This is a genomic window from Nocardia aurantiaca, from assembly GCF_009708175.1.
GTDB classification, from domain to species: domain Bacteria; phylum Actinomycetota; class Actinomycetes; order Mycobacteriales; family Mycobacteriaceae; genus Nocardia; species Nocardia aurantiaca.
The window spans coordinates 1-56727 of the sequence record NZ_WMBB01000006.1; the positions used below are offsets into that span (position 1 = coordinate 1).

Consider the following 56727-nt stretch of genomic DNA (forward strand, 5'->3'; position numbering starts at 1 on the left):
CAGCCGGAAATTAGCTGACTTCAATGTCCGACCCTCACACGGGGGGTGAGAATCGGAACCAAATTACAAAAATTTGGCACTGACATTCATCGACACACTATTGAGTTCTCAAAGAACACACGCACAAGCCTTTCATCCGAACTTGATCGAATGTCCAGCGAGGCAACTTTTCCAGTCTAGCCACGAGACCCCGCAGAGTCAAGGACCAATATTCTGGCTGATGTGTTCGTGTCCGGCGCTCCTCGTCCAACCTCGTATCCGATCCCGATTTCCAGCCTCTGAGCTGGGCTTTCGGTCCCGGTCGGCGTCCGTGTCGCTCTGACCTGGACTAAGTTACGCGGCGGATAACGCGAGGTCAAATCCGCTGGTCGCGGAGGTGTTTACGCTGGTGAACGAGGTGCGGATCGGCCGATCAGCGACCTGAGCCACCGGTTTGTGACTCAGGTCATCTCGATCTTGTTTTCGTATCGTCGACCCGATCAGTTGCCCGCGCGGCGTACGCCGGCGAAGTTCTTCTTCCCACGGCGCAGCACCAGCCAGCGTCCGTGCAGGTAGTCGGCGTCGGACGGGGTCCACTCCGGGTCCGAGATCTTCTCGTTGTTGACCGACGCGCCGCCCTCGTTGACCGCGCGACGGGCCGCGCTACGGCCCTCGCACAGGCCTGACTCGACCAGCAGATCGACGATGGTCGAGGCGCCGGCGACCTCGGCGACCTTGCCGTCGACAGCGGACTCGGCGAGCGCCGCCGACAGCGTGGACTCGTCGAGCTCGCGCAGGTCACCGCGACCGAACAGGGCCTGACTGGCCAGCTGCACCGCGCGGGTGTTCTCCTCACCGTGCACGAGCGTGGTCATCTCGGCGGCGAGGCGCTTCTGGGCCTCGCGGGCGAACGGGCGCTCGGCGGTGGCCTTCTCCAGTTCGTCGAGCTCCTCGCGAGACAGGAAGGTGAACCAGCGCAGGTAGCGGACCACGTCGGCGTCGGCCGTGTTCACGAAGTACTGGTACCAGGCGTAGGGGCTGGTCATCTCCGGGTCGAGCCAGAGGCTGCCGCCGCCGGTGGACTTGCCGAACTTCTTGCCGTCGGCCGAGGTGACGAGCGGGACAGTCAGAGCGTGCACATGCTCGCTGTCAACGCGGCGGTTGAGCTCCACGCCCGCGATGATGTTGCCCCACTGGTCCGAGCCGCCGACCTGCAGCGTGCAGCCGTATTCGCGGCGCAACTGCAGGAAGTCGTTGGCCTGCAGGAGCATGTAGCTGAACTCGGTGTAGGACATGCCATCCGACTCGAGACGGCGCTTGACGGTGTCGCGGGCCAGCATGACGTTCACCGAGAAGTGCTTGCCTATGTCGCGCAGGAACGACACCGTGCTCAGCGAGCCGGTCCAGTCCATGTTGTTGGCGATGATCGCCGAGTTCGGGCCGTCCAGATCCACGAAGCGCTCGAGCTGCGAGCGGATGCGGCCGGCCCATTCGGCGACGGTGTCGGTGGAGTTCATGGTGCGCTCGCCGACATCGCGGGGATCGCCGATGAGACCGGTCGCGCCACCAGCGAGCACGATCGGGCGGTGACCCGCGCGCTGGAAGCGCTTGAGCGCCAGCAGGGGAACCAGGTGTCCGGCATGCAGGCTGGCCGCGGTCGGGTCGAACCCGGCATAGAGGGTGATCGGGCCCTCGGCCGCGGCCGCACGCAGGGCGTCCAGGTCGGTGGACTGCGCGATCAACCCGCGCCAGGTCAGTTCATCGATGATGTCGCCGCTCACGCTTCCCTATCTTTCCATTCCGCCACTGCGCGACTTTTTCGCCCGGCTGCGGTGCCGTCGCCGGTACTGCATGCGGCCACCAGCGGAGAGCCGAAACATTTTCCGCGGCACCCGACGGTTTACCCCGATCGCAGCGAAATCGGGTGTCTCGTGACATACCAACAAGCCCGTCACCGAGTGCGATCGGTGACGGGCAGGGTGCGATCGATTATTCGAGGTCACTTCACCAGGTCGGTGAAGGTGGCGAAGGAGGCGCGCCGCTCGTAGGCGATCCAGGCGAAGACGCCGACCAGGATCAACGGGAAGATCGCCAGGGCCGGGGAGCCGAGGACGAAGGCCTGGGTGGCGGCGGCACAGACCATGGTGATGGACAGGCCCGCGGCGGCCGGGCCATTCAGGCGCGGGACCAGCAGGCCGATGCCGCCGGAGATTTCGACCAGGCCGGTGAGGTAGCGAAACCAGTCGCCCCAGCCGATCTGGTGGAACACACGGACGGCGTCGGCCTGGCCCACGAACTTCGGCAGGCCGGAGGCGACGATGAAGAACAGGCCGAGCACGATCTGAAGGGTCCACAGCACGCGGTTGCGGAGCTTGCTCGGGGTGGCGATGGTCGGGGTGGCGGCGAGGGCGGTCATGTCGCATGTCCTTCCGGGGCTTGTCGGTTCGGTGTCGAACTCGCTTGCTCCATAGGACGGGGGCTGCCGCGGAAACTCATCGGCGCTCGAGAGGAATTTCCGGCCAGGCGCCGAAGGCCGCCTCGAGCGCCGTCAGATGGACGCGGCTGGCGGTGGCGGCGGCCTCGGGATCGCGGGCGCGAATGGCGCTGTAGAGGTGTTCGTGCGCGTCGTGGTCGCCAGCGGGATCGCGCATGGGGCGGATGCGGAGCATGTCGATCATGGCGTGGCGCGAGCGCGGGACGAAGGCGTTGAAGAGCTCGAGCAGGATGTCGTTGTGCGCGGCGGCTACCACAGTGCGATGGAAGGCGGTGTCGGCGTCGACCAATTCTTCGACGCGATCGCCGCTTTCGGCCCGGGCGGCCAGGGCGCGGAGCATGGCGCGCAGGTCGGCGGGGGTGCGGCGGCGGGCGGCCAGGGCCGCGCTCTCGGCCTCGATGGCGATGCGGGCCTCGAGAACGGTGACGATGTCGGAACGCCGCAGCACCGTGTCCCAGTCCTCGGCGACGTCCAGGGCGGTGACGAAAACTCCTGCGCCCTGGCGGCTTTCGAGCACACCCTTGCCCGCCAGTTCGCGAATGGCCTCGCGCAGCGTCGAACGGCCGACGCCGAGCTGGGCGGCGAGCGTGGTCTCGCCGGGTAGGCGGTGGCCCAGCTGCCACTCCCCCGCGCGTATGCGCGACAGCAGGACCTCGGCGGCTTGGGCGGCCAGCGGATGCCTCTGTACCTGCGCCACTATTGCTCGGCCTCTCTACTTGTCTGAGGAGTGAATCCCCTCTAGTCTAGTCCACATGCTTCTGGGCGCCCTGCTTCTCCTTCACCGCCGCGGCGGGGTCTGACCGACCGGCACCCCGCTAGCGGGTTCGCTGTGCTGCGCCGGTCACCTCCTCCGACGCGAAAGCGAATTCCCGTGAGCACTCCCCTGATCTGGAATCGTCAGCAGCCTTCCGTCATGCCATCGCATCGGTATCGCGATGTATACCAACGAGTTTCGGTGCCATTGACCGAGCGTGCATGGCCCGCCTACCGGATCACCGCGGCCCCGCTCTGGGTGCCGGTGGATCTGCGTGACGGCAATCAGGCCCTGGCCGAGCCGATGGATCCCGACCGCAAGCGGCGGTTCTTCGAACTGCTGGTGACGATGGGCTACAAGGAGATCGAGGTCGGCTATCCGAGCGCCTCGCAGACCGACTTCGACTTCGTGCGGCTGATCGGAGCCGAACGGCTGGCCCCCGCGGACGTCACCATTGTCGTCTTCACACCCGCGCGCCGGGATCTGATCGAGCGGACCGTGGAATCGGTGCGCGACATTCCCAACAATGTGGTCGTCCACATGTACACCGCCACTGCTCCGACCTGGCGGAATGTGGTGCTGGGCAAGACCCGTGAGGAGCTGGCCGAGCTGATCACCGCCGGCGGGCGCGATGTGCTGGAGCTGGCCGGGGACATGCCGAACGTGCGGTTCCAGTTCTCGCCCGAGGTGTTCATGCTGACCGAACCGGACTTCGTGCTCGATATCTGCGACCGCATGACGACCCTGTGGGACGCCACGCCCGAGCGGCCGGTGACGCTGAACCTGCCCGCGACGGTCGAGGTGGCGACGCCGAACGTGTACGCCGATCAGATCGAGTACATGCACCGGAATCTGGCGCGGCGCGAGAGCGTGATCCTGTCGGTGCATCCGCACAATGACCGCGGGACCGGGATCGCGTGCGCGGAGCTGGCGGTGCTGGCCGGGGCGCAGCGGGTCGAGGGGTGCGTGTTCGGCAATGGCGAGCGCACCGGCAATGTGGATCTGGCGACGCTTGCGTTGAATCTGCATGCGCAGGGCGTGGATCCGATGATCGACTTCTCCGATATCGACGAGGTGCGGCGGACCGTGGAGCACTGCACGCGGCTGCCCGTGCACGAACGGCATCCCTACGCCGGTGATCTGGTGTACACGGCGTACTCCGGAACGCATCAGGACGCCATCAAGAAGGGGTTCGCCGAGCATCGCGAGCGGGCGGCCGGGCTGGGTCTGTCCGAGCGCGAAATCGCCTGGGAGGTTCCGTATCTGCCGATCGATCCGGCTGACGTCGGACGGTCCTACGATGCGGTGATCCGGGTCAATTCGCAGTCCGGCAAGGGCGGGATCGCGTATCTGCTGGAGACGGAGTACGGCCTGGACCTGCCGCGTCGCTTGCAGATCGACTTCGCCCGTCACGTCCAGCGCCACACCGACCGCACCGGGACCGAGGTGGCGGCGCGGGCGCTGTGGGAGCTGTTCACCGCCACATACACAGCCGACGCGGGTAGCGGCCCCGCCGCCGCGGAGATACCCGCCGACGCCACGATCGACGAGGCGATCGGCGTGCTGAACCGGCACGGTTGCCCCGTGGAGGTGCTGTCGGTGACGCACCAGAGCGTGGTCCGTGCGGATTCCGATCCAGCCGTCGCCTATCTGGAGTACCGCACCGCCGACGGCGCGGCCTGGGCGGTCGGAACGGGCGAAACCGCTTCCCACGCAACGATTGCCGCGGTCCTGGCTGCCGCTGCGAAATCGCGTGCCACAGTCCTGATCTAACCGATGACGTCGCCCTGGATGGTCCCCGCGCCGGGTCCGTCCAGGCGGCGTTCGAGTTCGGCGACCCGGTGCTCCAGTTCGGAAATACGGTGACGGAGTTCGGCTTCGACGGAGGGCTCGGCGGTCGGGCCGGCGGTGGCCGCCATGCGGGCGCTGACCCGGCGGCGGATCTCGTCGGGGCCGGCGCCCTCGCTGATGAGGACCTGCGAGGCCACGCCCGAGCCCTCCGCAGCCAAGGCGAGCAGCAGGTGTTCGGGGCCGATGTAATTGTGCTGCAATCGCATTGCCTCGCGCAGCGACATTTCGAGCACCTTCTTGGAGCGGGGCGTGAAGGGTATGTGCTCGGCGGGGGTGCGCTGCTCCTGCACACCCACCGCCTGCTTCACGCGTTCACGTAGGCCGGACAGGTCCATGCCCAGGTCCGCCAGGGTCTGCCCGGCGATCGGGTCGCTGCCGTTCATGAGGCCGAGCAGCAGGTGTTCCGTCCCGATCCAGTCGTGGCGGAGCAGGCGGGCCTCCTCCTGGGCGAGCACGATGGTGCGGCGCGCGGTGTCGGTGAACCGTTCGAACATGGGCTTTTCCACCTAGGGTGAGCTGTCGATCCGTCCACCGTAGTCCTCCGATCCGTCTACGCGGAACGATCCAGCTTGGGTGCGCGCGGACTGCGGCGATACGCGGACACGGCCGGGGAGTCCGGCAGCCACAGCCGCCACGGGCGGTCGGCGGCGAGGCTCACCCCGACCCGGGGACCGGCTGACACGGCGGCGGTGTCGGTGATTTCGGGGCCGAGTTCCAGGCGGATGGGCGCATCCTGGTCGAACAGACGGGTGCCGTAGTCGTCCAGGACGACGCCGAGGACGCTGCCGACATTGCCGGGGCCGCGGGCCAGGTCGGCGTCGGTCTTGGCGGCCGGACGGCGCGCGCGGGCGAGGTCGTGGCCCGCGGTGATCTCCCCCGCCCGGATGAGGACGGCGCTGGCGATGCCGTCGGGGCCACTGGTGACGTTCACACAGGTGTGCATGCCGTAGCTGAAATAGACGTAGAGCACGCCGGGCGGGCCGAACATCACCGCGTTACGCGGAGTGCGCCCGCGACCGGAGTGAGCGGCCGGGTCGTGCCAGGGTCCGGCGGGGTCGCCGCCGTAGGCCTCGACCTCGACGATGCGCAGGCTCACCGGTCCGGACCGGAGCGTGCCGCCGAGCAGTCGCCGCGCGGCGCGCAGTGGTTCGACGGCAAGCTGTTCGGCACTCACGCCGAGCATTGTTCCGCACGGCCGTCCCGCCCGGAGTGCCGGGACGGCCGTGCGGATCTCAGCGCGACCGAGTGGCTAGAGCCATTCGGCGACGCCACCGTGGTGCGAGCAGGTGCCATTGCGATGCCGGCTGAAGCTGTAGGTGCCGTCCTTGCAATGGGCGGTGGCTCCGTCGGGGGCGGTGGGAGCCTGTTCCGGTCGCGGCACGCAGGCGCCGTCAACGTTCTCGTATTCGCTTGCGGCGCACGCGGCGTGGAGCACCGGCGCGGCGACCGCGGGACCGGCGAGCGCACTGCTCGCACCGATGAAGGCCGCGGCGGCCCAGGGCAGAATATGTCGCGCGGCACGGCGCGTTATAGAGCCGATCACTACGAAATCCCTTGCAGAATGGCGGTGTCGAATCGGGGGCGGACGCCCCCGACGAGCGCCGAATAGTACGGGACCGCTCTCGCCTCGACACCGAATTCCTGTTGGCCGACCGATTCAGCGGCCTATTCGCCGCCGACCCGCCGCTGTATGCCGGCAAGCTTGTCCGGGTTGACCTGGAAGCGAATGTTTTCGATGTGACCGTCGCGAATGTCGTAGGTCAGCGCGCCCACCCGATAGTCGCCGATCATAGCCAGCACACCGAGTTCGCCGTTGATGTGAGCGGATTCGAGGCGGATGCCCGCACTGATCGGCTTGGCCATGGCGCCGAGCATCCAGCGCGCCACATGGTCCGGGCCGTAGAGCGGACGGCGCGCGGCGGTGACCTTCCCGCCGCCGTCGTTCCACAGCGTCACCTCGGGGGCGAGCAGTTCCATGAGCGCGTTGACATCCCCGCCCTGGGCCGCGGCCATGAACTTCTCGGTGATCTCCGTGCGGGTCGCCACATCGGTGTCGAAGCGGGGGCGGCGCGAGTGCACATGGGAGCGGGCGCGGTGGGAGATCTGGCGAACGGCGACCTCGGGCCGGTCCAGGAAACCCGCGATCTCGGCGTGCGAGTAGCCGAAGACCTCGCGCAGCACGAAGACCGCGCGCTCGACCGGGCTCAAGGTTTCGAGGACGACCAGCATGGCGGTCGACACGGTGTCGGCCATCTCGGTCTCCTCCGCGGCGTCGGCGGTGCCGGTGAGCAGGGGTTCGGGCAGCCAGGGCCCGACATAGGTCTCGCGGGTGGCGCGCGCCGAGGTGAGGCGGTTGAGCGCCAGGTTGGTGACGGTGCGGACCAGGTAGGACTTGGGGTGGGTGACGGTATCCCGATCCACCTCATGCCATTTGATCCAGGCGTCCTGCAGGATGTCCTCGGCGTCGGTGACGGTGCCGAGCATCTGGTACGCGGTGGCGAACAGCAGCCGGCGGTGGGCGACGAAGGGATCGATCGAATCGTCGCGCCGCCCAGTGGGTGTGGGCTGGTCGGGCGTGTGGTCCTGCATGGGACTCATACCTACCGGGTCTTGCGAGTCGAATCCATCACAGGGCCGGGACATCGCGCCGATGTCCCGGCTACCTGGGCAGACGCGAACCGGACAGCGGTTCGTGTCATGCGATCGCGCGGGTGGAGCGGCCGCCGTTGGTGAACTGCACCCGCATGGTCATGTGCTTGCTCATCGTGAAGGTCGGCACCGGGCTGCTGCTGACGGTCTCCTTGTAGGCGACGGCGGCGCGGCCCTTCAGGTACCAGCGGCGCGGGGTGTCGTCGGCCTTGGTGAACTGGATGACCGCGTCCTTGCGGCCCAGGCTGACCGGTTGGTGGATGTAGCCGAAACGGAAGGGTTTCACGGTCTTTCCGCGCAGCCGGCGGGTCAGGCTGTCGGCGGCGTAGGCGGCGGTGGGCATGCCGCTCTGGCAGGTGCCGTGCAGGACGCCGAAGGGCATGCGCACCGCGGCGGCGTCACCGATGGCCAGGATCTCCGGGTGCGAGACCGAGCGCAGGGTGGGATCGGTGAGGATCAGTCCGCGCTCGTCCACGGCGATGCCGGCCCGGGCGGCCAGCGGCGAGACCTTCATACCAGCGGTCCACAGGGTCAGATCCGAGGCGATCAGTTCACCGGTGCTCAGGCGCACCGCGTCCGGCAGCACCTTGGCGACCCGCACACCGACCTCGCGGACGATGCCGAGCCGGTCGAGGGCGCGATTCAGATGGGCGCGGGCCTTGTCGCCCATCATGTGGCCGGGCTCCTGCGCGCTGATCAGGGTGACGGTCAGGCCGGGGTGCGATTCGGCGATCTCGGTGACGGCCTCGATTCCGGTCAGGCCGCCGCCGACCACGGTGACGGCGCCCGCGGCAGCGGTGATTTCGGCGAGCCGGTGCGAGAAGCGGCGGGCCTGGCGCGGAGCGTCGAGGGTCCACGCGTGGTGGTCGGCGCCGGGGACGAGCGAGGTGTCGGTGGTGCTGCCGAGCGCGTAGATCAGAGTGTCGTAGGGTATCTCGGCGGCGTCGTCGAGGGTGACGACGCGGGCGTCGGCGTCGATCGCGACGGCGGCGGCCCGGTGGAAGACCACGCCCGAACCGGCCAACAGGTCGGGGATGCGGTGGTCGGCCAGTTCCTGTCCGGCGGCGATCTGGTGCATGCGCAGCCGCTCGGTGAAGCGGTCCGAGGGGTTCACCAGGGTGATGCGGACATCCAGCTTGCGGGTGCGGCGGGCCAGGCGGACGGCGGCCAGCATGCCGGTGTAGCCGGCACCGAGGACGACGATCTCGTGAGTGTTGGCGGTGGCGTTCATGGTCGGCTCCATGGGCTCGTTCCTTGGGGGTCGGGCATGAGACAGGACAGCCCTCCAGAACGTGACAACCCGTAAATGTGCACTGGGTCACAGTGGAACACTCGAACCCAGTGCCGTTCGTCGTGCTCGACCACAAGTACGGGGTGTCGGGCGCGCAGCCGTCGGAGGTGTTCGCGCAGGCGCTGGAGCGGGCCCGGAGCGATCACGCGCCGGACCTCGAGATCGTCGCGGACGCCGATGCCCGCGGACCCGACGGATGCGCGCTGCCGCAGCGGGACCGAGCGCTAGCGCTCACCGTCGCGCACGATGCGGCGCCCGATCGGCGACACCGTCTCGGTGTAGGCGCTGCGCTCGCCGGATCGGATGCCGAGCAGGTCATCGGCGATCACGAAGCCATAGGCGACCAGGACCAGCAGCACCAGCTGTCCCCAGGCCACCCCGGCGATTCCCATCGGCGCGGTGGCCACGATGGCGACGGCGCCGGCCAGTCGCAGCCACGGCCGCGGTATGCCGAGCGTCAGCCGGAACAGGCACTGGCCCAGGAAGAACACGGCCACGCCACCCGAAAGCGCCAGTGCCGCGGCCGTACTCGCGGGCTGGTTGCCGTGCGAGATGGTCATGGAGATGCCGGCGGCGGTCAGGATGATGCCGAGCACCAGCACGAACAGTGAGTAGCCGTAGGCGAGGACGGCCGGGCGAATACGCGCCGGACCCGGCATCGCCGCCAGCCGGCGTTCGCCGCGCTCGTCGTCGAAGCCGAAATAGGCCCACCACAGCACATATCCGAGGGTCAGGCCGAGACCGGCGGTGGCGGCCAGGCCGACGGTGAGGTCCATACCGGTCAGGTTCGCGCCGATGGCCACCACCGATTCGCCCAGTGCGATGATGACGACCAGGCCGTGGCGTTCACAGAAGTGGCTGGGGCGGATCACGAATCCCTCGGTGCGGGCCAGATACGGCGAAACCACCTGCACCACAACGGCAATCGTCCACAGTGTGGCGCGAACCCGGTCCTCGGCGATACCACCCGCCAGTACCAGCGCAGCGGAGAGGGCGTTCAACGGTGCGAGGCGCAGGATCGCCGAGCTCGCGCTCGCACCACCCGAGGTCGCGAACATGATGCTGTGCACGGTGTTCACGACGAAGTACCCGATCCCGAAGGCCAGCCCGGACCCCTGGAAGGCGCTCGGAATCGCCATGGCGACGACGAAGAAGCCGAACATGCCGAGCAGCAGGAAGGTACGGCGTGAGGAACTGCTCGGCGCGACCTCGTTGGTGAGGAAAACGTAGCCGCTGTACATCCACCAGATGATGGCGAACATGAGCGCCACATGCCCCAGCTCACCCCAGCCCGGGTGGTGGGTGAAGGCGTGGGTGAGCTGGGTGATGGTGAAGACGAATACGAGGTCGAAGAACAGTTCCAGGGTCGAGGCCCGGACCTGCCCGCCCTGCGCCTCGATCTCGGCCGCCGAGCCGGACGTATCGCTGGTCACGTGCAGAGCGTAGAGCTGTCGCGCGTGGACCGCCGCACTCGCCGGTCCGGCGATCCTGACGCTCCGAGTCCGCCGGCACCGAGCCCACGGGACTCCGCATGCGCCTTCCCGGCGGGCACTTCACGTTCGACGGTAGGCCCCAGGGAGCGTTCGAGCTGGTCACGACCGGTGACGAAACCATGACGGCGAGTGCGGATATGGCTCGGACCAGGTGGTTCGGGGGCGGGAGCGGCCTAGGGTGGGGTGATGCGGATTCTGGTGGCGGATGACGATCCGATGGTGCGCGAGGTGGTGCGGCGGTATCTGGAGCGGGACGGTCTCGAGGTTGTCGAGACCGCGGATGGACCCGCGACGGCCGCGGTGCTGGAGCGCAATGAGATCGATCTGGCCGTGCTGGATGTGATGATGCCGCCGCCGGATGGGATCGAGCTGACGCGGGCGGTGCGTGCGGGGGCGCATCCGCAGACGCCGATCATTCTGCTGACCGCGCTCGGAGAGGAGGACGATCGGGTGATCGGGTTGCAGGCGGGGGCCGATGACTATGTGACCAAGCCGTTCAGTCCGCGGGAGCTGGCGTTGCGGGTGGCGTCCGTGCTGCGGCGGACGAATCCGCAGCCGGTGGCCCAGGAGGTGCTGCGCGGGGACGGAGTGGAGTTGAATCGGGCGGCTCGGACCGTGGCGGCGGGCGGGATGCCGGTCGAATTGACCGCGCGCGAATTCGATCTGCTGGCCTTCCTGCTGGCGAATCAGCGACGGGTGTTCAGCAGACAGGAGCTGCTGGCCGAGGTGTGGGGGTGGAACTTCGGTGACCTGTCCACGGTCACCGTGCACGTGAAGCGGTTGCGGGCCAAGCTGGGTGCCGCACACCGGATCGAGACGGTGTGGGGTCGCGGATATGCCTGGGGCCGCGCCGATGTCGGCACCGACCCGGACGCGGAGGAGGTGGGCCGTGCCGACTGAGACCCCCGGGCTGATCGGCTACGCGCTGGCGGGGACGCTGCCGGTGGTGGTGATCGGCGCACTGCTGCTGCGCTACACCCGCAATCGCGCGATGACCACCAGCATGGCCGTGCTGGTACTGATTCCGACACTGGCCACGCTATGCGGGGTGGTGGCGGTGAGCGGGCTCATGTTCGGGGCCGAATTCGAGCGCACGGCGGTGGTTCTCGCGGTGGTCACCGCCGTCACGGTGCCGGCGGCCATTCTGCTGGGCCGCGAGCAGGCGCGGGCCACGGTGTGGGAGCGCGAGATGCTCGCGCAGGAGCGCGCGGCGGAACGCTCGCGGCGGGAGCTGGTGGCCTGGGTCAGCCATGATCTGCGCACGCCGCTGGCGGGCATTCGCGCCATGGGCGAGGCGCTGCTGGACGGGGTGGTGTCACAGCCCGAGGACATTCAGCGCTACGCGGAACAGATTGTGCGCGAGACGAATCGGCTGTCCTCCATGGTGGACGACCTGTTCGAGATGTCGAAGATCAATGCGGGGGCGCTGCGGCTGCGACTCGAGCCGGTGGATCTGCGCGAGCTCATCGACGAGGTGCTGGCGGCCAATCAGCCGACGGCCGGACGCGCCCAGGTCACCTTGGCCGCCACGCAACCCGAAAACAAGATCGTGGTGGCGGGCAGTGATCGGGCGCTGGGCCGGGTGCTGACCAATCTGGTGGCCAATGCCATCGCGCACACACCGCCCGGCGGGCGCATCGACATCTCGGCGGGCACGGAGGGCGGGCAGGCCTGGACCCGGGTGGACGACACCGGGCCCGGCATTTCCGAGGCCGATCTGCCGCGCATCTTCGAGGTCGCGTATCGCGGCAGCTCCGCCCGCTCCCCCGGCGCGGCCGAACTGGGCAGCAGCAGCGGTATGGGATTGGCCATCGCCGCGGGGCTGGTGGCGGCGCACCACGGTGACATCACCGCGCAGAACCGTGCGGACGGTGCGCGATTCGAGGTTCGGCTGCCGTTGCTGGAGACCGCCGACCGCGCGTGAGCAGCAGGTAGGCGGCGACAACGGCCCAGACGACCGCGAGCGAAACGATCAGGCCGACGGTGTAATCGCGGTCCAGAACGGTGTCGTTGCCAGGGACCGCTCCCTCACGGCCGAGCACCGGGATCGCGAGGAGGATCAGGGCGAGGCTGATGAACGCGCCGACGGTGTAGGCGGACCACCAGCGGGCGGGGAGCACATGGTGGCCGAGCACGCCCGCCAGGGCCGCGACCGGGCCGAACACCAGATTCTCGGCGAGGATCGCGCCGATGAACCAGACGGCGACCGAGCGCAGGTCGGTGGTGCTCATCTTCAGCAGCAGGTCGACGCCGTAGGCCGCTAGCCCGATACCCGATACGCACAGCAGGATTCGGGTGATCGTCATGGGAGTTCCTCGATCGATTCGAGCCATTTGGTCTGGAGGACGCCCGGGCGATCGGGAGCGATCAGTCGGCAGGGATAGCCGTGGTCGAGGGCGAGGTCCTCACCATTGAGGCGCAGGGCGATCAGCGTGGCGGCATCCACCACGAAGTTGCGGGGCAGTACCGACGAGCCGTAGATGCCCGTCGTCTCCAGGGAGACGAAACGGACATCGCCGCCACGGTATTCGCCCACCTGGGCGAGCAGGTCGCGCAAACGGACGCCGGACCAGTGGCCCTGCGCGCTCCAGCCCTCGACACAGGCGATGGGCAGCGCGCTGTCGCGCTGCGGCAGTGCCTCCAGATCGGCGCGGGAGAAACCGCGTTCGCGACCGCCGACTTTCACGGTCAGCGTGTACTGCGGCGAGCGGGCGGATTCGGTGACGGCCGCGGCCGCGGCCGTCCGGTTGATCGGAACGCTTTGCGGGCCTTGACCACTGCGCGGCGCGAGGAGGGAGACCCAACGCAGGAACGGGATCGACTGCCCGGCCACCGCCATCCCCGCCACGACCGCGCCCAGCCCGGCCGCGATGAGCACCGCACGGCGCGAAACGCCCTGGGGCTCGGTATGCTCGTCGTCCGGGTCCGCGGCCGCTCGAGCGACGGAGTCCGGGGCATCGACCGGCTTCGAAAGCGCTTGTCGCACAATCGGAAGCTTGACCGCCAAGTGCACCACGACCGCGCCGAGGGCCACATACGCCGTGGCGTGATGCGTGGTGGTGAAGAAGAACTTCCACGGGTAGTACTGCGCGGTATTGAACAGCCCGGTGACGATCTGGAACAGCACCACCCCGATGAGCACCGCCACCGACAGGCGCTCCACGACTTCAGGAAGTCCGCGGCGCAGCGACGGTTTGCGGAAGAACCGCGGATACACCGACCACAGCTTCACCAGTAGCAGCGGGATCATCATGACCCCGACCGTCACGTGAGTGCCCTGGGTGACGCGGTACAGCCACACCGGGTGCGCGGGCCACCGGAACCAGTCCGGCGGATGCTGGATGAGGTGACTGATCAACCCGGTCACGAACAGGATCGTGATGCCGGCGCCGAGGGCGATACCGGCCCGCGCGGCCACCGCCGTCGATCGGGCCGGGCTCAGACGCTGGGAAAGCGCGCCCGGCAGCAATAGTTCGGACTGCCCGGACCGCTCGTCCCGGGCAGGCTCGCCGTTCTGCTCGAGCGCAGCGGGCTGGTCCGATACTGCGGTCTGGTCTGGCACGGCGTCCGCGGTTTCGGTGTGCTCGACTGGCTGCACCGCGGGCTCCTTTCGAAACTCGGATCTCAGAGTGCGACAGGGGTTTTCGCCGTCACCAGCTCGGCGACGGCCCGCGCGAAGCGCCCCCGGGACACCGCTGCCACCGAGACGGCGTCGGCGTAGGTGTCCACATCGGTCAGGGTCGGCAGGGCGTGAACTCGGAATCCGCTGTGGCGCAAGGCCGTCTCGGTGAGTTCGCCGGTACGGTTCGTCGACATCGGAATGTCGGCGAGCAGATGCGCCGGGCTGGATTCGGTGAGGCCCAGAGCCCACCAGCCGCCGTCCGTGGCGGGCCCGAGCACGGTGTCGCCCGTGGCCACCAGGCGGGCGGCCGAGCGGGCGAGCAGGTCCGAATCGACCTGCGGGGTGTCCATGCCGATCTGCAGCACCGGAACGCCGAATTCGGCCGCATCGGCGTGGGCGTTGGCGAGTCGCTCGCCGAAGCTGTCGCCACGCTGCGTTACCACGGTCACGTCGCGCAGGGCGGCGGCCAGCTCGATCGAGCGTTCGGCGCGATCGAGATCGCCGGTCCAGGCGACGACGCGGTGGCGAATCCCGCTCTCGCTCATCGCGTCCAGGGTGTCGAGCAGGGCGCAGGCCGCCAGATAGGCGGCGTCCACCGGCGAGAAGGGCGGGGTGAGGCGGGTTTTGGCGAATCCCGCGATCGGCGATTTGGCTACCACCAGCATGGTGGCGGGAATCTCGGTCGGGTTCATCGGACACTCCAGAAGTCGCGGGCGGCACGCAGGGTGCCGAGCCAGGAACCGGAGACCTTGGACTCGCCGTGAGTCCGCGGCCGATAGGTGATGTCGCGTTCCAGCACCAGCCAGCCGGCGCGGGCGGCGCCGGTGAGCAGGGCCAACGGGTAGCCGGAGCGGGCGTGCAGGTGGCCGAGCGCCTGCAGTCGGTCGCGGCGGGCCACCCGCATGGCGGCGATATCGTGCACCGGCAACCCGTAGTGGCGGCGTAGCCGGAAGGCGAAGGCCCAGTTGCCGATTCGTGCGTGCAGCGGTAGGGCGCCGGGCGCCGCGGCGCGGCGGCGGCCGACCACCATGTCGACGCCGGGGCCGAATTCGGCCACCAGGCGGGGCAGTTCGCCGGGATCCAGGGAGCCGTCGCCGTCCAGGACCGCGACCAGTTCGGTGCGGGCGGCATCGACGCCGGTGTGCACGGCGCTGCCGTAGCCGGGAGTCGGTTCGGTCACCACGGTCGCGCCGGCGGCGCGCGCCACGTCGGCGGTGCCATCGGTGGAACCGTTGTCCACCACGATCACCCGGTAGCCCATGGGAATTGCTGACAGTACGCCAGGCAAGGCTTCCGCTTCGTCCCGGCACGGGATCACCACCGTGACCCCGGGTTCGGAGTCCAACTCGGTCATGGCCTCGACCGTACGGCCAATCGGGGCCTTCCGACCACGGGACACGCATGACGAAAGTATGACAAGAGCAGGAGAAACGCCGATCCGGACAGTTCCGGCGGTTTCGGGGCCTAGGGTTTCCGGCATGGCGAACGCTTCCGCGACCAGGGTCGCGCGCTCTGTCTCCACCCGCGTCGACGCCTACTGCGCGCTCGCGGCCTTCTGTTTCGTCCTCGCCGCGTTCCTGATTCCGCGAATCGAGGGCAAACCCTGGCGAGACAGGTTGTACGCCGGGGCCGCACCGATCTTCGGCGGCTGGCTGCCGCATTTGGGGTGGGGCACCGTGCCGGCCGTCGCCCTCGCCACGGCCGTGGTGCGGTTCGGACCGGACCTGGCGCGGCGGCTGTCATGGACGCGGCTGCTGCTGACCACCTGGGCGACGGCGGCGGCATGGGCGTTCGCGCTGGCCATGGTGGACGGCTGGCAGCGCGGCTTCGCGGGGCGGCTCACCACCCGCGACGAATACCTGCACGAGGTCGGCGGAGTGCACGACATCGGGGCCATGCTGCGCGGATTCTCCGGACGCATCCTGGATTTCCAGCCGGATTCGTGGACCACACACGTGTCCGGGCATCCGCCGGGCGCGCTGCTGGTGTTCGTACTGCTGGACCGGATCGGGCTGGGCGGCGGGGCATGGGCCGGACTGTTGTGTCTGCTCGTCGGGACCAGCGCCGCGGCGGCGGTGCCGTTCACCATTCGGGCGCTCGGGTCCGAACATCGCGCCCGGAGCGCTGCGCCCTTTCTGGCGCTCATGCCCGCGGTCATCTGGATCGCGGTGTCGGCGGACGGGCTCTTCGCCGGGGTGGGCGCCTGGTCGGTTGCGCTGCTGGCGCTGGCGACCCGGCTCGAGCCGGGGTGGATCCTCACCGCGGTGGCGTCCGGGCTGTTGTTCGGGTGCACCGTCTTCCTGAATTACGGCCTTGTGCTCATGGCGATTCCGGCCGCGGCGGTGCTGCTGGCTCGCTCGTTCCAGCCCGCCATTCCGGCGCTGGTGGGTGCGCTGGCCGTGGTGGCGGCCTTCGCGGCGGCGGGATTCTGGTGGCTGACCGGCTATCACCTCGTGGTCGAACGCTATTACCAGGGCATTGCCAGCGAGCGGCCCTACGCGTACTGGGTGTGGGGCAATCTCGCCGCGACCGTGTGCGCGGTGGGTCTGGCCACCGTCGCGGCGAGCTGCCGGGTGCTGGTCGAGCTGAAGATCCAGCCGGTGCATCCGTGGCAAGACCGGCTGTCGCGCTGGCGATCCCGGGTGGATCCGGCGGCGCTGCTGGCGGCCGCGGGCGTCACCGCCATCCTGATCGCGGACTTCAGCGGACTGAGCAAGGCCGAGACCGAACGCATCTGGCTGCCGTTCGATGTCTGTGCGCTGTCGGCGACCGCCCTGCTCCCCCGCCACAGCTCACGCTTCTGGCTCGTCGCGCAGGCGGCGGGGGCGTTGCTCATCAATCATGTGATCCTGACGAACTGGTAACCGCCACAGGCGCATTCACCGCCAGGTCGGCGCTCCGTTCCCGGCGGCGGAACGCAGCGGGGCGGTGGCGAATTCGGCGAGTCCCACGCCGGGGGTGATGGCGGCGACGAAACCCAGTGCGCGGCGGGCCCGTTCGGGGCTCGCCACGATGTGGCGGACATCGCCGGGACGGTAGTCGCCGGTGACCACGGGTTGTTTGCCGCCGTAGGCGGTGGCCAGGGTCGTAGCGACCTCGCCGATGGTGATCGGGGCGCCCGAGGCGATGTTGAGTGGAGTGAACCCGCCGAGCGGATGCTCGAGGGCGACGACATTGGCGGCGGCGATATCGCGGACGTGCACGAAATCGCGGGCCTGCGCGCCGTCTTCGAACACGCGCGGGGCCTCGTTCGCCTCGAGCGCGGAGCGGAAGATGGCGGCCACGCCGGAATACGGTGTGTCCCTGGGCATATCGGGGCCGTACACATTGTGGTACCGCAGCGCGGTGACGGTGCCGCCGGTGGCCGCCGCCCAGGCGATGGCGTAGTGCTCCTGCGCCACCTTGGCGGCGGCGTAGAGGCTGCGCGGGCGCAGGGGTGCGTCCTCGTCGATCGCGGCCCAGGTGAGGGGGCGGCCGTCGGGGCCGCGGTGGTCGAAGCGGCCGTTGTCGAGATCGGTGCGCATACGCGGGGCCGGGTCGGCCGCGACGCCCGCGGAATCGACGTAGCGGCCCTCGCCGTAGACCACCATCGAGGAGGCCAGCACCAGGCGGCGGCAGCGGGCGCGGTCCATGGCGGCGAGCAGGACCGCGGTGCCGAGATCGTTGTGGCTGGCGTAGGCGGGCGCGTCCTGGGCGCTCACGCCCGCGCCGACCACGGCCGCCTGATGGCAGACCACGTCGACGCCGCGCAGCACCGTGTCGAGGGCGTCCGGATCGCGTACGTCCACTCTGGCGATGCCGGGTGGCGGCACGGCCGCGGATCCGTGGGCGGCGGCGAGCATGACGTCGACCGCGATGACGTCGTGTCCGGCGGCCTGTGCCGCGCGGTGAATGTGCGAGCCGATGAATCCGGCTGCGCCGGTCAGGAGTACACGCATGCGGCGATTCTGGACGGAGCGCCGCCGGAATGCGTCGGGACTGGCCGAGCTCGCCCGGTTCGTCATGATTTGGTCAGATCGCGGCCGCACGCGAGCCGGGATGCGACACGCACACGGGTCTTGCCCTCGGCACCGGAGGGGCGCACAATTCACCACGTAGTGAATTCAACACTCGATGAATTGAGGGTGACCGTGACGGCACCAGCGACGACAACCGACGCCATCGCCATCGAGCACCTCGAAGTGCGGCGCGGCGGGCAACAGGTTCTGCGGGACATCTCCCTCACCGTCCCCCGGGGCAGCATCACCGGGCTGCTGGGGCCGTCGGGGAGCGGGAAGACGACGCTCATGCGCAGCATCGTCGGGACGCAGATCATCGAATCCGGCTCGGTGCGCGTCCTCGGTGAGGAGGCCGGATCGCGTGGGTTGCGGCGGCGCGTCGGGTATGTGACCCAGGCGCCGAGCATCTACGACGACCTCACCGTGGCCGACAATATCTCGTATTTCGGTGCGCTCTACGGGGCTTCGTCCGCCGATGTCGAAACCGCCCTGGCCGCGGTGGGTCTCGGCAGCCATGCCCGGCATCGCGGCAGCGAGCTCTCCGGCGGGCAGCGCACCCGGGCATCGCTGGCCTGCGCGCTGGTGGCGGATCCGGAGCTGCTGGTGCTGGACGAGCCGACCGTCGGCCTCGACCCGGTGTTGCGCGCGGATCTGTGGGAGCAGTTCGACGCGCTGGTGAAACAGGGCCGGACACTGCTGGTTTCGAGCCATGTGATGGACGAGGCCGAACATTGCGACCAGCTGCTGCTCATGCGCGAAGGCCGATTACTGGCCCAGCTCACACCCGCCGAATTACGGTCCGACACCGGCGAATCCAGTCTGGAGAACGCCTTCCTCACGCTGATCCGGATGGGAGAAGAGCTGTGACCGCGACCCTTTCGCGCCCGACGGGTCCACGCCCGATCGGCTGCTACACCGCCACCACCGTGCGCATCCTGCGACAGCTGCGCGCCGACCACCGCACGGTCGCCATGATCGTGCTGGTGCCCGCGCTGCTCATGACGCTGCTGTACTTCGTGTACAAGAACTATCCGGTCGCGCCCGGCGCGCCGCGGCTGTTCGACCGGGTCGGCATCACCATGCTCGGCATCCTGCCGTTCGTGGTCATGTTCCTCATCACCGCCATCGCCATGCAGCGCGAACGGGTTTCGGGCACCCTGGAGCGACTCATGACCACGCCGCTGTCCAAACTGGACCTGCTGGCCGGGTACGGCACCGCCTTCTCCATCGCGGCGGCGGTGCAGGCGGCGGCGGCCTGCCTGGTGGCCTTCTGGCTGCTGGGCCTGAAGGCGGCGGGCAGTCCGGGCCTGGTCGTGCTCATCGCCGTGATCGACGCCGTCCTGGGCGTGGCGCTCGGCCTGCTGGCAAGCGCGTTCGCGCGCACCGAGTTTCAGGCCGTTCAGTTCATGCCCGTGGTCGTGCTGCCGCAATTCTTCCTGTGCGGCCTGCTGGTCCCGCGCGGCCAGCTCCCCGGCTGGCTGGAGACGATCAGCAACGTCCTGCCCCTCAGTTACGCGGTCGAGGCCCTCCAACAGGTCTCCACCCACACCGGAGCCACCGGCCAGATGTGGCGCGATGCCCTGATCGTGGCCGTCTTCGCCGCTGTCGCACTCGGTTTGGGCGCCGCCACCCTTCGTCGGCGCACGGTATGACCTCGGGGACGCGCGGCATGAGCGCAGGCAGCGGCACCCGCAGCGGACGGCGTCCGGGCAATTCGGGCACCCGGGAGGCGATTCTGGACGCCGCCCGGATCCGTTTCGCCGCCGTCGGCTTCGACAAAGCCTCCATCCGCTCCATCGCCACGGCCGCCGAGGTCGACCCCGCCCTGGTCCATCACTACTTCGGCACCAAACACCAATTGTTCGCCGCCGCACTCCAATTGCCCGTGGACCCCCAGGACATCCTGTCCGGCTTCGCCGCCGTCCCGATCGAAAACCTCGGCGAACACATCATCCGCACAGTGCTAGGCATCTGGGACTCCCCCGTCGGCATGCCCGCCGTAGCCGCCTTCCGCAGCCTCCTCGCCAGCGACGACCCCACCCTGGCGCGCACCTTCCTACTGGAAGTCGTCCTGAAAGAGATTCGCCCCCTGGTGGATTCCCCGCCCGGCACCGGCGCGAAGCGCGCCGGCCTGGCCGCCTCCCAACTCGCGGGCCTGCTGGTGACCCGCAAGATCCTGAAGCTGGAGCCGATCGCCTCCATGGCCATCGACGACCTGGCCGCCCTGGTCGGCCCCACCCTCCAGCGCTACTTCACCGGCGATCTCGACAGGCTTCTGCCGTCGGAATGATCGGCGGCAGCGCCGAGCAGCCGACGCGTTCAGTCCTGGGTGAGGAAGAAGGCGTGTTCTTCGTCGGAGACATCGCGGGCCTCGTCGATGAGGAGGACCGGGATGCCGTTGTCGACGGGGTAGGCGCGGCGCAGGCGGGGGTTGTAGAGCACGGTGTCACCGGTGGCGGTGTGGGCGAGCTGCAGGGGGCCCTTGTCCTGGGGGCAGGCGATGAGGCTCAGCAGGGTGGCGTCCAGGGTTTCCTCCGACATGTCCGACAACCTACCGGTCGGCGTCGGCGGGGCGGGAATCGGCGGGGCGGCGGAAGGAGATGTGGCGGTGGCCGAAGAAACTGGCCACCGCGACCAGGCCCATGACCACGACGGCGGCCGGCTTGGCGGGGGCGTGCAGGAGCGAGACGGCCAACTGCAGCAGCACCATGTTCAGGACCATGCCGACCGCGTTCACGCCGACGAAGGCCACGAAGTCGCGCAGCAGGTGGCCGCGGACCCGGAACACCAGGGTGCGGTGCAGAACGAAGGCCACCACCATGCTCACCGCGTAGGCCAGCGCCACGGACAGCGCGGCGGCCACGTCCTTGGACACCACACTGTCGAGCACGGTCAGCCACACGATGGTGAGGACCATGCCCAGCAATGTGTTGAATCCGCCGACCAGGGCGAAGGCGACCTCCTGGCGTCGCACCAGCCGCAGCAGCGGTCCGGCCGGCGCGTTCTCGCCGGGCGCGGATTCGGTCAGCGAGGGGTGCGAGTCGGTCACTTGGCCGTGCCCACCAATTCGCGATCCGGATCGTCGTCGCGCTGCTCGGCCGCGGGCGCGTCAAGACCGCGGCGGCGCGAGCGGATGTACAGCCACTCCAGCACCCCGAGGCCGACGAGTCCGGCCCCGGCACTGGCCATGCCGATCTTCCAGCCCGGCGGCCGCCAGCTCACCTCGAGCACGGCATTGTGGGTGCCGCCCGGAATGTCCACCGCCACGAAGACTTTCGACACGGTCTTGAACGGAACGGGCTTGCCGTCGAGGGTGACGCGGTAGCCGGGCCAGCCCAGGCGCGCGAAGGTGACGCGGCCGCCGGTCTCCGAGGAGACGCGCACGCGGCTTGTCATGTCGGTCTCGTCGAGTGAGGTGGCGGTGACATCGTGGGCGTCGCCGACGCGGCCGTTCACGGTGGAGATCGGGCCGCCGTCTCGCTCGAGCACCCAGATGTACCTCTCATGGCCGGGCACGTCGACGAAGTGCCAGCCCTCGGGCGCGGGGTGGTCGCCGGCATCGGGGAACATGGCCTTCTGTAGCACGACCCGATCGATCAGCATGAGATCGGCGAGGGTGCGGCCGGTGGTCGGCTCAGCGCCGAACAGGCGGCGGTACGCGTCCGGGCAGACGCTCGAGTCCCAGCGCATGCACAGCATTTCGCCGAAGTAGAAGTGGCCGTTGGGCGTATAGCCGTTGACGTAGTCCTGCTCCAGGTCCTTGGCGTAGTTGCCCCACACCAGCGACCCGTACGCCCCCCGAAGGCTCTTGTCGGCGGGCTGCAGCAGACCGCGATCGGAGAGCTGAATGGTGGTGCCGCCCTGGAACTTCGGGAACGCCGCCATGGCCTCGTTGCGATCGGCCGGCAGGTTCCACGACATGGGTGTGGGCTGCACCCACCACACCTGGAACCAGGCGATCGGCACCATGGCCGCGATCACCAGCGCGGTGGCCGCGCTGCTCCCGCGGGTGCGGCCCAGCCACACCGCGCCGAGCCCGAGCGCGATCACCACGGCCGCCGAACCCAGGTGCCACAGCACGTCGTGCGGATCGGCGGAGAAGGTGCGCACCCACAGCAGCAGGACCAACACCAGCGCCGCGATGATCCGCTTGTCACGGTCCTTCGACGTGGCGAAGCGGCCCAGCAGCACGCACACCAGCACCAGCAGCCCCAGCGCCAGCATGGGCAGCACGCGCGCGGGCCAGCGTAGCGGGCCGACGGTGCCCGGTCCGGCGGTCCACATGAGCGCCATCATGGCGAACAGGGCGATCGCGACGAACTGCTTCCAGTGCTTCTGCGCCGCCTTCCAATCCACGAAGGCCAGCGCCGGAATCAGGAACCAGGCGACATAGGTCATGGGCAGCGGCTGGACGTAACCCCACCATGAGGTGAACGCCGGCATGGTGGTGGGCAGACTGGCGTTCAGCGACTCCGACCACGGCACGGTCAGGAACTGGTCGTTATTGATCTGCGAGTTGCCGCGCCAGCTGACCTGCGCCGACAGCATGGACGGCAGGAAGGTCAGCAGACCCGCCGCACCCGCGCACACCGCGGCGGCGGCCAGCCGCAGCAGCGGGCCGAACGCCTCACGCCACTGCGGCCAACTACGCGGACTCCGGCACACCAGGTAGCCGACCGCCACCGCGATCAGCATGAGTACGGCCTCGACGGCCGGGAACACGTACTGCACCGAAATCGCCAGGTACAGGTACACGAAGACCGGGATGGGCCCACCCTTGCCGCGCAGGTAGCGCTCCGAGGACGCCCACGCGTGGATCATCCACGCGGTGCCGGACATGGCGGTGAACCAGCTGGCCTCGTCGAAGAACAGGAAGAACCCGGTGAACGGCATGGCCACGCCGGCCACCGCGGCCCACTGCGGGCGCGCGCCGTAGACCAGGCAGACCCGGTACACGCCGAGCCCGGCGATGATCGCGAAGACAAGCTTCACAACGGTGGCGTACACGGCCAGGTTCGGCACCGAGGGCGCGATCAGATCGATCAGCAGCTGCGGCGGGTTGAACAGTCCCGCTTCCTCATTGGTGTAGTTGCCGGTCATCCACTGCTGCGGAATCAGGAACGGGAAGTGGCCGTCGCGGAAGGCGCGGCCGAAGAACACCCACAGCCCGGTGTACTGGGATTCGGTGTCGTCGGTGAAGAAGTGGCGGGAGTTGGCCAGGATGACGGCGAGGTAGCCGAGCGTCACCCCGATCGAGGTGACGATGCCCCAGCGGTACACCTCGCGCCGGGCCGCGCGTTCCGAAGGCTGGGCCGTACGCTCCGCGGGCCGCACCGACCTTTCGTCCAGTCCGGCACCGCCGTCCTGCCCGGATTCAGTGGCCCCGACCACCTTGGAAACTGAGCTTTCCACCACGAGTTCCAAACCCTACAGGGTGGTGCTGTCGATGGCGCTTACGCCGGTCCATCGCCAGGTTTCGGCATGGGGAATGATGGGCGAGTGTCAATGCTTCGCGCCGAAGGCCGGTCCGAGCAGCGTGTTAGAGTTCACCGCGGCTCGGACTCCGGTTTCCGGTGGGGAGTTCCGGCGCACACCGTCATCGAAAGTACATTCAGCTGATGCCGATTCCGTCCGCCCGCACCCACGCGAGCGACCCCAGCGTGACCTCCGGCAGCGAACACCCGGCGCGGGTGCACGCGGTCTCCGTCGTGGTGCCCGTGTACCGCGGTGAGCAAACCATCGCCTCGCTGGTCAGCGAGCTCGACAAGCTCGGGGAGCCGGTCACCACGCCGCGGGGCGCCAGCTTCCGGGTCGAGGAGATCGTGCTGGTGCACGACCACGGCCCCGACCGCTCGGACGTGGTGCTGCGGGAACTCGTCGAGACCTACCCGCAGGTGCGGGTGGTCTGGCTGAGCCGCAACTACGGCCAGGACGCCGCCACCATCGCCGGCATGGCCGCCGCGCAGGGCGACTGGACCGTCACCATGGACGAGGACGGCCAGCACGATCCGGCCTTCATCGCCGACTTCCTCGACACGGCCCTGGCGCAGCGCGCCGATCTGGTCTACTCCAAGCCGGTCAACACCCGCCCGCACGGGTTCCTGCGCAACGTCACCTCGCGCGGGGCGAAGATCGTACTGGCGACCGTGTTCGCTTTCCCGGATTCGACCCGCTTCGAGAGCTACCGGTTGATCCGCGGCGACATCGCGCGGCAGCTGGCACAGGTGGCTTCCAATGGCGTGTACCTGGATGTGGCGCTCACCTGGGTGGTGGGCGAGGCGGCGCAGGTGCCGGTGCAGCTGCGCGCCGAGGGCCGCGAAGAGTCCGGTTACAACTACCGGCGGCTGTTCTCGCTGTTCTGGAAGATGGTGCTGTGCAGCGGAACTCGCGGCCTGCGGCTGGTGAGCCTGCTGGGCTTGACGCTGGCCCTGGGCGGACTGGGTATGGCGGGGTGGGTGGTGTACCACGCGCTGACCGACAGCGGCACCGATCCCGAGGGCTGGGCTTCGCTCATGACGGTGCTGCTGCTGTGCTCGGGCGCGGTGCTGTTCTCGCTGGGGCTGATCGCCGAATACCTCGGTGTGGCACTGCATGTGCTGGTCGGCAAACCCCTGTATCTGACGGTGGATTCACCGACACCGCGGCCGGAGCAGCTGCGAGCCCGGGAAATGCGCCGCGACGGCGACGCACATCGGTTGGACGACGACATCGAGGGGGATCCCCGCGCGTGAGCAGTGACCGCATCATCTTCAGTCGCCCGTTCCGCGCCGCGCGCGAGCTGCCGAATGTGGAGGCCGTGCTGTCTTCGGACCACAGCCACGGCGACGGTCCCTTCACCGCGGCCGCCACCGCCAAACTGCGTGATATCACCGGTGCGCCGCACGCCCTGATCACCACCTCGTGCACGCACGCGCTCGAAATGGCCGGGCTGCTGCTGGAACTCGGGCCCGAGGACGAGGTGATCGTGCCCAGCTTCGCGTTCACCTCCAGCGCGACGGCCATGGCGCTGCGCGGCGCGACCGTCGTGTTCGCCGACATCGATTCCGCCACCGGCAATCTCGATCCGGAGTCGGTGGCCGCGGCCGTCACCCCGCGCACCAAGGCCGTCATGGTCATCCACTACGGCGGTGTGGCGGCCGACATGGAGGGGCTGCAGCGGCTGGCCGACACGCACGGCTTCGCGATCATCGAGGACAACGCGCACGGCCTCGGCGGCTACTACCGCGGCCGCCCGCTGGGCACCATCGGCACCGTCGGCGCGCTCTCCTTCCACGACACCAAGAACGTGCACTGCGGTGAGGGCGGCGCGGTCCTGCTCACCGACGAAATCCTCATGGCGCGCGCGGAAATCATCCGGGAGAAGGGCACCGACCGCGCCCGCTTCCTCCGCGGCGCAGTGGACAAATACTCCTGGCAGGACATCGGATCCTCCTACCTTCCCAGCGAATTGAACGCCGCCGTCCTCGACGCCCAGCTCGCCGAGTTCGACACCATTCAAAACAACCGCCACCGCGTCTGGAACACCTACGCCGCCGCCCTCCCGGACTGGGCCGCCCGCAACGATGTTCAACTCATGACGGTCCCGTCCGATCGCGAGCACACAGCGCACCTCTACTATGTGCGCGTCCCCACCGAACACCGCCGCGACGCCCTCATCGCGCACCTGTCCCAGCGCGGCATCGTGGCCCCCTTCCACTACATCCCGCTCGACTCCTCTCCCGCGGGACTGAAACTCGGCCGCACCCCCTTCCCCTGCGTCCGCAGCGCCGAGTTCTCCTCGACCCTGGTCCGCCTCCCCCTGTGGCCCGGCCTGACCGAGGAACAGCTGACCCGCGTCGTCGACGGAGTCACCAGCTTCACTGTCTAGCACCGAGCGCGAAGGCCCGGTCATCGGCCGGGCCTTCGTCATGTGCGATCCCGGGCGGCTGCCGCGCCCCGCCATGATGGCGAAGCGCGGTCCAGCCCGATCCGACGCCGTCAGGCGAAGAGGCGGGCGGCGAGGTCGGGGGTGAGGATTTCGTAGGCGTCGGTGGTGCGGTTGTACCACCAGGTGCGGTCGTCGGGCTCGGCTCGGACCGTTGCCTGGACCGCACGCGTCGAAGGACGGAAGGTGGAGCTGCGGGGGATGTCGTCCACCACGTAGACGATGTCGGGGCGCTGGTCCGGGGCGAGGGCTCGGACCGCTTCGGTGACGTCCTTGGGTGCCAATGTGAAGCCTGCGCGGACGCTCACCGCGGCTACGGCGAGGATGCGTTCGCCGACGGGGAGGGCGAAGGCCACTTCCATGTCGACGGCGGTGATGTCGTTCAGGACGTCGACGATGGGCTGGGTGTAGACGGGGCCGCGGGGGGTGAGGATGACGGTGTCGCGGCGGTCCATGAGCCAGTAGTCGCCGTCGCTGTCGCGGCGGAAGAGGTTCTCGGTGGGCATCCAGGCGTCACCGGGGGCGAAGACGCCGCGGAGCCCGCCCGCGGAGATGTCGACGGTGTCGGAGACCGTGCCGATGAGCAGACCTACCTCGTTGTCGGCGCAGCGGCGGGCAAAGCCGGTGTCCTCGACCAGGATTTCATCGGTCAACGGATCGTAGGCGATGAGTTCGACCTTGGCGGTGCCGGGGACCGGACGTCCCTTGGAGCCGATCTTGGCGCCGGAGACGTTGGCGAGCACCACATCTCCCTCGATGGAGGCGTAGAACTCCAGCACCTTGGCGGGGGTGAACCGCTCCTCGGTGCGGCGCCACAGGCCCGCGGGCATGCCGGAGCCGATGAACAGGCGGATCGGGTGCGGGTGCCCGGCGGCGAAGGTCTCGGTGTCGAGGATGTCGCGCAGCATGGTCCAGGTGTAGGTAACCACGGTGACGCCGTAGCGGTGCACCTCCTCGGCGAACCGGGTCGGCTCCAGCGAGCGGGCCAGCGCGATGCGGCTGCCACCGGCCACCGCGCCGCCCAGGCTCACCAGTAGTCCCGACGAATGATGCAGTGGCGCAAGGCAGTACACGGTGTCGTGGCGGCCCAGATCGGCGGCGGAGGCGGTGCCGAAGGCCGACAGCGCCCAGCGGTGGTTGGTGACGTACTTGACGTCGAACTTGTCGCCGGTGCCGGTGACCAGGATGAACGCCAACTCGCGAGCCAGACCCGGATCCGGCCGGTACCAGGCCGGCAGCTCCACCTGGGCGGGATCGATCTGCTCCAGATCCACCACCTCGGCGCCCGGTGGAATGTCGAGGCCGCGCGAGTCGCCGCCGCCGAGCACCAGCACTCGGTGACCGGCGGCGGCCGCGGTGGCCAGGTTCTCCGGATCGGCGATGAGCAGCCTGGTCCCGGTCAGCTCGGCGGCCTTGGACAGTTCACTGCCCGGCGCGAGCAGCACCGCGACCGCGCCCAGCCGCGACAGTGCGGCGATCGCGGCCAGCGCGCTCGGCCGGGTCTCCATGACGACGCCGACCCGGGTGGCCGGACGCACGCCGACGGAGATCAGCCCGGCCACGACATTGTCGATGCGCTGATTCACCGCCTCCTGGGTGTGCACGCGGTCGTCGAACACGAACAGGTCGCGCTGCGGCGCGCGCGCCGCCTGCTCGGCGAGCAAGCGGCCCAACGAGATTCGCGTGTGGGGCTGGATCATGCCCAGCCGGGTCAACCGGGGCAGCGCGCGGGCGGCCTCGCTGGTGAGTTCGATGGTGCCGCGCAGCGTCTGCCCGGCCACGCCCTCGATGGTCTTGCCCACGCTGGTGCCGGCCTCGGCCAGGGTGCCGAGGGCGTGCACGACCCGGGTGACCCCGGTGCGCGGCCCCTTGCGGACCACCTCGGTGCTCATTCGCTCGACCTGTCCGGGCAGCTCGCCGCGGCCGCTGAGGTAATTGACCCAGTCACGCACGACCGGCCAGGTCTGCCTGGTGGCTGTGGAACCCGAGACCAGTCCGAAATGTCCGGCGACAATGCTGGTCTCGTACACCTCGGCATTGGGGGCGGCGCGCACGATGCCGCGCACGGCGGCGGGCTGACCGATGTCGTCGACCTCGCCGACGAAGGCCAGGATCGGACACTTGATCTCCGCCAGCGAGATGAGCTGATCGCGGATCACGAAGCCGCCCAGCATCATTCGATTGTGCTTGACGAACTGCTGGAGCAGATCGGTGAGCGCGGGACCCGGGTAACCGAGCCAGCCCTCGGCCTCCAGGAACCGGCGCTGACGCTCCTTGGGCAGCAGCGCCTCGCGGTTGTGCAGCTGGCGCAGGAAGTCGATGCGCGCGCGGGCCGTCTTGACCGGGTCCAGGGCCTGGAAGCCCAGGCGCACCATGGAATCGGTGATGGGCAGCCGGTTGAGCACATGGTCGGTGAGGAAGTCCGCGGCGTCGGAGACCAGCCCGTGCGGCAGGCCGAACGGCATGCCCGCGACGGCGTCGACCGGGCTGCCGAAGGTCACGATGGACTCGATACCCTTGCCGTAGCGGTAGGCCGCGGTCTGGTAGGCGAACATGCCGCCCTGCGAATAGCCCATGAGATGCACTGCGCGGCCGGTGATTTCGGTGACAGTGTCGATGACGCTCGAGACGGCCAGCACGTGGTCGGCCAGATCCCGGTCCCAGCCGCCCTCTTCGGTCGCGGGCGAGCCGAAATCGACCACCCAGCAATCTATTCCGCCCTCGTGGAGAATGCCGACCGCCCCGTCGGCGGCATTGACGTCCCAGATTTCGGCGGTCACCATGATGGGCGGCACCAGCACCACCACCGGACGGTCCGCCCCGGTGTCGTCCGGGAAGTAATGCCGCAGGCGGTACATCCGCTTCCGCTCCACCACCTCGTATGGCGACGATTCGATGTCGTGAACCAGCCCCCCGAACCGGATCACCTCGAGCCCGTTCTGTGCGGTCGCGACGAGTCGTTCGATCGGACCCATGACGGACCTCGTATTGAATTTCACGGCTTCTCTCCCAGACATTCCTGGCCCTGACCAGCGTCACCCGCCCCGACGCGTCCCGATGAGCTTGCCATACCTCCACCCTACTGCGCCGACGCTGTGACCAGTACCATGCGGGCCGCGCGCGCCGAAGCAAGCCGGTCCGTTCGAGGCGTCCGAGATGCAGCAACATTCCAGTCATCATGTTTTGGTGTTTCGGCACGCGCACCGAACCTGAGCTCTACCATCGGAATCGCTGGACACGCACTGTCGCGCTTGTCAATTCACTCACTTGCCCCCAATTCCCGCAGGCCCCGTTCGGGTCTGCTGTTTCGCCGTGGACTCCACCGCCTTCCTCGCGGTGGCCCTTCGAGGTGAGGACCGCAGCATGACCATCGAAATGCCCGCTCAGACCGAAAACGGCCAACGCAAGTCCCTGAGTACGACTGCCGCCCATCAACTCGCGCACACCACCAAATCCGAACCGCAGATGCAGGGCATCAGCTCCCGCTGGCTGACCCGCTCGCTGCCGTGGACACAGGTGAAAGGCGGTGTCTACCGCGTCAACCGGCGACTCACCCACACCCTCGGCAACGGCGAGGTGGAGTACGTCATCAGCGGCCCGCACGCCAAGGTCATCCCGCTCGAGCTGCGGGAGCTGCCGCAGCTGCGCGGCTTCGCGGATGAGGAGATCCTGGCCACCGTGGCCGGGCGCTTCGAGCAGCGGGATCTGCCCGCCGGCACGGTGGTCGCCGAATTCGGCAATCCCATGGACCAGGTGTTGCTGATCGTGCACGGCAAGCTCGCCAAGATGGGCGCCGGAGAGTACGGGGAGACCACCAAGGTCGGCATGCTGGGCGGCGGCGACTTCTTCGGCGACGCGACCCTCACCGATCCCGACGCCATCTGGCCGGTCACCATCAAGACCGTCACGCCCACCACCATGCTGGTGCTGTCCCGCTCCACCGTGGCGCAGCTCACCGAGAACATTCCGGCACTGGCGGAACACCTTTCCGCCGTCGCGCAGGCGCCGGCCCCGCCGCAGAACAAGTACGGCGAGGCCGAGATCGTCATCTCCTCCGGCCATTCCGGGGAGCCGATGCTCGAGGGCACCTACGTCGACTACGACGGCCGGCCACGCGAATACGAGCTGAGCCTGGGCCAGTCGGTGCTGCGGGTGCACACCCGCGTCGCCGACCTGTTCAACGACCCGATGGATCAGATCGAACAACAGTTGCGCCTGACCATCGAGGCCCTCTACGAGCGCCGCGAGTACGACTTGGTCAACAACCCTGACTTCGGGCTGCTCAACAACTGTGATCTCAAACAGCGCATCTACACCGAATCCGGCGCGCCCACTCCGGACGATATGGACGAGCTGCTCTCCATGCGGCGCAGCACCAAGCTGTTCCTGGCCCACCCCAAGGCAATTGCCGCGTTCGGCCGCGAATGCTCCGAGCGCGGACTCTATCCCGACCCGGTGGAGGTGGACGGCCACCGCGTGCCCGCCTGGCGGGGGGTGCCGATCTTCCCATGCGGCAAGATCCCGGTCAGTGACACCCAGACCACGTCGATTCTCGCCATGCGCACCGGTGAGAAGGACCAGGGCGTGATCGGCTTGCACCAGACCGGAATTCCCGACGAGTACGAGCCGAGCCTGAACGTCCGATTCAAGGGCATCGACGATCAGTCGATCATCTCCTACCTGGTCAGTTGCTACTACTCGGCCGCCGTTTTGGTCCCCGACGCGCTCGGCATTCTCGACAATGTGCTGGTCGCCCGTCAGTCCGACTGAGCGAGGTGTCCCATCATGTCGGTGCTCTCACGCGCAACGGCCCCGCCTGCCACCTCCGAGGTGGCGGCGTCCATCGCCGCCCTGCTGAACAACCTCGACACCACCGCACCCCAGACCCTGTCGGCGACAACGGAAGCCATCGCCACCCTCGGTGATGATCCCCGCCTCGGCGCCATGGCCGCCGCCGAGGCAGATTCCCCCCGACGGCTACTCGGTCCCTCCGGCCTCGGGGCTTCGAGCCTGCGCGTGAACCTACCCACCCCCCAGGTGATCACGGAGCTCGCGGGACGGGCATCGCGTCCGCCGTCGCCTGCCGGCGGCGCGGTGCCGATGCCCCGTCCCCCCACCTCACCGATCGCCGAACCCCTCCGCCCCATCCCCCGCGCCCTGGGCTCGGGCCGACTTTCCACCCCATCGGCAGAAACCCACACCACCGTCCGGACCGAACCCGCCGCTTCTCGCCGAATCACCAACGCCCGCACCGGAATCGGCGGAGAAGTACCCGGGCCGCTCGAGCCGGCTCGCGGGATTCCCGGTTCGACAGCGCTCGAGCCCGGGGCCACCACGTCGGCAAACCCGGCACAGGCCGCGAGCTCTCGTGGAGTCACGCGAATTTCGCGAGGTCCGAGCGGGCTCGGGACCAGCTCGACACGGCGGGCACAGGGGTCGACGATTCCGACGCTCTACTGCCCACCCCCCGTGCGGGACAATCCGGCGCTGGCGGAGGCGGTGAACGTCGGGATCATCGCCTGGGCCGAGGCGATCGGGCTCTACGAGGGACGGCTGGACGATCTGCGCAAGGCCGACTTCGGGCGGCTGATCATGCTGGCACATCCGGATTGCGATGACGCCGATCGATTGCTGGCGGCGGCCAAGTGCGCGGTGTCGGAGTGGTCGGTGGACGACTACTACTGCGAGGCGGACGCCAGCGATATCGCGCCGGACGGAAGCAAATCCAGCGCGGAGGCGGAGCTGGGTCCGCGGCTCGAATTGGCCGCCGCGGCCATGGATCCGGTGCACCTGCCGTCGCGGTACCAGGTCAAGGTCGAGGAGGCGCTGCAGAGCGATCCGATTCTGCGGGCCTTCCGGACCTCCTTCGAGCACCTCTCGCAGTTCGCCACGCCGCCCCAGGTAGCGCGCCTGCGCACCGAGATCGCCGGCTGGTTCATCGCGCTCGGCGCCGAGGCCGGGTGGCGGGCGGCGGGCCGGATGCCGCCGGTATGGGAGTATCTGATGAACCGGCAACCGCACAGCTTCCTGCCCTGCATGGCTCCGATCGACGCGGTCGGCGGCTACGAAGTACCGGCCGCGGAGTACACCGATCCGCGGGTGCGGCGGGTGGTCACCACCGCCGCATTGGCCGCCCAGATGGTCAACGACCTCTATTCGATGGCCCGCGAAGATCTCTCCAACGGACGGGAATTCAATCTCCCCACCGTGCTGGCCACCGAGGAGCAGTGCTCCCGCCCCGAAGCCGTGCGGCGCACCGCCGAGGTCCACGACGAACTGGTGCACCGCTTCGAGGCCGAGGCGGGCACGCTCGCCGCCGCCGGATCCCCGGAGCTGCGCCGCTTCCTGACCGGCCTCTGGGCCTGGATGGGCGGCAACCGGGCCTGGCACGCGGACAGCCGCCGCTACAACCAAAGCTCTTGAACCACAGCCTCTTCCGTGCGCAGTAGTTCCAGCGTCATATCACCCATTCGAGAGGATGACCTGCCATGACCGCGCTCCGCCCCCAGCCCGACACCGTCCTGAAAACCGAATACCAGAAATCGGTCGCGTCCTACTGGAACAACAATCCCAACGACGACCGCGTGAACACCGAACTCGGCGAGGTGGACGGGCTCTATCACCACCACTACGGCATCGGCGAGCCCGATCTGTCGGTGCTCGAGGGCCCCGAGGAGACCCGGCAGGAACGCATCGTCAAGGAACTGCACCGGCTCGAGACCGCCCAGGCCGACGTCCTGCTCGACCAACTCGGCGATGTCCGTCCCGGCGATCACCTCATGGACGGCGGCTCCGGTCGCGGCGGCACCAGTTTCATGGCCAATCAGCGCTTCGGCTGCCGGGTGGACGGCGTCACGATCTCCGAGTACCAGGTGCGCTTCGCCAATGAGCAGGCCGACAAGCGCGGCGTCGCCGACAAGGTGCGCTTCCACTTCAAGAACATGCTCGACACCGGTTTCGAGTCGGGCTCCATGCACGGCATCTGGACCAATGAAACCACCATGTATGTGGACCTTTTCGAGCTGTTCGCGGAATTCTCCCGCCTGCTCGAGCCGGGCGGTCGCTACGTCTGCGTCACCGGCTGCTCCAATGACGTGTTCGGCGCCCGCTCGGCCTCGGTGAGCTGGATCGACGCCCACTACGGCTGCAATATCCACCCGCGCAGCCGGTACTTCCAGGCCTTGGCCGCCAACAACCTGATCCCCGTCGCGGTCACCGACCTCACACCGGCGACCATCCCCTACTGGGAGCTGCGCACCAGGTCGGAGCTCGCGACCGGTGTCGAGAAGCCGTTCCTGACCTCCTACAGGGAGGGCAGCTTCCAGTACCTGATGATCACCGCCGATAAGGTGGGTAGGTGACCGGCACCCTCGACACATCCGACGCGACCCCGGTGGTGGACCGCGAGACCCTGCTCGTCGAGCTGGTCGACGAGCAGGGTCGGACGCAGGGCGAACTGTCGGTGGCGGTGGCGCACACCGCCCCCGGCCGATTGCATCGAGCCTTCTCGATCCTGCTGTTCGATGCCACCGGGCGAGTGCTGTTGCAGCAGCGGGCCGCGGTGAAAACCCGTTTCCCGCTGCTGTGGACCAACACGTGCTGCGGGCATCCGGAGCCGGGCCAGGCGGTGGTGGACGCGGCCGCCAAGCGGCTGGACGAGGAACTCGGCCTCACCGCCGACCTGTCCGAGGTGGGCACCTTCATCTACCAGGCCACCGACCCGAACACCGGCCGCGTCGAATTCGAATACGACCACGTCCTGATCGGACGCCCGGAAGACATCACGCCCCGGCCGAACCCGGACGAGGTGGCCGACATCGCGTGGATCCGCCTCGACGCCCTCGCCGAGGACGTCGCGGCCGAACCGGCCCGGTACACGCCGTGGCTGAGTGGAGTGCTCGACACCATCACCGCCCGGCACTGAGCCCGGGCCGCTCGCGGCTAGGCGAGAACCGGCTCCTGATCGGCGTCCAGCAGCCAGTCATTGGGAGCGAAGAGCTCGAAATGGACTCGGTCCGTGGGGATTCCGGCGGACATGAGCTGGGAGCGGACGTGCTGGAGGAAGCCGGTGCCGCCGCACAGGTAGTAGTCCGCGTCCTCCGGGAGGTCGACCCGGGTCACATCCAGCAGGCCGTCGCCGCCGGCCTCGTACCAGGCGTGGAAGTACACGTCCGCCAGGCGGGTGGCCAGATCGGCGACCGTCTCGCGCAGGGGGTGCGTGTCGGCGGACCGGTCGGCGTGCAGGATGACCGTTCGGCGCGCCGGAGTTTCGGCGGCCAGGTATTCCAGAATGCCCGCCATCGGTGTGACGCCGATGCCCGCGGAGATCAGCACGACCGGGGTGGTGGCTTCGGTGTCGATGGTGAGATCACCGAAGGGCAGCGTGATTTCGAGGGAATCGCCCGCACCGACGCTGTCGTGCAGCCAGTTCGAGACCTCACCGGCCGGGATGTTCGCCTCGGCCGGCACCCTGCGCACGGTGAAGGCGAGCCGGCCGTCTCCACCACGGTTGATCAGGCTGTACTGACGCAGCTGCCGAGCGCCGTCGGGCAGCTTGGCCCCGACCGAGATGTACTGTCCCGGAAGAAATCCCGGCAGCGGGCGAGCCGGGTCGGCGGACTCCACCACGAAGGTGGCCACACCCGACGGATCGTCGATGCGCTCCACCACCCGGGTCTCGCGGAACACGTCGCCGGGCTCGACGCCCGCCGCATCGTAGAGCTCCCGCTCGAAATCGATGAGTGTCGTTGCCATCAGCCAGTACACGCGATCCCAGGCCGCCGCGATCTCCGGGGTCACCACGTCCGCGCCGAGCACCTCGACGATGGCCGCGAACAAATGCTCGTGGACGATGCGGTATTCCGGTTCGGTGACGCCCAGCGAGGCGTGCTTGTGGCCGATGCGGGCCAGCAGTTCCCGCGGATGCGGGAGGCTCGGATCCACGAGGTGGGTCGCGAAGGTGGCGATGGAGGCGGCGAGCGCCTTCTGCTGCGCGCCCTGATGCTGGTTGCCGCGGTTGAAGCGGTCACGCAGCAGCTCCGGGTGGGCGGTGAACATCTTGGTGTAGAACAGCGGGGTGATCTGGTCGATGTGCGCGGCCACCAGGGGCAGAGTCGCGCGGATCACCTCGGCGTGCTCGGGTGCCAGCTCGGGGAGGTTGTGCAGCGTGGAATCCGGCGCGAGCCTCATGAGGTCTCCTAGATGTCGATGAGTGAAGCAGCCGGAAATACCGGCATATGCAGCAACTCCACGGTGCGCTGATCCACCAGATCGGACAGGAGGTACCGATCGAGTTCGGCGTAGAAGGCGTTCTGTGCGGTGGCGAGAACGCCTCGCAAACGGCACGCATTCGCCAATCGGCACGGATTGTCGCCGCCACATTCGATGACTTCGTTATCACATTCGAGCTGGCGAACAATAGTGCCAATGGTGGTTTTTCTGCCCGCCTCGGTCAGGAAGATCCCGCCGGTGCGCCCGCGCTGCGACTCGACATAACCGAGTTCCGCGAGCCTCGAGACGGCCTTGGCAACGTAGTTTTCGGAAGCATTCACCTGTCGCGCAATGAGTTTGACGGTGACCCTTTCCTCGGCACCACTACTGACCGCCAGACGCATGAGCGACCGTAAGCCGAGATCGGTGAACCGGGAGAGCTGCATGAGCCCTACGGTACTTATTCCGCTTGGTAAAAGCAGGTTTTCAGACTGTGCGCTTTAATACGCAAATCCATGCGGAATATGTAACCTCGGACACATTATTCACGGCTAGCCTATTACTGAGACAGCAAATTACTGGCAGCGGTGGGCGCCGCTGCCCGGGACATCGCCTCGGGCCCAGGCCATGAGCGTGCCGCGGGTGGCCGACACGTGTTAGATGACCAGCGCCACACGGCATCCGATGAACCAGCTGCACTGCGCCGCGGTGCGCATGCCGTACAGGTTCTCGGCCGATACCGGGAAGACCGCCGCGACGGCGCCGACCAAGGCGGCGATCACCGCGACCCATTACAGGTTTCGATGGCGCTCCACCCGGCCTTGTCGATCGGGTAGCCGGCGGGGTCGCAGAAGTGCGGATGAACTCCGTGCCTTGACAGAACACGGGGAATGAATACCTGGCAACATGGCCCATATGGAGCTCATGGCGCGGATCGAAGCGGCGGCGACCCTGCTGGCGCCGGTGATCCGGCGGACTCCTGTGGTGGCCTCGCGGGTGTTGTCCGAGCGCAGCGGGCACGAGGTCTGGCTCAAGTGCGAGAACCTGCAGCGCACCGGATCGTTCAAGCCACGCGGAGCCTACAACCGCATCGCCAATCTGTCCGAGGCCGAGCGGGCGCGGGGTGTGGTGGCGGCCAGCGCGGGCAATCACGCGCAGGGGGTGGCCTGGTCGGCGACCTCGCTCGGAATCCCGGCAACGGTGTTCATGCCGGTCGGCGCGGCGCTGCCGAAGCTGGTGGCCACCAGGGCATACGGGGCGACCGTGCACCAGGTCGGCGATACCATCGATCAATCACTTTCCGCCGCAAAAGAATTCGCCGAGCACACCGGGGCGACGCTGGTGCACCCGTTCGATCACATCGACATCGTGGCCGGGCAGGCGACGGCCGGGCTCGAAATCCTCGACCAGCTACCGGATGTCGGCACCGTGCTGGTGCCGACGGGCGGGGGCGGCCTGCTGGCCGGGGTGGCCGCGGCGATGCGGCGGTGGAAGCCGCAGGTCCGGGTGATCGGCGTGCAGGCCGCCGAGGCCGCCGCCTGGCCCGCCTCGCTGGCCGCGGGTAAGCCGGTGGCGCTGGAGCAGATGTCCACCATGGCCGACGGCATCGCGGTCGGCCTGCCCGGGGAGGTGCCCTTCGAGCACATCGTCGAGTTCGCACCCGCCATCGTCACCGTCGACGAGGACGCCCTGTCCAAGGCGCTGCTGCTGTGCATGGAGCGCGCCAAGCTGATCGTCGAACCGGCGGGCGCGGCGGCCGTCGCGGCCCTGATGGCTTGCGCCCCGGGCCAACTCGCGCTCGAGGGCCCGGTATGCGCCATCCTTTCCGGCGGCAATATCGACCCGCTGCTGCTGACCAGGGTCATCGGCCACGGTCTCAGCGCCGCCGGCCGCTACCTCGCCGCCCGCGTCACCATCTCCGACCGCCCCGGCAGCCTGTCGCGCCTGCTCGGCGAACTCGGCCGTACCGGCGCGAGCGTCCTCGACGTGGTTCACTCCCGCACCGGCGCCTGGCTGGCCATCGATGAGGTGGAGGTGCTGCTCACCCTCGAGACCCGCGGTCCCACCCATCGCGACGAGGTCCTGGCGGCCCTGTCCGACGCGGGATACCTGGTGCGCGTGCAGGACTGACCGAGTTCAGCGCGCCCCGCCGAGTTCCAGCGCCAGCACCCCGGCGATCACCAGCACGATCCCCCCGATCTGCACCGGCGTGATGCGCTCATTCAGGAACAGCGCCCCGAGGGTCGCCACCGCGACCACGCCGACCGCCGACCAGATCCCATACGCCACCCCGATGGCCATCCCGCGCTTCAGCGCCTGCGACAGAAAGTAGAACGCCGCCCCGTACCCGATCACGACGATGATCGACGGCGCCGGCTTGCTGAACCCCTCCGAGATCTTCAGCGAAACAGTCGCTGTCACTTCGCAAGCGATCGCCAACGCCAGTAACACCAAGGTCATAGCCGAAGGATAGCCATACATCCGATGGCAGTGGACGCCGCACGAGAAGGACGCTGCGGTCCATGCGGTACGGCGCGCCCACCGCGGTCGGCCGCCTGCCCGGCCCAGATGCAGTGCGGGCGACCAAAATTCCCGCCCTGGTCGCCTCCGGTGCGCACACCGGCCCTGGAACGCCTTGGCGACGCCCTCGCCGCCGGGCTCGACGCCGAATCCCGCATTACCGACCTGCTGAAGAAGGCGCTGAGTTGATGCTCATCCCCCCGCACGGACACCTGCCCCCAGCTCGGCCCGAATAAATGAGGTGCGGCAGGTGTCCGCCCGTGGCTACAGTGCTCGGCATGTGGCTGCAGCTGTTCTCCTGAGCGCGATTCGCTTCTGACGCCCGGCGGTCTTCCAGTCGACCGCGTTGTGGCATTCCCGATTTCGACCGGCGATCGATCCGGTTGGCCGGTCACGCATATCTGTAGGAGGACCTGTGCCCGAGCGCTTTTCGCTGCCCGAAATTCCCTCTGATGAACCTGCCGATCGGCCGCTGTCGCGGCGGGAGCGGCGGGGCAAGGGGGATCGGAAGCAACAGCAGATCGGTGGTGGGAAGGTGCACGATTCCGGTCGCACTGCCGTGCCCGCCACGAAACACATGAACTATCGGCGTGGATGACGAACGGCCCGTCGGGGTTTCCATTGCGGAACCCCAACGGGCCGTTCTCGTCGATGCGGCAGCCGGGTCAGCTCAGCCAGGCGCGCTGGGTGGCGGCAGTTCCGCGAACCTCTTCGAGCTGCTTGGCGACCTGGGTGCCGGCGGTGCCGCCACGGGCATTGCGCGAGGCGATGGAGCCCGCGACGGTGAGCACGTCGCGGACGCCGGGGGTCAGGGCCGGGTCGACGGCGGCGAACTCCTCGTCGGTCAGCTCGTCCAGCCCGACGCCGCGGGACTCGGCGGCACGGACGCAACCACCGGCGGCCTCATGGGCGACGCGGAACGGAACACCCTGGCGGACAAGCCATTCGGCAATGTCGGTGGCGAGGGTGAAGCCCGCGGGGGCGAGTTGGGCCATGCGATCGGTGTGGAAGGTCAGGGTCGATACCAGCCCCGCGATGGCGGGCAGCAGAAGTTCGAGCTGGGCCACCGAGTCGAAGACGGGCTCCTTGTCCTCCTGCAGGTCACGGTTGTAGGCCAGCGGCTGGGCCTTGAGAGTGGCGAGCAGGCCGGTGAGGTTGCCGATCAGGCGGCCGGCCTTGCCGCGAGTGAGTTCGGAGACGTCCGGGTTCTTCTTCTGCGGCATGATCGAGGAGCCGGTGGACCAGGCGTCGGCGAGGGTGATGTAACCGAATTCCGGTGTGCTCCAGATGATCACCTCTTCAGCCATGCGGCTCAGGTCGACGGCTGTCATGGCCAGCACGAAGGCGGCCTCGGCGGCGAAGTCGCGAGACGAGGTGGCGTCGATCGAATTCGCGGCGGAGGAATCGAAATTCAGTTCGGCGGCAATGGCTTCCGGATCCAGGCCCAGCGAGGAACCCGCCAGCGCGCCGGAACCATACGGCGACACCGCGGCCCGCTTGTCGAAGTCACGAATCCGGTCGATATCGCGCAGTAGCGGATGCGCGTGCGCGAGCAGGTGATGGGCCAGTAGCACCGGCTGGGCGGCCTGCAGGTGGGTCTTGCCCGGCATGACCGCGTCCGGTTGCGCGGCGGCCTGCTCGACGAGGGCGTCCACGACATCCAGGACCCCGGAGGCGATGCGCCGCACCGCGTCCCGCAGCCACATGCGGAACAGCGTGGCGACCTGGTCATTGCGGGAACGGCCGGCACGCAGCCGGCCGCCGAGTTCGGTGCCGACCCGGTCGATCAGTCCGCGTTCCAGCGCGCCGTGCACGTCCTCATCGGATTCGAGCGGGCCGAACGCGCCCGAGTCCACGTCCGCCGCGAGCTGATCCAGGCCCGCGAGCATGCCCGCCAAGTCGGTCTCCGACAGCAGCCCGGCCTTGTGCAGCACGCGTGCGTGAGCCTTGGAGGCGCGAATGTCGTACGGCGCGAGCGCCCAGTCGAAGTGGGTCGACTTGCTCAGCGCCGCCATCGCCGCGGCCGGACCGGACGCGAAGCGTCCACCCCACAGCGCGCCTTCATTGGTGCTGCCGCCCTGGGTCATAGCGTGTCGTCTCCTCGCGGTTTCGTCGCGGTCATCAGAATGTGTGCGCCCATACCGGCCTTGGCCGCATCGGGGACGGTACGGCCGTGGTCTTCGAGCAGGGTGACCGGGTCGCCCTGCGTCACCAGCCAGCGGTGCATGGCGAACCAGTCGCGGGGGTCCTTGCGGTCCTCCCACGGGTAGAAGAGGTTCTCCAGGTCGATGTGGATTCCGGCCTCCGCCATGACCTTCCTGCGCCGTTCGCGGAACTCGTCGGCCATGTCACCGTCCATGCTCAGGTTCAACGCCATCCGGCTGCCGGGCGCACTGAGTTCCACCACTTTCTCCAGCAGCTGATCCTGGGCATGGCCGGGCAGATACCGCAGCAGCCCCTCCGCCAGCCACGCGGTCGGCTCCCCGAGTTCGAAACCCTTGTCCAGCAGGGCTTTCGGCCAGTCCTGCCGCAGGTCGATCGCCACCTCACGGCGGTCGGCAGCGGGCTCGTCCCCGGCCAGCGCCCGCGCCTTGAACGCCAGGACCTTCGGCTGGTCGAGCTCGAAAATCCTGGTGCCCGAAGGCCATTCGAGCCGGTATGCGCGAGCGTCGAGACCGGCGGCCAGGATCACGATCTGCCGGATACCGGCACGCAGGGCGTCGGCGAAATACTCGTCGAAGTACAGCGTGCGGGCGACGAGGACACTTCCCATCGACCAGCCGCGCAGATCAGCGTCGCTGACACCCTGCCCGCTCAGCGCTCCGGTCATGAGGGCGTTCCAGCCCTCCGAACCGACCGCGCCCACCAGTTTCGCCGCGTACGGATCCCGGAAAAGGGCGTCCTCGCGGCTGGTTTCGTAGGCCCGGATGGCGGCCACACCCAGGGCGGTCGCGCCCACGCTCTCCGTGATGTCCCAACTGTCGTCATCGGTTCGCATGGGCGCGTCTCCTTCGGCCGGTGCTCGGAACAAAATCCGCCCCGGTCGCAGGCTACTACTTGCTGCTGAGATCCCGCCGCGCCGCGACCTTGGAGGACAGGCCGTGGATCTGCACGAAGCCCTTGGCCAGCGACTGGTCGAAGGTGTCACCCTCGTCGTAGGTGGCGAGGTTGAAGTCGTAGAGCGACTCGTCGGAGCGACGGCCGTTGACCACGACGCTGCCGCCGTGCAGGACCATCCGGACATCGCCGGACACGTGCTGCTGGGTCTCGGCCACGAAGGCATCCAGGGCCCGCTTCAGCGGCGAGTACCACAGGCCGTCGTACACCAGCTCGCCCCAGCGCTGCTCGACCTGCCGCTTGTAGCGGCCCAGCTCGCGCTCGATGGTGACCGCTTCCATCTCCTGGTGCGCGGTGATCAGCGCGATGGCGCCCGGGGCCTCGTAGATCTCGCGGCTCTTGATGCCGACGAGCCGGTCCTCGACCATGTCGAGGCGGCCCACACCCTGACGGCCGGCCCGCTTGTTCAGCTCGGTGATGGCCTCGAGCATGGTGACCGGGCGGCCGTCGATGGCCACCGGCACACCCTTGTCGAAGGTGACGATGAGCTCGTCGGGAGCCTCGAAGTTGACGGTCGGGTCGACGGTGTAGTCGTAGACGTCCTTGGTCGGGGCGTTCCACAGGTCCTCGAGGAACCCGGTTTCGACCGCGCGGCCCCACAGGTTCTGATCGATGGAGAACGGCGACTTCTTGGACACATTGATCGGCAGGTTGTTCTCACCCGCGAACTCGATGGCCTTCTCACGCGTCCAGGCGTAGTCACGGACCGGCGCGATGACCTTGAGGTCGGGCGCGAGCGCGCCGATGCCGACCTCGAAGCGGACCTGGTCGTTGCCCTTGCCGGTGCAGCCGTGCGAGACGGTATCGGCGCCGTGGTACTCGGCGGCCTCGACCAGGTGCTTGACGATCAGCGGCCGGGAAATGGCCGACACCAGCGGGTAGCGGCCCATGTAGAGGGCGTTGGCCTGCACGGTCGGCAGGCAGTACTCGTTGGCGAACTCGTCGCGGGCATCGACGACGATGGATTCGACGGCGCCGCAGTCCAGCGCGCGCTGGCGCACGTCGTTCATGTCCTCGCCACCCTGGCCGAGGTCGATGGCGACGGCGACGACCTCGGCGCCGGTCTCCTTACCGATCCAGCTGATGGCGACTGAGGTGTCCAGCCCGCCGGAGTAGGCGAGTACGACGCGCTTGGTCATAGTCCGTGTGCTCCTCGATTGTTCGTATAGGCCCTCGGCCGGTGCGCTGCCCCGAGGTTCCGTCCCGGTCCCACTGGCGCGCTCCGTTGTCCTGCAAATGATTATGCATGATGATGCAATCCCATTCATAACTGGGGTCCCCGCCTGCACGGACCCCGCCGTCAGGGGACCATCTCATCCTTGCACCGGAACCCGAGGAAGAATACAGTACGTACGTACGGTTTGGGAAAATCGACGTTGACGCGGAGGGCCCATGTGGGATCCGGATAAATACCTCGCCTTCGACGACCTGCGTGCGCGGCCGTTCTTCGATCTGATGGGCCGAGTGGGGGCCGACCAGCCCCGACGGGTGGTCGATGTCGGCTGCGGACCGGGCAATCTCACGGTGACGCTCGCGCAGCGATGGCCGGGGGCCGCCCTCGAGGCTTTCGATTCGTCGCCCGAAATGGTCGCCGCGGCAAGGGAACACGGGATCGCCGCGACCGTGGCCGATGTCCATGACTGGCGGCCCGCGCCGGACACCGATGTTGTCGTGACCAACGCGGTATTGCAGTGGGTGCCGGATCACCTTGCGCTGCTGCCGGATTGGGTGGCGGCGCTGCCGGGCGGGGCGTGGCTGGCGATCCAGGTGCCCGGCAACTTCGACGCGCCTTCGCATGTGACGATTCGGGAGCTCGCCCGGTCGCAGCGGTGGCGGCAGCGGCTGGGAGCGGCGGGGATTCTCGATCGGCAGGCGGTGCCCGACCCCGCCGGGTATGCCGCGGTGCTGACGGCCGCGGGCTGCCGTGTGGATGCCTGGGAGACCACCTATCTGCAGCCGCTGACCGGGGCCGATCCGGTGCTCGAATGGGTGACGGGCACGGCCTTGCGGCCGATTCGGGACGCGCTCGACGACGCCGAGTGGCAGCGGTTCCGCGCCGAGCTCGCGCCGCTGCTGCGGACCGCCTACCCGCGAGAAGAGGACGGCACGACCTGGTTGCCGTTCCGTCGCGTGTTCGCCGTGGCGCACAAGGCCGAGTGACGACGACCGGTCGGCCCTGATTCCGGCATACCTCCGAAAACCCGCTCTTCGATTCGATTCACGATCACATAGGGCACCACTGTGCCACGCTGAGAGTCGACACTTCCGGGCCAACCGAAGGGATTCCGCCATGCTCTCGACATTCACCCAGAACATAGGCACCCTCGGCAGCGACATCCTGGCCATCGGATCGGCAACACTCCAGTTCGCGCAGGACCTCCTCTCCTCCGGCGGATACGGCCAGGGCGGAGGCGCCTTCCCGCCCGGGCAGTACCCGTTCAGCTGAGCGCTCACGGAACAGCCGAGGATCCGAATCACGCATCGTGACGTTCGGCTACTACCGCGCCACAGGCTGCGCCACGTCCATCTCGTGAGGCGGCCGCCCGCGCAGGACAGGTCTCAGGCCAGCTGTTCGATCTTGGCGGCGAGTTCGGCGCCGGTCATGGGCTCGCGGGCGATGACGGCGATGGTGTCGTCACCGGCGATGGTGCCGACCACCTCGGGGAGGGCGGCGCGGTCGAGGGCGCTGGCGAGAAAGTGGGCGGCGCCCGGTGGGGTGCGCAGGACCGCGATATTGCCGCTGGCATCGGTGGAGACCAGCAGGTCACCCAGGAGTTTGGAGAGGCGTTCGGTGCCGCCGGTGACGCCGCGGACGGGGCTGCCGTCCTCGGGGACCACGTACACGCCCGCGCCGCCGTCGGCCGCGCGCAGCTTGACCGCGCCCAGTTCGTCGAGGTCGCGGGACAGCGTGGCCTGGGTGGTCTCGATGCCCTCGCCGGACAGCAGCACGGCCAGCTCCGATTGGCTGCGCACCTCATGCTGGGCGAGGATGGCGACGATGCGGGCCTGCCGCCCGGCCCGGGTGCGGGCGATGGCCGCACCCGATCTGCCGGACGCCGGAGCCGTCACGCGGCGTTCGCCGCTGCTCACCTCTCGCCTCGCGCGAATCGCTCCAGCAGCCACACCAGCAGCGCCTTCTGCGCGTGCAGGCGGTTCTCGGCCTCGTCCCAGACCGCGCTGCGCGGGCCGTCGATGACGTCGTCGGTGATCTCCTCACCACGGTGCGCCGGAAGACAGTGCAGCACGGTCACATCCGCGGCCGCACGGGCCAGCAGCTCGGCATTGACCTGGAAGGGCCGGAACGGCGCCACCCGGTCACGACCGTCGTTCTCCTGGCCCATGGAGGTCCAGGCGTCGGTGACGAGCGCGTCCGCGCCGTCGGCCGCGGCCCGGGGGTCATTGGTGAGGGTGATGGTCGCGCCGGTCTCGGCGGCGCGTTTCTGGGCGGCGTCGACGATCCAGCCGAACGGCTCGAAACCCTCGGGGGCGGCGATGGTCACGTTCATGCCCGCGGTCACGCCGCCCAGCATCAGCGAGTGCGCCATATTGTTGGCGCCGTCACCGAGGTAGGTCAGGTTGCGGCCGGTGAGGTCGGAGCCCTTGCGCTCCTTCAGCGTCTGGAGGTCCGCCAGCACCTGGCACGGATGGAACTCGTTGGACAGTGCGTTGACAACGGGAACCGTTGCGGCGCTGGCCATCTCGTCCAAGCGGGTCTGCTCGAAGGTGCGCCAGACGATAGCGTCCACATAGCGGGACAGCACCCGGCCGGTGTCGGCGAGGGTCTCCTCGCGACCCAATTGGGTGTCGCGACCGTCCACCACGACGGCGTGCCCGCCGAGCTGGGCGATGCCCATCTCGAAGGAGAAACGCGTCCGGGTGGAGTTCTTCTCGAACATGACCGCCACGCCGCGCGGGCCCTCCAGCGGCCGCCGCGACAGCGGCGCGGCCTTCAATTCCGCTGCCAGCGCGAGGATCTCGGCCTGTTCGGCAGGGGTGACGTCGTCGTCACGCAGGAAATGCCGGATGGTCACTTGGTCTCCTTCTGGGCCTGGGCGGCATCGAGGATGCCGGGCAGGTCGGACAGGAAGTTCTCGGCCTGGGTCTCGGTGAGCACCAGGGGCGGAGCGAGGCGGATCACGTTGGGCTTGGCGGGATTCAGCAGGTACCCGGCTTCCCGGGCCGCCGCCTCCACCTGCGCGGAGGCATCGCTGGTCAGCTGGATGCCGATCAGCAGACCCGCACCCCGCACGTGATCGACCAGCGGGTGGCCGAGGTTCTCGATCCCGTCGACGAGGATCTTGCCGACCGTCTCCACATGCGAGAGCAAACCTTCTTCGTCGATGGTCCGCAACACGGCCAGCGCCGCCGCGGCGCACACCGGATTGCCACCGAAGGTGCTGCCGTGCGTGCCCGGCTGCAACAGCTCCGCCGCCGCGCCCTGGGCCAGTACCGCGCCGATGGGCAGGCCGCCGCCGAGCCCCTTGGCCAGGGTGATGACATCGGGCACGATGCCCGCGGCCTGGTGCGCGTAGAACGCGCCGGTGCGGCCGATGCCGGTCTGCACCTCGTCCAGGATCAGCAGCGCGCCTTGCTCTTTGGTGATGGCGCGGGCCTTGGCCAGGTAGTCGGCCGGGGGCACCACGACACCGCTCTCACCCATGATGGGTTCGAGGAACACCGCGGCCGTGTCCTTGTCGACGGCGGCGGCCAGCGCCAGCGCGTCGCCGTAGGGCACGTGCACCACGCCCGGCGGCATGGGCTCGAACGGCTCCCGCTTCGAGGGCTGACCGGTCAGCGCGAGCGCGCCCATGGTGCGCCCGTGGAATGCCTCCTCGCAGGCGATGATCTTCTTGCGCCCGGTCAGCCGCGCCATCTTGAAGGCGGCCTCGTTGGCCTCGGTGCCGGAGTTGCAGAAGAACGCCTTGCCGTGCCCGTCGCCGAAGTGCGCGAGCAGACGCTCGGCCAGCTCGATGACCGGTTCGCTGGCATACAGATTCGACACATGGCCGAGGGTGCCGAGCTGCTGGGTGACCGCCGACAGGATGGCCGGGTGCGCGTGACCGAGGCTGTTGACGGCGATGCCGCCCAGGAAATCGAGGTAGCGCTTGCCGTCCGCGTCGTAGACGACCGCGCCGGCGCCGCGGACCAGCGCCACCTTGGGGGTGCCGTAATTGTTCATCAGGGCGGTGTTCCACCGCTGCTGAATGTCGGCTGTGCTCATGAGATCTCCTGTGCGGGGGTGACCATCGTGCCGATGCCCTCCCCGGTGAACAGTTCCAGCAGGACCGAATGGGCGACCCGCCCGTCGATCACGTGCGCGGTGGGGACGCCGCCCTCGACGGCGCGCAGGCAGGCTTCCATCTTGGGGACCATGCCCTCATCCAGCGACGGCAGCAACTCGGCGAGCGCCTTGGTGTCGATGCGGGAGGTCAGCGAGGATCGGTCGGGCCAGTCGGTGTAGAGGCCCTCCACATCGGTGAGGATGACCAGTTTCTCCGCGCCGATGCCCTCGGCCAGCGCGGCCGCGGCGGTGTCGGCATTGATGTTGTGCACCACGCCGTCGGCGTCCGGGGCGATGGTGGAGACCACCGGAATCCGGCCCGCCGCAATGAGGTCCAGCACGGCCTCGGGCTTCACCTCGGTGACGTCGCCGACCAGGCCGATATCGGTGGCCGCGCCGTCGACCTGCACGGTGCGGCGGGTGGCGGTGAACAGCCGGGCATCCTCACCGGAGATGCCGACGGCGTACGGGCCGTGGGCGTTGATGAGCCCCACCAGTTCCCGGCCCACCTGCCCGAACAGCACCATGCGCACGACATCCATGACCTCGGGGGTGGTGACCCGGAAGCCGCCGCGGAATTCGCCCGTCATTCCGAGTTTGTTCAGCATGGCGCTGATCTGCGGCCCGCCGCCGTGCACCACCACCGGATGTACGCCGACCGTGCGCAGGAACGCCATATCGGCGGCGAACGCCCGCTTGAGCTCGTCGTCGATCATGGCGTTGCCGCCATACTTCACGACCACGATCTTGTCGCGGAACTTCTGCAGCCACGGCAGCGCGTCGGCGAGGACGTGCGCCTTGTCGAGGGCCGAAAGCTGTTGCACCACATCGCTCATGAGCTGTAGGCCGAGTTCTCTTCGACGTAGCCGTGCGAGAGGTCCGTGGTGCGGATGGTCGCCTCGCCGGCGCCCAGACCCAGCTCCACGAGCACCTGGATATCCGGGCCGGACAGGTCCACCTCGCGCGCCCCCGGCGCGCCCACGCCGTCGATGCACACCGGAGATCCGTTGAACGACACCGAAACCCGGTTCGGGTCCAGTTCGATGGGCGCGATGCCGATCGACGCCAGCACCCGGCCCCAGTTCGGGTCGGAGCCGAAGAAGGCGGTCTTGACCAGGCTGTCGCGAGCCAGCGCCCGCGCACCGATGAGCGCTTGCTCTTCGGTGACAGCGCCCTTCACGGTGATGTGCACGCGCTTGGTGACGCCCTCGGCGTCGGACATGAGCTGTTCGGCCAGGTCGTCGCAGATCGCGAGCACGGCGGCGTTGAGGTCCGCCTGGCTCGGGGTGACGCCGGACGCGCCGTTGGCCAGCAGCAGCACGGTGTCATTGGTGGAGCAGGAGCCGTCCACGTCGAGGCGGTCGAAGGTGTACTCGGTCGCCTTGCGCAGCGCTTCGTCCAACTGCTGCGGCGTGGCGATCACATCGGTGGTCAGCACGACGAGCATGGTGGCCAGCGACGGCGCGAGCATGCCCGCGCCCTTGGCCATGCCGCCAACGTTCCACTTGTCCCGGTGGTGGAACGCGGCCTCTTTCGGCACGGTGTCGGTGGTCATGATGGCCCGCGCCGCCTCGGCGCCGCCGGAGAGCCCGCCGCCCATCTCGTGCACGATCTCGGTGACGGCCGGGATCAGCTTGTCCATCGGCAGCCGGTCACCGATCAAACCGGTGGAGCAGACCGCGATCTCGCCCGCGCCGGTCTCGGTTCCCCAGTTGCTCAACGCCTTCGCCAATTCTTCGGCCGTGGCGTGGGTGTCCTGGAAACCGCCCGGCCCGGTACACGCGTTGGCGCCACCGGAATTCAGGATGACCGCGCGCAAGTGGCCGCCGGTCAACACCTGCTGCGACCACAGCACCGGCGCGGCCTTGACCTTGTTGCGGGTGAACACGCCCGCTGCCGCGTACTCCGGGCCCTCGTTGAACACCAGCGCCAGATCGGGCTTGCCGCTGTGCTTGATGCCCGCGGCAATACCCGCGGCCCGGAAGCCCAACGGCGCGGTGACGCCCTGGGTCCGAACCAGCTTGCCGTTGTCGATAGTCACGGTGCCACTCCTACGGTGGAAAGTCCTGCGGTCTCGTCGAGGCCGAGAGCCAGATTCATCGATTGGACCGCGGCGCCCGCGGTGCCCTTGGTCAGGTTGTCGATCGCGCCGATGACCACCAGCAACCCGGCGTCGGTGTCCACGGTCACCTGGAGGGTGACGGCATTGGAGCCGAGCACCGAACCAGTCTGCGGCAGGACGCCTTCCGGCAGCAGGTGCACGAAAGGCTCGTCGGCGTAGGCCTTCTCGTAGACGGCACGGGCCTGCGCGGCGTCCACGGTGGTCGGGGCGGTGCAGGTCGCCAGGATGCCGCGCGGCAGCGGGGCCAGCACGGGGGTGAACGAGACGCTCACGTCCGCACCGGATCCGCTGGCGGCCCTGAGGTTCTGCGCGATCTCGGGGGTGTGCCGGTGCGCGCCCGCGATGCCGTAGGCCCGCAGCGAGCCCATGACCTCCGAACCCAGCAGGCCGACATCGAGTTTGCGGCCCGCACCCGACGTGCCGCTCACCGCGACCACATTCACGCGCGGCTCGATGATCCCGGCCGCGACGGCGGGGGCCAGCGCCAGGCTCGATACGGTCGGATAGCAACCGGGCACCGCGATGCGGGTTGCGCCGCGCAGCTTCTCGCGCCCGCCCGGCAGCTCGGGCAGCCCGTAGGGCCAGCTACCGGCGTGCGGGGTGCCGTAGTACTTCTCCCATGCGCCCGCGTCCGTGAGCCGGAAGTCGGCGCCGCAGTCGATAATGACCGTGGATTCCGGCAACGCCGTGGCGATCGCCGCGGACTGACCGTGCGGCAGACCCAGGAAGATCACATCGTGGCCCGACAGCTCTTCGACGGTGGTGGGCGCGAGCACCCGATCGGCCAGCGGCAGCAGGTGTGGCTGCAGCTCACCCAGGGTGGTCCCGGCATTGGACCCCGCGGTCAGCGCCCCGATCTCGAGGCGCCCGCTTCGGTAGGCTGGATGCCCGAGCAGCAGTCGCAGGACTTCGCCGCCCGCGTACCCGCTCGCACCAGCTACCGCGACCCGCAGGGGCCCGTTCGAGGTATCCACCATGTGATGATTATGCACGACTGTGCAAGCTCATTCACAACCGGGCGGAAATCTGACAGAGAGCGCCGCTTACGGCACACTCGACAGCGCCATGTACGACGACGCCACCCAACCGCTGCCGGTCGTCGGCCCCCAGCCGGGCCGCACCCGCCGGGCACCGGAGACGCCAAACCCGACTCCCGGCCGCTCGCGGCGCACCGAGGCGGACTCCGCTCGCCGGCGCGCGGACAAGCGGCGCACCGCGGGCAAGCGTGATCGCGGTGAGGGCAAGCCGGAGCGCACCGACGCGCAGCGCGAGCGCGACAAGCGGCTGCGACTGGCCGGACGCGGCATCATGGCGCTGGTCGCCACCGGCGTGATGGGTATCACCGGCGTGGTCTGGTACGGCGAGACCACCCTGGATCAGGGCTTCACCCGCTCGGGCGCGATCTCGCCCGAGGACGTGAACCTCGACGGCGATATCAATATGCTGCTGATCGGTCTGGACACCCGAAAAGACCTGAACGGCAACGATCTTCCCAAGGAGATACTGGACCAGCTGCACGCCGGCGACGGCACGGAGGGCGGCTACAACGCCAATTCGCTCATCCTGGTGCACATTCCGAAGGACCTGAAGCACATCGTCGCGTTCTCGATCCCGCGTGACGACTACGTGGCGGTGCAGGGCATCCCGGGTTACGACCACGCCAAGATCAAGGAGTCCTACGGCCTCAAGAAGTACACGGTCGAGGAGAAGCTCAAGGCGAAGGGCATGGCCGAGGGACCCGAGCTGGAGCGTCAGGGCCGGGAAGCGGGCCGCGCCAGCATCGTTCAGACCGTGAAAGCGCTCACAGGCGTGCCCATCAACCGGTTCGCCGAGATCTCCCTGGCGGGCTTCTACGATCTGGCGACCGCGCTGGGCGGCGTGGATGTGTGCCTCAATCACGCCGTGGACGACAGCTACTACTCGGGTGCGCAGTTCCCCGCCGGGCCGCAGCATCTGGACGGCTCCGACGCGCTGGCGTTCGTGCGGCAGCGGCACGGGCTGGAGAACGGCGACCTCGACCGCACCCACCGCCAGCAGGCGTTCCTCACCTCGGTCGCCAATGCCATGAAGGGCTCGGGCACGCTGGCCAATCCGGTGCGGCTCAAGGCGCTGATCGATGTGGCGCACAAGGACGTGGTGCTCTCCGACGGCTGGAGCCTCACCGATTTCGCGAGCACCTTGGGCCGCGCGGAGTCGCCGACGGTCGAGTTCCGCACGCTGCCGGTGCTGCGTTACGACACTGTCGACGGCCAGGACGTGAACATCATCGACCCGGTCGCCATCAAGAAGACCGTGCGCGAGGCGTTCGGCGTCTCGACCCCGGCGGCGCCCAGCGCCCCGGCCACCACGCCCACCTCGACCCTGGACGTGGTCAACGCCAGTGGTACCCCCGGCCAGGCCGCCAAGGTGTCGAAGTTGCTGAACGCCAAGGGATTCCCGCCCGGTGACGTGGGCAATGCCTCCTACGCGGACGGCACCACCTCGACCGTCTACTACGGCACGGGTGCGGACACCGACGCCAAGCAGCTGTCGGAGATGTTCGGCGGCCTTCCGGTGAGCCCGTCCACCGAGGTGTCCTCCGGGCATGTGAAGCTGGTCGTCGGCAGTGATCTGGAGATTCCGCCCACGCTGGACCCGACGGCGGCCACCACCAGCCCGACCACCACGGCGGGCGGCACCGCCACCACCGCCGCCGCCACCGACGCGACCACGTCGGACGCGCCCGATTCCGGGAAGCCCGTCACCACTACGATCGGCTCGAAGATCCCCTGTGTGAACTGATTCGCGTGATCTGACCGTCGATTTACGGAGCTCCGCAATGACGAAGACCGAGTTGTTCCGCAGTCTGCACCACGGTGACCGTCCGCTGGTCCTGCCCAACGCGTGGGACTACGGGTCGGCGGCCATGCTGGCCGAGGCGGGTTTCGCGGCGTTGGGCACCACCAGCCTCGGGGTGGCCGCGGCGGCGGGGCTGCCGGATGGCACGGCCGCCACGCGCGACGAAACCCTGGCTCTGGCACGGCGACTCGGGCGGCTGCCGGTGCCGGTGACCGTGGATGTCGAGGGCGGATTCAGCGATGACGCGGGCGAGGTGGCGGAGTTCTGCGCCGAGCTCGCCGGGGCGGGCATCGCGGGAATCAATCTGGAGGACAGCCGATCCAATGCGGAGCTGGCCGATCCCCGCGAGCACGGCGCGCTGATCGCGGCCGTGAAGGCCGCGACGCCCGAGCTTTTCGTCAATGCGCGGACCGACACGTACTGGCTCGGGATCGACGGGGACTCCACGCTGGAGCGGGTGCAGCACTACGAGAAGTGCGGTGCGGACGGGATTTTCGTGCCCGGCGTCACCGATCCCGAGCGGATCCGGGCGCTCGCCGCCGCGCTGACCGTGCCGCTGAACATCCTCTTCTCTCCCGCCGGCGCGACCGTCGCCGAACTCGGAGCCCTGGGTGTGCGGCGGATCAGCACCGGGTCGCTACTGTATCGCGCGGCGCTGGCGGCCGCGGTGCACACCGCCGAGTCCGTGGCCCACGGCCAGCAGCTGGTCGCCGAAATCCCCAGTTACGCAACGATTCAGCGATTGCTCGAGGGCTAGTCACCGGTCGATCGCACGGTCGGTCCGGCGGTGCGCAGCCGGCCCGGGTTGCGGATCGCGTACAGGTCGGCGATGCGGTCATCGGACGTCCATCAGCGCCGGCCGACCGCTTCAACCTCCAGCGCCTACCCCGGCGGCGTCTCCCGCCGCTACGCCCACATCGACCGCCGCCTCTTCGACCACCTGGGCGGCATCGGGCATGGACGAGAACTGCGCGGTCCCACAGGCGGGCATGAACGGCAGTCGCCGAGAATTAGTTCTTGAATCTGGTTCAAGAAGTCGGTTACGCTGCGGCGGTGGGCAAAGTTGAACGGGATTCAAAAAGCGGGGTGCGGACGGTTCAGGTGAATCGACGGGGGCGGGAGTCTCGGGCGGCACTGCTGGATGCGGGGCGGAACGCGTTCTCGACCAAGCGGTACGAGGAGGTGTCGATCGCGGAGATCGCGGCGGCGGCGGGGGCCGCGGTGGGGTCGATCGGGTACCACTTCGGGGGGAAGTACGAGCTGTATCTGGCTGTGCACGAGGCCGTGTTCGAGGACTTCTGGGGGCGGCTGCAGGAGTTGCGGGGATCGGCGATGCAGCGGCTGACGCAGGGGTTCGGGATCTACCTGGATTTCGTGCAGCAGCACGGTACGGCGCTGATCATGACACCGCGCACGGGGGCCGACGAGCGGCTGCTGGCACAGCACGAACGGCATCGGGACCGGCTGGTCGCGGCACTGCTCACCGAAATCGTCTCCGCGGGCGGCAGTTCGGCCATTCGCATCGCCATGGACGGGTGGCTGGCATTCGTGGAGGGCGCCACCGCACGCTGGCTCACCGAGCCGGATTCGGACCGCGTTCAGTTGCAGAGCCTGGTGCTCGCCGCCGGATTCGCCACGGTGCAAACGACTCTCACGCTCGACCCTTCCATCACCCTGACCTCCCGCACCATCGCCGCCCTGCTGGATCTGCACGGCGGGCAGCGCACCGAACGAACAGAGAAGAGCTAGTGGACACCATCCACCGACCCAACAATGCCCTGGCGGCGGGACCGATCGGCCGGGCCGCGGCCTGGGCCATCGGTCCGCGCGGCGTCTCCGACCCGAAACGGCTGCGCCGCGAGGTCGAGGGCAAGATCGCCGTGGTCACCGGGGCCTCGCACGGCTTGGGCGCCGAGACGGCCCGCATGCTGGCCGCCGCCGGAGCCACCGTCGTGCTGGGCGCGCGCTCGCTCGACCAACTCGAGGCGGTGGCCGCCGAGATCGCCGCGGCGGGCGGCAGCGCGGTCGCCATCCACGTGGATCTGGCCGAGCCGGAATCGATTTCGGCCTTCGCCGAGGCCATCCTCACCCGCTTCGGCCACGTGGACTATCTGATCCACAACGCGGGCAAGTCATTGCGCCGTTCCATCCACCTGTCCTACGACCGGCCGAAGGATCTCGCCGCCACCTCCTCCGCCAACTACCTCGGCCCGATCCGGCTCACCCTGGCGCTGCTGCCCGGCATGCGGGAGCGCCGCAGTGGCCACATCGTGAACGTCTCCACGGTCGGCGTACTCTTTCCGGCGGTTCCGAAGTGGGGCTTCTACCTGTCGTCCAAGGCCGCCTTCGACGTGTGGATGCGGGCGGTGGGCATGGAGGCGCGCCCCGACGGGGTCACCCTCACCACCGTCTACGCCGGGCTCATGCACACCCGGATGAGCGCACCCAGCCGGTGGATGTCGGCGCTGCCGGGCCAGTCCCCGACCGAGGCCGCCACCGGCATCGCGCGGGCGCTGATCTCCAAGCCGCGCATCATGATTCCCGCCTACGGGTATCTGTCCTCGATGCTGACACCATTCCTGCGGGTGCCGCTGGAGGTCGCCCTCACCGCGGTGTACAAGCGGCTCGGCGACACCGACGCGGCGCTGCGCGCGGTCAACGGGAAGGGCGCCGGCGATGCGGCGTAGTACGATCTTCGATTGGGGCACAGCTTTTTCCGCTGTCGCGACGTCGGGCGCCCTCAACCCCATCGGCCCGAGAGCCGCGCTGTCGATCGCGCGCGGTTACCAGGCCTACGGACCATCGCTCGGCCTGCTCATCGCCACTTCCGCGGCCCGCCATCCGAATCGGATCGCCCTGATCGACGAATCCGGCGCGGTCACCTACGGCGAACTCATGCGCCGCTCCGAAGCCATTGCCGCCGCCCTGCATTCGCTCGCACCGAGCCTGCGCACGCTGGGCATTCTCTGTCGCAATCACCGCGGTTTCGTCGAGGCGGTGATCGCGGGCAGCCGCCTCGGCTGCGAGCTGGTCTTCCTCAATACCGAACTGCCCGCCGCCCAACTGGCCCGCATCCTGGAACGCCACGCGCCCGACATCCTCGTCCACGATGACGAATACCTCGCGGCGGTCGCCGAAGCGGGCTATCCCGGCCTGCAGGTGCGCGGCTGGCGCGAGCCCGACGTCCGATCCGGCATACCTGCCTTGGATCAGCTCGGTCGGCAACAGCATCCGTCCCCGCCACCGGCCCGACAGCCCGCCCGGATCACCCTGCTCACCTCCGGCACCTCCGGTATGGCCAAGGGCGTGGCCCGCAGGATCGGCCTGCGCCCCGCGCTCGAGGCCGCCGCCTCGCTCGCGGCGGCCAGCCGCCTGAACCACCGCGATATCGCGATCGTCGCGCCCCCGTTCTTCCACGGTTTCGGTCTCGGCGCGCTCGCCGGTCAACTGGCCCTGGGCGCCACCGCGGTCACCCGCCGCCGCTTCGATCCCGAGCTGGCCCTGGCGGATATCCAGCGCCACCGCGCGACGGTGTTCATCGGCGTCCCGATCATGATCCAGCGCCTCACCGCGCTGCCGGCGCAGGTCCGCCGCCGCCACGACCTGTCGTCACTTCGCCTGGCCTTGACGGGCGCGGCGCCGATCTCGCCGAAGACCATCGAGAAGTTCCTGCGCGACTACGGTCCCAGGTTGGTCAACGGCTACGGCTCCACCGAGGCGGGCGTCATCTCCATCGCCACCCCGGCGGACCTGAAGCACTCCCCCAGAACCGTCGGCCGCCCGATTCTCGGTGTCTCCGTACGCATTCTGCGCGCCGACCGCAGCGCCGCCGCCGTCGGCGAGACCGGCACCGTCTTCGTGCGCGGCGGTCTGGGCTTCAACGGCTACACCGCCGACCGCGCCGGCGCCGCCCCGGCCAAGGAGATCCGCGACGGCTATGTCAATGTCGGCGACATGGGCCACCTGGACGCGCGGGGCCGCCTCTACATCGACGGCCGCGACGACGAGATGATCGTCTCCGGCGGCGAGAACATCTACCCCCGCGAGGTGGAGAACGTCCTGGCCGAGCATGCGACCGTCACCGACGTCATCGTGGTCGGCGTCCCCGACCCGGAATACGGTCAGGTGCTGCGCGCCTACCTCGTCACCACCGACGCGGATCCCGGCGACGAGGCCCTCGCGGCTCACATCCGCACCCGCCTCGAACGCTACAAGGTGCCCAAACAGTTCGTCCGCCTTCCGGAGCTCCCCCGCAACCCCAGCGGAAAGGTGCTGCGGCACAAGCTCGGAGAACAAGCCGCCTCCTGAATCAGACCGCTTGCCACTTTCCGCCCGCGTTGGTACCACATCGCTGGACCGCGATGGCCGGCAAGTCCTCGGACACCACCGCGCCTATTCGATGCCGATGTGCTGATGGTCGGTGCGGATGCGGCCGTCATCGTCCAGGGCGAGGACATCCATCCCACCGCCCACCACGGTGCCACCGGCGGTCACCATGGACCAGGTGAAGGCGACGACCTGCTTCAGCAGTGGCGTCACCTCTCCGCGCTGGACGAAGCGGTGTTCACCCGGACCGACGAACATGTCGTAGGCCCGTTCCACCCGGCGCTCCAGCGCGTGATGCCCGCGCACCTCGAGCGGCGGGATCGGAAAGCTCGAGCGGGTAGCGGCATTGCGCATGTCCTCGGGCGGATCCACGAGGATCTGTGCGCCGTCCTCGGCCCAGAGTTCGCGAATGAGCTTGCGGCGCAGCTCCGGATCGGATTCGTTCCACTGGGCCAGATAGCGTCCGGCGAGATCGTTGAGGTTCGTCATGACCACGAGTCTGTGCGGAATGAATGCGCTGAGCGATTCCCTCCGGGGAATGAGACAGGGCCGCACGCGGTTACAGTGCGGCCCTGCTCGTGCGGAGGTCAATTCCCCGCGAGCACCGCGAGCACCTGCTCGGACAGGAAGAACGGCTCCAGGCGCTCGCGAATCAGCTTGGCCAGCACGCCGTTCCGCTTCCCGGCCTCCACCACGGCCGGTCCGTAACGCAGGATCTCCTCGGCGATGACCGCCTCGGACAATCCCAGCTCCGGCAGCAGGGCGGCCAGGGTATGGCCGCCGTACTTCTCGAAGAAGACCTCGACGCCCTGGTCCACCAGCACGCCGACGTACTCCTTGTTTCGGGTGGTCAGCCCGATGCGGTAGACGATCAGCGCCAGCTCGTACAGGTCCTGCTGGGACAGGTAGTCGCGCAGCCCGCTGATTGGCTCGCCGGCGTGCAGATCCCAGAACTCCATGGCCGCGTCGTGCACGGGGGCGTCACGCAACATTTCGCGAATGGCGTTATTGGTGCGCTTGAGCGCGAATTGCGCGCCCTTGCCCGCCATCTCGCCGATGAAGGTGCCGCCGGCCTTCTCCGCCGCCTTGCGCGCGGACTTGGCGGCATTGGTGCCCATGGAGACCAGCGACCCGACGCCGGGAATCTTTCCGGCGATCTGCTTGTTGGTCTCCATGAAATCGTCGACCAGCTTGTCCACGAACTTGGCGGCCACGGTCGCGATGAGGGGGCTCTCGGTCAGCCGTTCCAGGATGCGTT

At 68.7% G+C, this 56727-nt stretch carries 54 protein-coding genes (1 of these 54 only partly in view); 21 read left to right on the forward strand and 33 right to left on the reverse strand.

The window, feature by feature from the left end:
- Positions 1–479 precede the first annotated feature (479 nt).
- The 3 genes from tyrS to GLP40_RS13495 all read right to left on the reverse strand — a co-directional run bounded on the left by tyrS (position 480) and on the right by GLP40_RS13495 (position 3173).
- A complete protein-coding gene (gene tyrS, locus GLP40_RS13485) occupies positions 480–1760 on the reverse strand; it encodes a tyrosine--tRNA ligase (RefSeq protein ID WP_328290109.1) in 1281 nt (426 codons plus the stop codon).
- Positions 1761–1978: 218 nt separating this feature from the next.
- Positions 1979–2395: a DoxX family protein gene (locus GLP40_RS13490; RefSeq protein ID WP_154788280.1), complete on the reverse strand. Its 417-nt coding sequence runs from the start codon at positions 2393–2395 to the stop codon at positions 1979–1981.
- A 76-nt stretch (positions 2396–2471) separates the two neighbouring features.
- Entirely contained in the window at positions 2472–3173 is a 702-nt protein-coding gene (locus tag GLP40_RS13495) for a FadR/GntR family transcriptional regulator (RefSeq protein ID WP_328290207.1), read from the reverse strand.
- A 213-nt stretch (positions 3174–3386) separates the two neighbouring features.
- On the opposite strand from GLP40_RS13495, the gene GLP40_RS13500 reads away from it, so the two are divergent.
- Positions 3387–5000 (forward strand): 2-isopropylmalate synthase, encoded by a 1614-nt coding sequence (locus GLP40_RS13500; RefSeq protein WP_154788281.1) that lies wholly within the window; start codon positions 3387–3389, stop codon positions 4998–5000.
- Here the strand turns inward: GLP40_RS13500 and GLP40_RS13505 are convergent.
- From GLP40_RS13505 to GLP40_RS13530, 6 genes are all read right to left on the reverse strand, one after another.
- Positions 4997–5572 (reverse strand): Clp protease N-terminal domain-containing protein, encoded by a 576-nt coding sequence (locus GLP40_RS13505; protein WP_154788282.1) that lies wholly within the window; start codon positions 5570–5572, stop codon positions 4997–4999. The two genes, GLP40_RS13500 and GLP40_RS13505, sit on opposite strands and share 4 nt — an antisense overlap.
- A 56-nt stretch (positions 5573–5628) precedes the next feature.
- Positions 5629–6261, reverse strand: coding sequence for a DNA-3-methyladenine glycosylase (locus tag GLP40_RS13510; protein WP_154788283.1), 633 nt, complete (start codon positions 6259–6261; stop codon positions 5629–5631).
- A gap of 66 nt (positions 6262–6327) precedes the next feature.
- A complete protein-coding gene (locus GLP40_RS13515) occupies positions 6328–6621 on the reverse strand; it encodes a DUF3761 domain-containing protein (RefSeq protein ID WP_328290110.1) in 294 nt (97 codons plus the stop codon).
- Between the two features lie 122 nt (positions 6622–6743).
- Entirely contained in the window at positions 6744–7667 is a 924-nt protein-coding gene (locus GLP40_RS13520) for an RNA polymerase sigma-70 factor (protein ID WP_154788284.1), read from the reverse strand.
- Between the two features lie 106 nt (positions 7668–7773).
- On the reverse strand, positions 7774–8970 hold the full coding sequence (locus GLP40_RS13525; protein ID WP_230329562.1) for an NAD(P)/FAD-dependent oxidoreductase: 1197 nt from the start codon (positions 8968–8970) through the stop codon (positions 7774–7776).
- A 272-nt stretch (positions 8971–9242) separates the two neighbouring features.
- Entirely contained in the window at positions 9243–10451 is a 1209-nt protein-coding gene (locus GLP40_RS13530) for a low temperature requirement protein A (protein WP_328290111.1), read from the reverse strand.
- 246 nt (positions 10452–10697) lie between these two features.
- On the opposite strand from GLP40_RS13530, the gene GLP40_RS13535 reads away from it, so the two are divergent.
- Together GLP40_RS13535 and GLP40_RS13540 are read left to right on the forward strand one after the other, a co-directional pair.
- A complete protein-coding gene (locus GLP40_RS13535; RefSeq protein WP_154788286.1) occupies positions 10698–11411 on the forward strand; it encodes a response regulator transcription factor in 714 nt (237 codons plus the stop codon).
- Complete coding sequence (locus GLP40_RS13540) at positions 11401–12435, forward strand: sensor histidine kinase (RefSeq protein WP_328290112.1); 1035 nt, start codon at positions 11401–11403, stop codon at positions 12433–12435. The genes GLP40_RS13535 and GLP40_RS13540 overlap by 11 nt, the downstream gene beginning before the upstream one ends.
- On the opposite strand, the gene GLP40_RS13545 is transcribed toward GLP40_RS13540, so the two are convergent.
- From GLP40_RS13545 to GLP40_RS13560, 4 genes are read right to left on the reverse strand one after another with little or no spacing between them, the layout of a single operon-like run.
- On the reverse strand, positions 12359–12817 hold the full coding sequence (locus GLP40_RS13545) for a hypothetical protein (RefSeq protein ID WP_154788288.1): 459 nt from the start codon (positions 12815–12817) through the stop codon (positions 12359–12361). The genes GLP40_RS13540 and GLP40_RS13545 overlap by 77 nt on opposite strands.
- Positions 12814–14109: a molybdopterin-dependent oxidoreductase gene (locus GLP40_RS13550; RefSeq protein WP_328290113.1), complete on the reverse strand. Its 1296-nt coding sequence runs from the start codon at positions 14107–14109 to the stop codon at positions 12814–12816. The genes GLP40_RS13545 and GLP40_RS13550 overlap by 4 nt, the downstream gene beginning before the upstream one ends.
- A 26-nt stretch (positions 14110–14135) precedes the next feature.
- Positions 14136–14825 (reverse strand): TIGR04282 family arsenosugar biosynthesis glycosyltransferase, encoded by a 690-nt coding sequence (locus tag GLP40_RS13555; protein WP_154788289.1) that lies wholly within the window; start codon positions 14823–14825, stop codon positions 14136–14138.
- Positions 14822–15487, reverse strand: coding sequence for a glycosyltransferase family 2 protein (locus tag GLP40_RS13560; RefSeq protein WP_154788290.1), 666 nt, complete (start codon positions 15485–15487; stop codon positions 14822–14824). The genes GLP40_RS13555 and GLP40_RS13560 overlap by 4 nt, the downstream gene beginning before the upstream one ends.
- A 124-nt stretch (positions 15488–15611) precedes the next feature.
- Here GLP40_RS13560 and GLP40_RS13565 point away from each other — a divergent pair, with 124 nt between their 5' ends.
- A complete protein-coding gene (locus GLP40_RS13565; RefSeq protein ID WP_196054654.1) occupies positions 15612–16997 on the forward strand; it encodes a hypothetical protein in 1386 nt (461 codons plus the stop codon).
- Positions 16998–17012: 15 nt separating this feature from the next.
- On the opposite strand, the gene GLP40_RS13570 is transcribed toward GLP40_RS13565, so the two are convergent.
- On the reverse strand, positions 17013–18071 hold the full coding sequence (locus GLP40_RS13570) for an NAD-dependent epimerase/dehydratase family protein (protein WP_154788291.1): 1059 nt from the start codon (positions 18069–18071) through the stop codon (positions 17013–17015).
- 192 nt (positions 18072–18263) lie between these two features.
- On the opposite strand from GLP40_RS13570, the gene GLP40_RS13575 reads away from it, so the two are divergent.
- Genes GLP40_RS13575 through GLP40_RS13585 form a run of 3 tightly spaced genes read left to right on the forward strand, consistent with a single transcriptional unit; the run spans position 18264 to position 20421 of the window.
- Positions 18264–18998: an ABC transporter ATP-binding protein gene (locus GLP40_RS13575; protein ID WP_328290114.1), complete on the forward strand. Its 735-nt coding sequence runs from the start codon at positions 18264–18266 to the stop codon at positions 18996–18998.
- Complete coding sequence (locus tag GLP40_RS13580) at positions 18995–19783, forward strand: ABC transporter permease (RefSeq protein ID WP_328290115.1); 789 nt, start codon at positions 18995–18997, stop codon at positions 19781–19783. Before GLP40_RS13575 ends, GLP40_RS13580 begins: the two co-directional genes overlap by 4 nt.
- Positions 19780–20421, forward strand: coding sequence for a TetR/AcrR family transcriptional regulator (locus GLP40_RS13585; protein ID WP_154788293.1), 642 nt, complete (start codon positions 19780–19782; stop codon positions 20419–20421). The genes GLP40_RS13580 and GLP40_RS13585 overlap by 4 nt, the downstream gene beginning before the upstream one ends.
- Positions 20422–20450: 29 nt before the next feature.
- On the opposite strand, the gene GLP40_RS13590 is transcribed toward GLP40_RS13585, so the two are convergent.
- From GLP40_RS13590 to GLP40_RS13600, 3 genes are read right to left on the reverse strand one after another with little or no spacing between them, the layout of a single operon-like run.
- Positions 20451–20672, reverse strand: a complete 222-nt coding sequence (locus GLP40_RS13590; RefSeq protein ID WP_154788294.1) for a Trm112 family protein — start codon at positions 20670–20672, stop codon at positions 20451–20453.
- Between the two features lie 10 nt (positions 20673–20682).
- The gene (locus tag GLP40_RS13595; RefSeq protein ID WP_328290116.1) at positions 20683–21180 is read right to left on the reverse strand and encodes a GtrA family protein; all 498 of its coding nucleotides are present in this window, start codon (positions 21178–21180) and stop codon (positions 20683–20685) included.
- Positions 21177–23411 carry a hypothetical protein gene (locus GLP40_RS13600; protein ID WP_328290208.1) on the reverse strand — a complete coding sequence of 745 codons (2235 nt, stop codon included), beginning with the start codon at positions 23409–23411 and terminating at the stop codon, positions 21177–21179. Before GLP40_RS13600 ends, GLP40_RS13595 begins: the two co-directional genes overlap by 4 nt.
- Before the next feature lie 410 nt (positions 23412–23821).
- On the opposite strand from GLP40_RS13600, the gene GLP40_RS13605 reads away from it, so the two are divergent.
- Positions 23822–24862, forward strand: a complete 1041-nt coding sequence (locus GLP40_RS13605; RefSeq protein WP_328290209.1) for a glycosyltransferase — start codon at positions 23822–23824, stop codon at positions 24860–24862.
- Positions 24859–25998 carry a dTDP-4-amino-4,6-dideoxygalactose transaminase gene (rffA, locus tag GLP40_RS13610; protein ID WP_328290117.1) on the forward strand — a complete coding sequence of 380 codons (1140 nt, stop codon included), beginning with the start codon at positions 24859–24861 and terminating at the stop codon, positions 25996–25998. The genes GLP40_RS13605 and rffA overlap by 4 nt, the downstream gene beginning before the upstream one ends.
- Before the next feature lie 110 nt (positions 25999–26108).
- On the opposite strand, the gene GLP40_RS13615 is transcribed toward rffA, so the two are convergent.
- A complete protein-coding gene (locus GLP40_RS13615; protein ID WP_230329564.1) occupies positions 26109–29030 on the reverse strand; it encodes an AMP-binding protein in 2922 nt (973 codons plus the stop codon).
- A 388-nt stretch (positions 29031–29418) separates the two neighbouring features.
- On the opposite strand from GLP40_RS13615, the gene GLP40_RS13620 reads away from it, so the two are divergent.
- The 4 genes from GLP40_RS13620 (at position 29419) to idi (ending at position 33979) form a co-directional block, all read left to right on the forward strand.
- A complete protein-coding gene (locus GLP40_RS13620; RefSeq protein WP_154788297.1) occupies positions 29419–30825 on the forward strand; it encodes a family 2B encapsulin nanocompartment shell protein in 1407 nt (468 codons plus the stop codon).
- 15 nt (positions 30826–30840) lie between these two features.
- A complete protein-coding gene (locus GLP40_RS33810; protein WP_230329565.1) occupies positions 30841–32478 on the forward strand; it encodes a family 2 encapsulin nanocompartment cargo protein terpene cyclase in 1638 nt (545 codons plus the stop codon).
- A 65-nt stretch (positions 32479–32543) separates the two neighbouring features.
- Positions 32544–33416: a geranyl diphosphate 2-C-methyltransferase gene (locus tag GLP40_RS13630; RefSeq protein WP_154788298.1), complete on the forward strand. Its 873-nt coding sequence runs from the start codon at positions 32544–32546 to the stop codon at positions 33414–33416.
- A complete protein-coding gene (gene idi / locus GLP40_RS13635; protein ID WP_328290118.1) occupies positions 33413–33979 on the forward strand; it encodes an isopentenyl-diphosphate Delta-isomerase in 567 nt (188 codons plus the stop codon). The genes GLP40_RS13630 and idi overlap by 4 nt, the downstream gene beginning before the upstream one ends.
- Before the next feature lie 17 nt (positions 33980–33996).
- On the opposite strand, the gene GLP40_RS13640 is transcribed toward idi, so the two are convergent.
- The 3 genes from GLP40_RS13640 to GLP40_RS34465 form a co-directional block, all read right to left on the reverse strand.
- Positions 33997–35244 (reverse strand): globin domain-containing protein, encoded by a 1248-nt coding sequence (locus tag GLP40_RS13640; RefSeq protein ID WP_154788299.1) that lies wholly within the window; start codon positions 35242–35244, stop codon positions 33997–33999.
- Between the two features lie 8 nt (positions 35245–35252).
- Positions 35253–35711, reverse strand: coding sequence for an RrF2 family transcriptional regulator (locus GLP40_RS13645; protein ID WP_154788300.1), 459 nt, complete (start codon positions 35709–35711; stop codon positions 35253–35255).
- A gap of 210 nt (positions 35712–35921) precedes the next feature.
- Complete coding sequence (locus GLP40_RS34465; RefSeq protein ID WP_268867121.1) at positions 35922–36047, reverse strand: hypothetical protein; 126 nt, start codon at positions 36045–36047, stop codon at positions 35922–35924.
- A gap of 124 nt (positions 36048–36171) precedes the next feature.
- Here GLP40_RS34465 and ilvA point away from each other — a divergent pair, with 124 nt between their 5' ends.
- Positions 36172–37395 (forward strand): threonine ammonia-lyase, encoded by a 1224-nt coding sequence (gene ilvA / locus GLP40_RS13650; RefSeq protein ID WP_154788301.1) that lies wholly within the window; start codon positions 36172–36174, stop codon positions 37393–37395.
- A 6-nt stretch (positions 37396–37401) separates the two neighbouring features.
- Here the strand turns inward: ilvA and GLP40_RS13655 are convergent, their stop codons facing one another.
- The 4 genes from GLP40_RS13655 to GLP40_RS13670 form a co-directional block, all read right to left on the reverse strand.
- Positions 37402–37725, reverse strand: a complete 324-nt coding sequence (locus GLP40_RS13655; RefSeq protein ID WP_154788302.1) for a DMT family transporter — start codon at positions 37723–37725, stop codon at positions 37402–37404.
- A gap of 725 nt (positions 37726–38450) precedes the next feature.
- The gene (gene argH / locus GLP40_RS13660) at positions 38451–39872 is read right to left on the reverse strand and encodes an argininosuccinate lyase (protein ID WP_154788303.1); all 1422 of its coding nucleotides are present in this window, start codon (positions 39870–39872) and stop codon (positions 38451–38453) included.
- Positions 39869–40783 (reverse strand): class I SAM-dependent methyltransferase, encoded by a 915-nt coding sequence (locus tag GLP40_RS13665; protein ID WP_154788304.1) that lies wholly within the window; start codon positions 40781–40783, stop codon positions 39869–39871. The genes argH and GLP40_RS13665 overlap by 4 nt, the downstream gene beginning before the upstream one ends.
- A gap of 55 nt (positions 40784–40838) precedes the next feature.
- Positions 40839–42041, reverse strand: coding sequence for an argininosuccinate synthase (locus GLP40_RS13670; RefSeq protein WP_154788305.1), 1203 nt, complete (start codon positions 42039–42041; stop codon positions 40839–40841).
- A gap of 253 nt (positions 42042–42294) precedes the next feature.
- Here GLP40_RS13670 and GLP40_RS13675 point away from each other — a divergent pair, with 253 nt between their 5' ends.
- Positions 42295–43062 (forward strand): trans-aconitate 2-methyltransferase, encoded by a 768-nt coding sequence (locus tag GLP40_RS13675; RefSeq protein WP_154788306.1) that lies wholly within the window; start codon positions 42295–42297, stop codon positions 43060–43062.
- Between the two features lie 130 nt (positions 43063–43192).
- The gene (locus GLP40_RS13680) at positions 43193–43348 is read left to right on the forward strand and encodes a hypothetical protein (protein WP_154788307.1); all 156 of its coding nucleotides are present in this window, start codon (positions 43193–43195) and stop codon (positions 43346–43348) included.
- Positions 43349–43461: 113 nt separating this feature from the next.
- Here GLP40_RS13680 and GLP40_RS13685 read toward each other — a convergent pair whose 3' ends face one another.
- Genes GLP40_RS13685 through argC form a run of 6 tightly spaced genes read right to left on the reverse strand, consistent with a single transcriptional unit; the run spans position 43462 to position 49282 of the window.
- Positions 43462–43971 (reverse strand): arginine repressor, encoded by a 510-nt coding sequence (locus GLP40_RS13685; protein ID WP_328290210.1) that lies wholly within the window; start codon positions 43969–43971, stop codon positions 43462–43464.
- A gap of 17 nt (positions 43972–43988) precedes the next feature.
- The gene (gene argF / locus GLP40_RS13690) at positions 43989–44933 is read right to left on the reverse strand and encodes an ornithine carbamoyltransferase (RefSeq protein ID WP_328290119.1); all 945 of its coding nucleotides are present in this window, start codon (positions 44931–44933) and stop codon (positions 43989–43991) included.
- Positions 44930–46123 (reverse strand): acetylornithine transaminase, encoded by a 1194-nt coding sequence (locus GLP40_RS13695; protein WP_154788308.1) that lies wholly within the window; start codon positions 46121–46123, stop codon positions 44930–44932. Before GLP40_RS13695 ends, argF begins: the two co-directional genes overlap by 4 nt.
- Positions 46120–47019 carry an acetylglutamate kinase gene (gene argB / locus GLP40_RS13700; RefSeq protein ID WP_154788309.1) on the reverse strand — a complete coding sequence of 300 codons (900 nt, stop codon included), beginning with the start codon at positions 47017–47019 and terminating at the stop codon, positions 46120–46122. Before argB ends, GLP40_RS13695 begins: the two co-directional genes overlap by 4 nt.
- Positions 47016–48224 carry a bifunctional glutamate N-acetyltransferase/amino-acid acetyltransferase ArgJ gene (gene argJ, locus GLP40_RS13705; RefSeq protein ID WP_328290120.1) on the reverse strand — a complete coding sequence of 403 codons (1209 nt, stop codon included), beginning with the start codon at positions 48222–48224 and terminating at the stop codon, positions 47016–47018. Before argJ ends, argB begins: the two co-directional genes overlap by 4 nt.
- Positions 48221–49282, reverse strand: coding sequence for an N-acetyl-gamma-glutamyl-phosphate reductase (argC, locus tag GLP40_RS13710; RefSeq protein ID WP_154788310.1), 1062 nt, complete (start codon positions 49280–49282; stop codon positions 48221–48223). The genes argJ and argC overlap by 4 nt, the downstream gene beginning before the upstream one ends.
- A gap of 19 nt (positions 49283–49301) precedes the next feature.
- Here argC and GLP40_RS13715 point away from each other — a divergent pair, with 19 nt between their 5' ends.
- From GLP40_RS13715 to GLP40_RS13735, 5 genes are all read left to right on the forward strand, one after another.
- Positions 49302–51086: an LCP family protein gene (locus tag GLP40_RS13715; RefSeq protein ID WP_328290121.1), complete on the forward strand. Its 1785-nt coding sequence runs from the start codon at positions 49302–49304 to the stop codon at positions 51084–51086.
- 37 nt (positions 51087–51123) lie between these two features.
- On the forward strand, positions 51124–51900 hold the full coding sequence (locus tag GLP40_RS13720) for an isocitrate lyase/PEP mutase family protein (protein ID WP_154788311.1): 777 nt from the start codon (positions 51124–51126) through the stop codon (positions 51898–51900).
- A 344-nt stretch (positions 51901–52244) separates the two neighbouring features.
- Positions 52245–52892, forward strand: a complete 648-nt coding sequence (locus tag GLP40_RS13725) for a TetR/AcrR family transcriptional regulator (protein WP_196054655.1) — start codon at positions 52245–52247, stop codon at positions 52890–52892.
- A complete protein-coding gene (locus tag GLP40_RS13730) occupies positions 52892–53830 on the forward strand; it encodes an SDR family NAD(P)-dependent oxidoreductase (protein ID WP_328290122.1) in 939 nt (312 codons plus the stop codon). Before GLP40_RS13725 ends, GLP40_RS13730 begins: the two co-directional genes overlap by 1 nt.
- On the forward strand, positions 53820–55451 hold the full coding sequence (locus GLP40_RS13735; protein ID WP_154788313.1) for an AMP-binding protein: 1632 nt from the start codon (positions 53820–53822) through the stop codon (positions 55449–55451). The genes GLP40_RS13730 and GLP40_RS13735 overlap by 11 nt, the downstream gene beginning before the upstream one ends.
- Positions 55452–55535: 84 nt before the next feature.
- On the opposite strand, the gene GLP40_RS13740 is transcribed toward GLP40_RS13735, so the two are convergent.
- Both GLP40_RS13740 and GLP40_RS13745 read right to left on the reverse strand, forming a co-directional pair.
- Positions 55536–55958, reverse strand: a complete 423-nt coding sequence (locus tag GLP40_RS13740) for a hypothetical protein (RefSeq protein WP_154788314.1) — start codon at positions 55956–55958, stop codon at positions 55536–55538.
- A 98-nt stretch (positions 55959–56056) separates the two neighbouring features.
- Positions 56057–56727, reverse strand: partial view of a hypothetical protein gene (locus GLP40_RS13745; RefSeq protein ID WP_230329566.1) — the 3' portion only. Its footprint extends 382 nt past the window's final position; only the last 671 of its 1053 coding nucleotides appear in the window; the start codon falls outside the window, past its right edge; it ends in the stop codon at positions 56057–56059.

What these genes read in the sequence shown, in the direction of transcription:
- GLP40_RS13490 (WP_154788280.1), bottom strand. Translation starts at nt 2,395, where the DNA reads ATGACCGCCCTCGCCGCCACCCCGACCATCGCCACCCCGAGCAAGCTC.
- GLP40_RS13500 (WP_154788281.1), top strand. Translation starts at nt 3,387, where the DNA reads ATGCCATCGCATCGGTATCGCGATGTATACCAACGAGTTTCGGTGCCA.
- GLP40_RS13505 (WP_154788282.1), bottom strand. Translation starts at nt 5,572, where the DNA reads ATGTTCGAACGGTTCACCGACACCGCGCGCCGCACCATCGTGCTCGCC.
- GLP40_RS13510 (WP_154788283.1), bottom strand. Translation starts at nt 6,261, where the DNA reads ATGCTCGGCGTGAGTGCCGAACAGCTTGCCGTCGAACCACTGCGCGCC.
- GLP40_RS13520 (WP_154788284.1), bottom strand. Translation starts at nt 7,667, where the DNA reads ATGCAGGACCACACGCCCGACCAGCCCACACCCACTGGGCGGCGCGAC.
- GLP40_RS13525 (WP_230329562.1), bottom strand. Translation starts at nt 8,970, where the DNA reads ATGGAGCCGACCATGAACGCCACCGCCAACACTCACGAGATCGTCGTC.
- GLP40_RS13535 (WP_154788286.1), top strand. Translation starts at nt 10,698, where the DNA reads ATGCGGATTCTGGTGGCGGATGACGATCCGATGGTGCGCGAGGTGGTG.
- GLP40_RS13545 (WP_154788288.1), bottom strand. Translation starts at nt 12,817, where the DNA reads ATGACGATCACCCGAATCCTGCTGTGCGTATCGGGTATCGGGCTAGCG.
- GLP40_RS13555 (WP_154788289.1), bottom strand. Translation starts at nt 14,825, where the DNA reads ATGAACCCGACCGAGATTCCCGCCACCATGCTGGTGGTAGCCAAATCG.
- GLP40_RS13560 (WP_154788290.1), bottom strand. Translation starts at nt 15,487, where the DNA reads ATGACCGAGTTGGACTCCGAACCCGGGGTCACGGTGGTGATCCCGTGC.
- GLP40_RS13565 (WP_196054654.1), top strand. Translation starts at nt 15,612, where the DNA reads ATGGCGAACGCTTCCGCGACCAGGGTCGCGCGCTCTGTCTCCACCCGC.
- GLP40_RS13570 (WP_154788291.1), bottom strand. Translation starts at nt 18,071, where the DNA reads ATGCGTGTACTCCTGACCGGCGCAGCCGGATTCATCGGCTCGCACATT.
- GLP40_RS13585 (WP_154788293.1), top strand. Translation starts at nt 19,780, where the DNA reads ATGACCTCGGGGACGCGCGGCATGAGCGCAGGCAGCGGCACCCGCAGC.
- GLP40_RS13590 (WP_154788294.1), bottom strand. Translation starts at nt 20,672, where the DNA reads ATGTCGGAGGAAACCCTGGACGCCACCCTGCTGAGCCTCATCGCCTGC.
- GLP40_RS13615 (WP_230329564.1), bottom strand. Translation starts at nt 29,030, where the DNA reads ATGGGTCCGATCGAACGACTCGTCGCGACCGCACAGAACGGGCTCGAG.
- GLP40_RS13620 (WP_154788297.1), top strand. Translation starts at nt 29,419, where the DNA reads ATGACCATCGAAATGCCCGCTCAGACCGAAAACGGCCAACGCAAGTCC.
- GLP40_RS33810 (WP_230329565.1), top strand. Translation starts at nt 30,841, where the DNA reads ATGTCGGTGCTCTCACGCGCAACGGCCCCGCCTGCCACCTCCGAGGTG.
- GLP40_RS13630 (WP_154788298.1), top strand. Translation starts at nt 32,544, where the DNA reads ATGACCGCGCTCCGCCCCCAGCCCGACACCGTCCTGAAAACCGAATAC.
- GLP40_RS13640 (WP_154788299.1), bottom strand. Translation starts at nt 35,244, where the DNA reads ATGAGGCTCGCGCCGGATTCCACGCTGCACAACCTCCCCGAGCTGGCA.
- GLP40_RS13645 (WP_154788300.1), bottom strand. Translation starts at nt 35,711, where the DNA reads ATGCAGCTCTCCCGGTTCACCGATCTCGGCTTACGGTCGCTCATGCGT.
- ilvA (WP_154788301.1), top strand. Translation starts at nt 36,172, where the DNA reads ATGGCCCATATGGAGCTCATGGCGCGGATCGAAGCGGCGGCGACCCTG.
- GLP40_RS13655 (WP_154788302.1), bottom strand. Translation starts at nt 37,725, where the DNA reads ATGACCTTGGTGTTACTGGCGTTGGCGATCGCTTGCGAAGTGACAGCG.
- argH (WP_154788303.1), bottom strand. Translation starts at nt 39,872, where the DNA reads ATGACCCAGGGCGGCAGCACCAATGAAGGCGCGCTGTGGGGTGGACGC.
- GLP40_RS13665 (WP_154788304.1), bottom strand. Translation starts at nt 40,783, where the DNA reads ATGCGAACCGATGACGACAGTTGGGACATCACGGAGAGCGTGGGCGCG.
- GLP40_RS13670 (WP_154788305.1), bottom strand. Translation starts at nt 42,041, where the DNA reads ATGACCAAGCGCGTCGTACTCGCCTACTCCGGCGGGCTGGACACCTCA.
- GLP40_RS13675 (WP_154788306.1), top strand. Translation starts at nt 42,295, where the DNA reads ATGTGGGATCCGGATAAATACCTCGCCTTCGACGACCTGCGTGCGCGG.
- GLP40_RS13680 (WP_154788307.1), top strand. Translation starts at nt 43,193, where the DNA reads ATGCTCTCGACATTCACCCAGAACATAGGCACCCTCGGCAGCGACATC.
- GLP40_RS13695 (WP_154788308.1), bottom strand. Translation starts at nt 46,123, where the DNA reads ATGAGCACAGCCGACATTCAGCAGCGGTGGAACACCGCCCTGATGAAC.
- argB (WP_154788309.1), bottom strand. Translation starts at nt 47,019, where the DNA reads ATGAGCGATGTGGTGCAACAGCTTTCGGCCCTCGACAAGGCGCACGTC.
- argC (WP_154788310.1), bottom strand. Translation starts at nt 49,282, where the DNA reads ATGGTGGATACCTCGAACGGGCCCCTGCGGGTCGCGGTAGCTGGTGCG.
- GLP40_RS13720 (WP_154788311.1), top strand. Translation starts at nt 51,124, where the DNA reads ATGACGAAGACCGAGTTGTTCCGCAGTCTGCACCACGGTGACCGTCCG.
- GLP40_RS13735 (WP_154788313.1), top strand. Translation starts at nt 53,820, where the DNA reads ATGCGGCGTAGTACGATCTTCGATTGGGGCACAGCTTTTTCCGCTGTC.
- GLP40_RS13740 (WP_154788314.1), bottom strand. Translation starts at nt 55,958, where the DNA reads ATGACGAACCTCAACGATCTCGCCGGACGCTATCTGGCCCAGTGGAAC.